The organism is Roseburia inulinivorans DSM 16841, from assembly GCF_000174195.1.
Classification (GTDB): domain Bacteria; phylum Bacillota; class Clostridia; order Lachnospirales; family Lachnospiraceae; genus Roseburia; species Roseburia inulinivorans.
In genome coordinates, this window is record NZ_ACFY01000156.1 from 1 (window position 1) to 57,671 (window position 57,671).

At 41.5% G+C, this 57,671-nt stretch carries 46 protein-coding genes, 1 other RNA gene, 6 pseudogenes and 1 other annotated feature; of the genes and pseudogenes, 10 read left to right on the forward strand and 43 right to left on the reverse strand.

The genetic code is table 11. The features are described from left to right. The first annotated feature begins 21 nt into the window (after window positions 1–21). The gene (locus tag ROSEINA2194_RS16525) at window positions 22–324 is read left to right on the forward strand and encodes a transposase (RefSeq protein ID WP_252832694.1); all 303 of its coding nucleotides are present in this window, start codon (window positions 22–24) and stop codon (window positions 322–324) included. Window positions 325–494: 170 nt separating this feature from the next. Here the strand turns inward: ROSEINA2194_RS16525 and ROSEINA2194_RS16530 are convergent, their stop codons facing one another. The 19 genes and pseudogenes from ROSEINA2194_RS16530 to ROSEINA2194_RS16620 form a co-directional block, all read right to left on the reverse strand. Next, window positions 495–1,652 (reverse strand): chitobiase/beta-hexosaminidase C-terminal domain-containing protein, encoded by a 1,158-nt coding sequence (locus tag ROSEINA2194_RS16530; protein WP_009860812.1) that lies wholly within the window; start codon window positions 1,650–1,652, stop codon window positions 495–497. A 27-nt stretch (window positions 1,653–1,679) separates the two neighbouring features. After that, window positions 1,680–2,522, reverse strand: a complete 843-nt coding sequence (gene folD / locus ROSEINA2194_RS16535) for a bifunctional methylenetetrahydrofolate dehydrogenase/methenyltetrahydrofolate cyclohydrolase FolD (protein WP_009860813.1) — start codon at window positions 2,520–2,522, stop codon at window positions 1,680–1,682. 38 nt (window positions 2,523–2,560) lie between these two features. Then, window positions 2,561–4,231, reverse strand: coding sequence for a formate--tetrahydrofolate ligase (locus ROSEINA2194_RS16540; protein ID WP_009860814.1), 1,671 nt, complete (start codon window positions 4,229–4,231; stop codon window positions 2,561–2,563). Window positions 4,232–4,335: 104 nt separating this feature from the next. Next, window positions 4,336–6,951: an FtsK/SpoIIIE family DNA translocase gene (locus ROSEINA2194_RS16545; RefSeq protein ID WP_009860815.1), complete on the reverse strand. Its 2,616-nt coding sequence runs from the start codon at window positions 6,949–6,951 to the stop codon at window positions 4,336–4,338. A 24-nt stretch (window positions 6,952–6,975) separates the two neighbouring features. After that, the gene (locus ROSEINA2194_RS16550; RefSeq protein WP_009860816.1) at window positions 6,976–7,881 is read right to left on the reverse strand and encodes an undecaprenyl-diphosphate phosphatase; all 906 of its coding nucleotides are present in this window, start codon (window positions 7,879–7,881) and stop codon (window positions 6,976–6,978) included. Between the two features lie 113 nt (window positions 7,882–7,994). After that, on the reverse strand, window positions 7,995–8,690 hold the full coding sequence (locus ROSEINA2194_RS16555; protein WP_009860817.1) for a ClpP family protease: 696 nt from the start codon (window positions 8,688–8,690) through the stop codon (window positions 7,995–7,997). Window positions 8,691–8,772: 82 nt separating this feature from the next. After that, window positions 8,773–10,231 (reverse strand): annotated as a pseudogene (glgA, locus tag ROSEINA2194_RS23680) (glycogen synthase GlgA). Window positions 10,232–10,373: 142 nt separating this feature from the next. Further along, window positions 10,374–11,101: pseudogene (locus ROSEINA2194_RS16565) on the reverse strand (YebC/PmpR family DNA-binding transcriptional regulator). Window positions 11,102–11,237: 136 nt separating this feature from the next. Beyond that, window positions 11,238–12,116: a hemolysin family protein gene (locus ROSEINA2194_RS16570; RefSeq protein WP_044928631.1), complete on the reverse strand. Its 879-nt coding sequence runs from the start codon at window positions 12,114–12,116 to the stop codon at window positions 11,238–11,240. Between the two features lie 73 nt (window positions 12,117–12,189). Beyond that, complete coding sequence (locus tag ROSEINA2194_RS16575) at window positions 12,190–12,537, reverse strand: type II toxin-antitoxin system PemK/MazF family toxin (protein WP_009860823.1); 348 nt, start codon at window positions 12,535–12,537, stop codon at window positions 12,190–12,192. Window positions 12,538–12,646: 109 nt separating this feature from the next. Beyond that, window positions 12,647–13,819, reverse strand: coding sequence for an alanine racemase (gene alr, locus ROSEINA2194_RS16580; RefSeq protein WP_009860824.1), 1,173 nt, complete (start codon window positions 13,817–13,819; stop codon window positions 12,647–12,649). A gap of 36 nt (window positions 13,820–13,855) precedes the next feature. Continuing rightward, window positions 13,856–15,355 carry an NAD(P)H-hydrate dehydratase gene (locus ROSEINA2194_RS16585; protein WP_009860825.1) on the reverse strand — a complete coding sequence of 500 codons (1,500 nt, stop codon included), beginning with the start codon at window positions 15,353–15,355 and terminating at the stop codon, window positions 13,856–13,858. Window positions 15,356–15,441: 86 nt separating this feature from the next. Further along, window positions 15,442–16,083 carry a redox-sensing transcriptional repressor Rex gene (locus tag ROSEINA2194_RS16590; RefSeq protein ID WP_009860826.1) on the reverse strand — a complete coding sequence of 214 codons (642 nt, stop codon included), beginning with the start codon at window positions 16,081–16,083 and terminating at the stop codon, window positions 15,442–15,444. 155 nt (window positions 16,084–16,238) lie between these two features. Continuing rightward, a pseudogene (locus ROSEINA2194_RS16595) lies at window positions 16,239–18,169 on the reverse strand (ABC-F family ATP-binding cassette domain-containing protein). After that, window positions 18,166–19,379 (reverse strand): annotated as a pseudogene (locus tag ROSEINA2194_RS23685) (NADP-dependent isocitrate dehydrogenase). The pseudogenes ROSEINA2194_RS16595 and ROSEINA2194_RS23685 overlap by 4 nt, the downstream one beginning before the upstream one ends. Window positions 19,380–19,424: 45 nt before the next feature. Beyond that, window positions 19,425–20,086: pseudogene (locus ROSEINA2194_RS23690) on the reverse strand (GntR family transcriptional regulator). A 2-nt stretch (window positions 20,087–20,088) separates the two neighbouring features. Continuing rightward, on the reverse strand, window positions 20,089–21,480 hold the full coding sequence (locus tag ROSEINA2194_RS16610) for a hydroxymethylglutaryl-CoA lyase-like TIM-barrel protein (RefSeq protein ID WP_044928634.1): 1,392 nt from the start codon (window positions 21,478–21,480) through the stop codon (window positions 20,089–20,091). A gap of 166 nt (window positions 21,481–21,646) precedes the next feature. Further along, window positions 21,647–22,006 (reverse strand): hypothetical protein, encoded by a 360-nt coding sequence (locus ROSEINA2194_RS16615; protein WP_009860834.1) that lies wholly within the window; start codon window positions 22,004–22,006, stop codon window positions 21,647–21,649. Further along, window positions 22,003–22,704: a response regulator gene (locus ROSEINA2194_RS16620; protein WP_044928636.1), complete on the reverse strand. Its 702-nt coding sequence runs from the start codon at window positions 22,702–22,704 to the stop codon at window positions 22,003–22,005. Before ROSEINA2194_RS16620 ends, ROSEINA2194_RS16615 begins: the two co-directional genes overlap by 4 nt. A 185-nt stretch (window positions 22,705–22,889) precedes the next feature. On the opposite strand from ROSEINA2194_RS16620, the gene ROSEINA2194_RS16625 reads away from it, so the two are divergent. Next, window positions 22,890–23,105, forward strand: a complete 216-nt coding sequence (locus tag ROSEINA2194_RS16625; RefSeq protein ID WP_021922704.1) for a hypothetical protein — start codon at window positions 22,890–22,892, stop codon at window positions 23,103–23,105. An 85-nt stretch (window positions 23,106–23,190) separates the two neighbouring features. On the opposite strand, the gene ROSEINA2194_RS21365 is transcribed toward ROSEINA2194_RS16625, so the two are convergent. Then, window positions 23,191–23,340: a hypothetical protein gene (locus ROSEINA2194_RS21365; RefSeq protein ID WP_009860837.1), complete on the reverse strand. Its 150-nt coding sequence runs from the start codon at window positions 23,338–23,340 to the stop codon at window positions 23,191–23,193. 239 nt (window positions 23,341–23,579) lie between these two features. Here ROSEINA2194_RS21365 and ROSEINA2194_RS22335 point away from each other — a divergent pair, with 239 nt between their 5' ends. Together ROSEINA2194_RS22335 and ROSEINA2194_RS16635 are read left to right on the forward strand one after the other, a co-directional pair. Next, on the forward strand, window positions 23,580–23,783 hold the full coding sequence (locus tag ROSEINA2194_RS22335) for a hypothetical protein (protein WP_009860839.1): 204 nt from the start codon (window positions 23,580–23,582) through the stop codon (window positions 23,781–23,783). Between the two features lie 46 nt (window positions 23,784–23,829). Beyond that, window positions 23,830–24,117 (forward strand): hypothetical protein, encoded by a 288-nt coding sequence (locus ROSEINA2194_RS16635; protein WP_009860840.1) that lies wholly within the window; start codon window positions 23,830–23,832, stop codon window positions 24,115–24,117. A 57-nt stretch (window positions 24,118–24,174) separates the two neighbouring features. Here ROSEINA2194_RS16635 and ROSEINA2194_RS16640 read toward each other — a convergent pair whose 3' ends face one another. Then, a complete protein-coding gene (locus tag ROSEINA2194_RS16640) occupies window positions 24,175–25,488 on the reverse strand; it encodes an InlB B-repeat-containing protein (RefSeq protein WP_009860841.1) in 1,314 nt (437 codons plus the stop codon). Between the two features lie 18 nt (window positions 25,489–25,506). Further along, complete coding sequence (locus ROSEINA2194_RS16645; RefSeq protein ID WP_044928638.1) at window positions 25,507–27,597, reverse strand: elongation factor G; 2,091 nt, start codon at window positions 27,595–27,597, stop codon at window positions 25,507–25,509. A 403-nt stretch (window positions 27,598–28,000) separates the two neighbouring features. On the opposite strand from ROSEINA2194_RS16645, the gene ROSEINA2194_RS16650 reads away from it, so the two are divergent. Further along, entirely contained in the window at window positions 28,001–29,110 is a 1,110-nt protein-coding gene (locus tag ROSEINA2194_RS16650) for a prephenate dehydrogenase (protein ID WP_009860843.1), read from the forward strand. Window positions 29,111–29,139: 29 nt separating this feature from the next. Here the strand turns inward: ROSEINA2194_RS16650 and ROSEINA2194_RS16655 are convergent, their stop codons facing one another. The 5 genes and pseudogenes from ROSEINA2194_RS16655 to ROSEINA2194_RS16675 all read right to left on the reverse strand — a co-directional run bounded on the left by ROSEINA2194_RS16655 (window position 29,140) and on the right by ROSEINA2194_RS16675 (window position 35,231). Further along, entirely contained in the window at window positions 29,140–30,096 is a 957-nt protein-coding gene (locus ROSEINA2194_RS16655; RefSeq protein ID WP_009860844.1) for a carbohydrate kinase family protein, read from the reverse strand. Between the two features lie 61 nt (window positions 30,097–30,157). Then, complete coding sequence (locus ROSEINA2194_RS16660; RefSeq protein WP_009860845.1) at window positions 30,158–31,675, reverse strand: glycoside hydrolase family 32 protein; 1,518 nt, start codon at window positions 31,673–31,675, stop codon at window positions 30,158–30,160. 16 nt (window positions 31,676–31,691) lie between these two features. Continuing rightward, a complete protein-coding gene (locus tag ROSEINA2194_RS16665; protein WP_009860846.1) occupies window positions 31,692–33,362 on the reverse strand; it encodes a type 2 periplasmic-binding domain-containing protein in 1,671 nt (556 codons plus the stop codon). Between the two features lie 19 nt (window positions 33,363–33,381). Further along, window positions 33,382–34,280, reverse strand: a pseudogene (locus ROSEINA2194_RS16670) (carbohydrate ABC transporter permease). Between the two features lie 12 nt (window positions 34,281–34,292). After that, window positions 34,293–35,231, reverse strand: coding sequence for an ABC transporter permease (locus tag ROSEINA2194_RS16675; RefSeq protein WP_009860849.1), 939 nt, complete (start codon window positions 35,229–35,231; stop codon window positions 34,293–34,295). A 256-nt stretch (window positions 35,232–35,487) separates the two neighbouring features. On the opposite strand from ROSEINA2194_RS16675, the gene ROSEINA2194_RS16680 reads away from it, so the two are divergent. Next, on the forward strand, window positions 35,488–36,513 hold the full coding sequence (locus tag ROSEINA2194_RS16680) for a LacI family DNA-binding transcriptional regulator (protein WP_009860850.1): 1,026 nt from the start codon (window positions 35,488–35,490) through the stop codon (window positions 36,511–36,513). A 33-nt stretch (window positions 36,514–36,546) separates the two neighbouring features. On the opposite strand, the gene ROSEINA2194_RS22340 is transcribed toward ROSEINA2194_RS16680, so the two are convergent. The 11 genes from ROSEINA2194_RS22340 to ROSEINA2194_RS16725 all read right to left on the reverse strand — a co-directional run bounded on the left by ROSEINA2194_RS22340 (window position 36,547) and on the right by ROSEINA2194_RS16725 (window position 47,343). Next, complete coding sequence (locus ROSEINA2194_RS22340) at window positions 36,547–36,783, reverse strand: TraX family protein (protein ID WP_252832690.1); 237 nt, start codon at window positions 36,781–36,783, stop codon at window positions 36,547–36,549. Further along, the gene (locus ROSEINA2194_RS16685) at window positions 36,765–37,316 is read right to left on the reverse strand and encodes a TraX family protein (RefSeq protein WP_252832692.1); all 552 of its coding nucleotides are present in this window, start codon (window positions 37,314–37,316) and stop codon (window positions 36,765–36,767) included. The genes ROSEINA2194_RS22340 and ROSEINA2194_RS16685 overlap by 19 nt, the downstream gene beginning before the upstream one ends. A 42-nt stretch (window positions 37,317–37,358) precedes the next feature. After that, on the reverse strand, window positions 37,359–37,700 hold the full coding sequence (locus ROSEINA2194_RS16690; protein WP_009860853.1) for a PilZ domain-containing protein: 342 nt from the start codon (window positions 37,698–37,700) through the stop codon (window positions 37,359–37,361). 68 nt (window positions 37,701–37,768) lie between these two features. Continuing rightward, window positions 37,769–38,806, reverse strand: a complete 1,038-nt coding sequence (gene queA, locus ROSEINA2194_RS16695; RefSeq protein WP_009860854.1) for a tRNA preQ1(34) S-adenosylmethionine ribosyltransferase-isomerase QueA — start codon at window positions 38,804–38,806, stop codon at window positions 37,769–37,771. Window positions 38,807–38,884: 78 nt separating this feature from the next. Then, a complete protein-coding gene (gene pheT, locus ROSEINA2194_RS16700; RefSeq protein ID WP_009860855.1) occupies window positions 38,885–41,302 on the reverse strand; it encodes a phenylalanine--tRNA ligase subunit beta in 2,418 nt (805 codons plus the stop codon). Window positions 41,303–41,574: 272 nt separating this feature from the next. After that, complete coding sequence (gene pheS / locus ROSEINA2194_RS16705) at window positions 41,575–42,597, reverse strand: phenylalanine--tRNA ligase subunit alpha (protein WP_044928641.1); 1,023 nt, start codon at window positions 42,595–42,597, stop codon at window positions 41,575–41,577. A 295-nt stretch (window positions 42,598–42,892) separates the two neighbouring features. After that, window positions 42,893–43,133: a binding site (T-box leader), on the reverse strand. 58 nt (window positions 43,134–43,191) lie between these two features. Then, window positions 43,192–44,049 (reverse strand): YihY/virulence factor BrkB family protein, encoded by an 858-nt coding sequence (locus ROSEINA2194_RS16710; protein ID WP_044928650.1) that lies wholly within the window; start codon window positions 44,047–44,049, stop codon window positions 43,192–43,194. Between the two features lie 27 nt (window positions 44,050–44,076). Beyond that, on the reverse strand, window positions 44,077–44,769 hold the full coding sequence (locus ROSEINA2194_RS16715) for a DUF8618 domain-containing protein (protein WP_009860858.1): 693 nt from the start codon (window positions 44,767–44,769) through the stop codon (window positions 44,077–44,079). After that, entirely contained in the window at window positions 44,718–46,313 is a 1,596-nt protein-coding gene (locus ROSEINA2194_RS16720; RefSeq protein WP_044928645.1) for a SpoIID/LytB domain-containing protein, read from the reverse strand. The genes ROSEINA2194_RS16715 and ROSEINA2194_RS16720 overlap by 52 nt, the downstream gene beginning before the upstream one ends. 261 nt (window positions 46,314–46,574) lie before the next feature. Beyond that, a non-coding RNA gene (ssrS, locus tag ROSEINA2194_RS20680) (6S RNA) lies at window positions 46,575–46,767 on the reverse strand. A gap of 138 nt (window positions 46,768–46,905) precedes the next feature. Continuing rightward, window positions 46,906–47,343 carry a cytidine deaminase gene (locus ROSEINA2194_RS16725; RefSeq protein WP_118579283.1) on the reverse strand — a complete coding sequence of 146 codons (438 nt, stop codon included), beginning with the start codon at window positions 47,341–47,343 and terminating at the stop codon, window positions 46,906–46,908. A 217-nt stretch (window positions 47,344–47,560) separates the two neighbouring features. Between ROSEINA2194_RS16725 and ROSEINA2194_RS16730 the strand changes: the two genes are divergently transcribed. Then, window positions 47,561–48,928: a citrate/2-methylcitrate synthase gene (locus ROSEINA2194_RS16730; protein WP_009860861.1), complete on the forward strand. Its 1,368-nt coding sequence runs from the start codon at window positions 47,561–47,563 to the stop codon at window positions 48,926–48,928. Between the two features lie 87 nt (window positions 48,929–49,015). Here ROSEINA2194_RS16730 and ROSEINA2194_RS16735 read toward each other — a convergent pair whose 3' ends face one another. Next, window positions 49,016–49,357, reverse strand: coding sequence for a hypothetical protein (locus tag ROSEINA2194_RS16735; protein ID WP_009860862.1), 342 nt, complete (start codon window positions 49,355–49,357; stop codon window positions 49,016–49,018). Window positions 49,358–49,650: 293 nt separating this feature from the next. Between ROSEINA2194_RS16735 and ROSEINA2194_RS16740 the strand changes: the two genes are divergently transcribed. Together ROSEINA2194_RS16740 and ROSEINA2194_RS16745 are read left to right on the forward strand one after the other, a co-directional pair. Then, window positions 49,651–49,947: a response regulator gene (locus tag ROSEINA2194_RS16740; protein WP_009860863.1), complete on the forward strand. Its 297-nt coding sequence runs from the start codon at window positions 49,651–49,653 to the stop codon at window positions 49,945–49,947. Between the two features lie 3 nt (window positions 49,948–49,950). Continuing rightward, complete coding sequence (locus ROSEINA2194_RS16745; protein ID WP_009860864.1) at window positions 49,951–50,838, forward strand: chemotaxis protein CheX; 888 nt, start codon at window positions 49,951–49,953, stop codon at window positions 50,836–50,838. A 128-nt stretch (window positions 50,839–50,966) separates the two neighbouring features. Here ROSEINA2194_RS16745 and thrC read toward each other — a convergent pair whose 3' ends face one another. Together thrC and ROSEINA2194_RS16755 are read right to left on the reverse strand one after the other, a co-directional pair. Next, window positions 50,967–52,460 (reverse strand): threonine synthase, encoded by a 1,494-nt coding sequence (gene thrC / locus ROSEINA2194_RS16750; RefSeq protein WP_021923119.1) that lies wholly within the window; start codon window positions 52,458–52,460, stop codon window positions 50,967–50,969. A 70-nt stretch (window positions 52,461–52,530) separates the two neighbouring features. Further along, window positions 52,531–54,330 carry a methyl-accepting chemotaxis protein gene (locus ROSEINA2194_RS16755; RefSeq protein ID WP_021923120.1) on the reverse strand — a complete coding sequence of 600 codons (1,800 nt, stop codon included), beginning with the start codon at window positions 54,328–54,330 and terminating at the stop codon, window positions 52,531–52,533. A 280-nt stretch (window positions 54,331–54,610) separates the two neighbouring features. Here ROSEINA2194_RS16755 and ROSEINA2194_RS16760 point away from each other — a divergent pair, with 280 nt between their 5' ends. Further along, window positions 54,611–55,408 carry a hypothetical protein gene (locus ROSEINA2194_RS16760; RefSeq protein WP_009860867.1) on the forward strand — a complete coding sequence of 266 codons (798 nt, stop codon included), beginning with the start codon at window positions 54,611–54,613 and terminating at the stop codon, window positions 55,406–55,408. Window positions 55,409–55,517: 109 nt separating this feature from the next. Here ROSEINA2194_RS16760 and leuD read toward each other — a convergent pair whose 3' ends face one another. Continuing rightward, entirely contained in the window at window positions 55,518–56,006 is a 489-nt protein-coding gene (gene leuD, locus ROSEINA2194_RS16765) for a 3-isopropylmalate dehydratase small subunit (protein ID WP_009860868.1), read from the reverse strand. A 135-nt stretch (window positions 56,007–56,141) separates the two neighbouring features. Next, a complete protein-coding gene (gene leuC / locus ROSEINA2194_RS16770; RefSeq protein WP_021923122.1) occupies window positions 56,142–57,404 on the reverse strand; it encodes a 3-isopropylmalate dehydratase large subunit in 1,263 nt (420 codons plus the stop codon). Window positions 57,405–57,671 lie beyond the last annotated feature (267 nt).

Genomic DNA, 57,671 nt, shown 5'->3' on the forward strand with positions numbered 1-57,671 from the left:
AAAAATTGTCGAAGCAGAAGTATGCCCGGATCACATACATATGTTAGTAGAGATTCCACCAAGCATAAGTGTGTCAAGTTTCGTAGGGTATTTAAAAGGAAAAGTACGCTAATGATATTTGAAAGACATGCGAATTTAAAATATAAGTATGGAAACAGGCATTTCTGGTGCAGAGGATATTACGTAGATACAGTAGGCAAAAATGCAAAGAAAATACAGGAATATATTCAAAATCAGTTAAAAGAAGATTTGGAATATGATCAAATGACTCTGAAAGAGTATATTGACCCGTTCACGGGTGAGCCAGTAAAAACAAACAGATAGAATAAGCCCAATGGGCTTAGTAGGTAAATGACGTTGCGGCTGGCGAACCATTCGATGAGTCTTTAGACTCCAGAGCCGGTAATAAGCCCTTATAGGGCGTGAGCAAACCACCGGCTAAGCCGGTGGTTATGATTGTTCACTTCGCACATAATAAACGTTACAACGTCCCGCTACTCTTCTACCTCAACTTCAGGCTTGGCATGATAGATAAAGTTTGTCCGGTAGATCTCACTTGTAAGTTTTGTCTTATCATTCACAACAATAATAGATAAGATATTGTTACCTTCCGGTACTTCGATTGGTTCTGTGTAACGTGCAGATGTATCTGTAGGATCTGTTCCATCCCACGTGTAATAAATACTGCATCCCTCATCTGCAGTAATCACTACAAACGTAATATCATCCATGGTACCGCCATCCGGTGTTACTTCCGGATAATCCGGGGCTTTCGCTTCGGTCTTATATTTACAGGTGACAACATCACTGTAAATTCCCTTATCGTTTTTGCAGACTGCCTTGATAGTATACTTTCCAACATCGTCTAATTCAATTCCGGCATCGGTATAAAGAATACCATTTTTTTTCGGATCTGATTCATCTAATGTATAATAGATATCACATTCTTCAATGGAAAAAATGGTAACTTCCGTATACACATCATATGTTCCCTCATCCGGATAAAAGACCGGTTCAGCGACAATATACCCGGAAAACAGTTCTAATAAATCTGTATCTGTCACAGTAGACGCCAGCTCTGTAATTTTATCGTACTGACCTTTTGCCTCATAAATCGTGATCAATCCCTGATAAGCCTCTTTGTTCTTTTTATCGAGGTTGATGATCTCCATCTCAAGCACTAATGCAGAATCATATTCTTTTCTTGCAAGATAGATTTCCGCCATGGCAGCCCTGGCATTGATGTCATTTGGTGATAATGTCAGCGCATTTTTATAGTAAGAAAGCGCCTTCTCATAGTTTAAATCCACCAGTTCCTTTTCTGCCATCGCAATCTGGTAATCGTACGAATTGTTATTCTGATAGCGCACGTAAGCAATTGCTCCGATTGCAATGACGACAACCACTGCAGCAACGCAGCCTAAAACAATCCACGGAGTCTGTTTTTTCTTTTTATGGTGTCCCTCTGCTTTTTTCTTCTGGTTTTCTGTTTCTTCTGACGATGTATCTTTGGATGCTTCATCCGTCAAAAGAGCTTTCAGATAATCTTCCTCCAAAACAGAATAACCATTTACCATTTGTGCTTCATGGCCGCATACCGAACAATATAAACAGCCTTCTTTTAACTCAGCTCCACACTTTGCACATTTCATATGAAACCCTTTCTATCTCTACCAATCTTATTCTCTGTCCAGACTTTCCACGCAATTGCTCATAAGCATGGCAATTGTCATTGGGCCTACTCCACCCGGAACCGGTGTGATCGCAGAAGCTTTTTCTGCAACTTCCTCATATCGTACATCTCCGCAGAGTTTATTATTTTCATCTCTGTGGATTCCAACATCAATCACAACAGCTCCCTCTTTCACATAATCTGCTGTAATAAATTGTGGTTTTCCAATGGCAACGATCAAAATATCTGCTGTCTGGCATAATTCTTTCAGATTTTTTGTTTTTGAATGGGCGATCGTGACCGTAGCATTCTCACGAAGCATCAGAAGCGCCATTGGCTTTCCGACAATATTGCTTCTGCCAACTACAACACAGTTTTTTCCGGAAATTTCAATTCCAGAACGTTTCAGAAGCTGAATGACTCCGGCCGGAGTACAAGATACAAAGCCCTCTTCACCGATCACTAATTTTCCAACATTCTGTGGATGAAAGCCGTCTACGTCTTTTTCCGGCGAGATTGTGCGGATGATTTTATCCGGATCAATATGCTTTGGAACCGGAAGCTGAACTAAAATACCGTTTACAGTTTCATCTTTGTTCAGTTTTTCAATCAGCTCGATCAATGCATCTTCGGTTGTCTCCTCCGGGAGTTCATAGGATAAGGACCGGATACCAATATACTCGCATGCCTTCTTTTTGTTTCTTACATAGACAGAGGATGCCGGGTCATTTCCGACCTGGATCACTGCAAGTGCAACCTCCGTTCCTGTATCTTTTAATGCTGTCACTTTCTCTTTCAATTCATCTTTGATGTCCTGTGAAATTTTCTTTCCGTCAATAATCTGTGCCATAATTCCTCTCACTCTGTTCTTTCTACTGCATTTCTTTTTTAGAATAAACCGGTGATCACACCTTCGTCATTTACGTCAATTCCATATGCAGCAGGTTTTTTTGGCAGACCAGGCATTGTCATGATCGCACCTGTTACAGCAACCACAAAGCCTGCTCCTGCTGATACATATACTTCTCTTACGTTAATGGTAAATCCCTCCGGACGGCCAAGTTTTGTCTGGTCATCGGAAAGAGAATACTGTGTTTTTGCCATGCAGACAGGGAAATTGGAAAGCCCCATATCTGTAATTCTCTTTAATTCTTTCTTTGCTGCCGGTGCGTAAGTCACGCCGTCTGCACCGTAAATCTCTTTTGCGATAGTCTCAATCTTTTCTTCCAGAGAAAGATCATTCTCATATAATACCTTGAAATGGCTTTCTTTTTTCTCTAAGGTCTCAAGCACTTTGTTTGCAAGTGCAATACCACCTTCGCCACCTTTTTCCCAGACTTCGGAAAGTGCGAACTCGCAGTCTCTCTCATGGCAGAACTGCTCTACATAGTCTGTCTCTGCCTTGGTATCTGTCACAAAGGAGTTTAAAGTAACAACCACCGGTACTCCGTATTTCTGAAGATTTTCGATATGTTTCTCCAGATTTACAATGCCCTTTTTCAAAGCTTCCAGGTTTTCCTCTGCAAGATCAGCTTTCGCAACTCCTCCATTATATTTCAAAGCGCGGATTGTTGCAACTAAAACCACTGCATCCGGTTTCAGATCTGCCTTTCTGCACTTGATATCAAAGAACTTCTCTGCGCCGAGGTCTGCACCAAATCCTGCCTCTGTGATCACATAATCTGCAAGTTTTAATGCTGTCTTTGTAGCACGGACAGAGTTGCATCCATGTGCAATGTTGGCAAACGGACCACCATGTACAATTGCCGGTGTGTGCTCTAAGGTCTGGATGAGGTTTGGTTTCAACGCATCTTTTAATAATGCAGCCATTGCTCCGGTTGCCTGAAGATCATCTGCTGTCACTGGCTTTCCATCATAAGTATAGGCAACAATAATGCGTCCTAATCTTCTTTTTAAATCGTGCATATCAGTTGCAAGGCAGAGAATTGCCATAATCTCGGAGGCAACGGTAATGACAAAGTGATCTTCTCTCACAACACCATCCATTTTGCTTCCAAGTCCAACGACAGTATTACGGAGCACACGATCGTTCATATCAAGACAGCGTTTCCATACAATCTGTCTTGTATCAATGCCAAGTTCATTTCCCTGCTGAATATGGTTATCAAGCAAAGCAGCCAGCAGATTATTTGCAGAAGTAATTGCATGGAAATCTCCTGTAAAATGAAGATTTAAGTCTTCCATCGGAACGACCTGGGCATAACCGCCTCCTGCGGCGCCTCCCTTGATACCAAAACATGGTCCTAAAGATGGTTCACGCAATGCGATCACTGCCTTTTTCCCCAAACGGCCAAATGCCTGTCCAAGTCCGACACTTGTCGTTGTTTTTCCCTCTCCAGCCGGAGTTGGATTGATTGCTGTCACAAGAATCAGCTTTCCATCCGGCTGATTTTTTACCCGCTCGATCAGTTCATCGGATAATTTAGCTTTGTATTTTCCGTATAATTCGAGGTCATCCTCTCCGATTCCAAGCTTTTCTGCTACTTCTTTGATTGGGAGCATTTCTGCTTCCTGTGCAATCTGAATATCACTTTTCATTCCAAAACTCCATTCCTGCGATTCTCTTTCGCATATTGTATTTGTCCATACAGGACTTATAAGTTGATATTATAATACAAGTCTTATTGATAAGCAAATATCAATTACAGATATTCCTCTTCATATTGCTCAAATTGTTCCGGCGACATCAGTACTTTTCTTGGCTTTGTACCTTCCTCCGGTCCGACAATTCCGGCTTCCTCCAACTGATCCATGATCCTTGCTGCGCGGTTAAAGCCGACCTTAAAATACCGTTGCAGCATTCCGATCGAACCCTTTTCTTTGTCGATCAGAAGTTTTGCTGCATCTGCAAAATAAGGATCTCTTCCGTCCCCGGTCTGTCCTGAGTCAATGCTTACTGTCGTATTCCCGGATTCGATGCTGTTCATCTGCTCTTCCACAGATGAATTGTAACTCACCTGTCCGTTTTCTTCTTTTATGTAAGCAACGACATCCGATACTTCTTTATCCGATACAAATGCACCCTGAACACGCAGTGGTTTCGGTACGCCCTGAGGATTAAATAACATGTCACCTTTTCCGAGCAGTTTTTCTGCACCGTTCATATCAAGGATGGTTCTCGAATCAATTCCGGATGTCACCGCGAAGGCGATTCGGCTTGGCATATTCGCCTTGATCAGTCCGGTAATGACATTGACGGACGGACGCTGTGTTGCGATGATCAGATGGATTCCACAGGCTCTTGCAAGCTGTGCCAGACGACAGATGGATTCCTCCACATCACTCGCCGCAACCATCATTAAATCCGCCAACTCGTCTACAATGATCACGATCTGCGGTAGTTTTTCCGGCTTGTCCTCTCCGTCCGGAAGCTCATCAATTTTGGCGTTGTAGCCTCTTAAGTCACGGACATTTGCCTCTGCAAACTTCTGATAACGGTCAGTCATCTCTGCGACTGCCCAGTGAAGCGCACCTGCCGCTTTTTTCGGATCTGTCACAACCGGAATCAGTAAGTGTGGAATTCCGTTATAAATACTAAGTTCGACCACCTTTGGATCGACCATGATCAGTTTTACATCTTTCGGATCTGCTTTGTATAAAATACTCATAATAATCGTGTTGATACAGACAGATTTACCGGAACCTGTTGCACCGGCAATCAGTAAATGAGGCATTTTTGCAATATCTGCAACCGTTACATTTCCTCCAATATCTTTTCCGACGCAGAAAGAAATGTTGGATGGATGATTTTTAAATTCCGGCGAATCCACAAGTTCACGGAAAGAAACCATCAGTGTCTCTTTATTTGGAACCTCGATTCCAACTGCCGCCTTTCCCGGGATTGGTGCCTCGATTCGGATGTCAGCAGCTGCGAGATTCAGTTTGATATCATCTGCCAGATTCACGATTTTACTTACTTTAACACCCATTTCCGGCTGAATCTCATAACGTGTGACCGATGGTCCACAACTGATATTCGTGATCGTAACGTTAACGCCGAAATTCTTTAATGTCTGCTGTAATTTCTGTGCCGTCTCCTGAAGATGCTGTTTGGAATCTCCCTGCTTATTGCCTGGCGGTTTTAACAATGATACTGGTGGGAACACATACTTTCTTTCCTTCTGTGCCTCCAGATGAATCTCTTCCTCGATGGATGAGACATCATTTTGAATATCTTCCTCCGTAGCCTTAACATTTTTCTTCGGTTTTTCTGCGGCATCATACGGAATAGATTCTTCTACTGGATGATGTTCTTCATAAGCCGGCTCTGTATGGATACTCTCCTGATATGCCGGCTCTGTGTGAAAGATTGATGCATCCTCTTCCAGCTCTTTTGCCTCAAACGCTTCCTCAGAAAATGCGGACGGAGCAACATACAGTTCCGTCTCCGGTTCCATAGCAGGAAGTTTTTGATATTCTGCGCCTCCGGCTGTGAGTGTCACATGCTTCTCCTCCTTGATTTCCGGCAGATTGGTGTTCGACTGCTCCAAAAGTTTGTCAATATTAATTTCACTGACTTCATCCGAACCCATAGGCTCTGCCTTCCTGTCCGGAAGAACTCTTGTGTCGACTGCCACGCCTTCCACCTTGCGGTCCATGCGGCGCAGCTCACGTTCCTCACGTCGCTGTTCTGCAAGTTCACGATGACGTTCATTGCTCTCTTTTGCCGTTTCATAAACTTTACGGCTGCCTTTCTGCACACCCTTCAATGCGGAACGTTCTGTGATCAGCACCAGACAGATAATCATTGCCACAACATCGATCACATAAGAACCGAGGAGTCCAAAATTTGGACAAAAAATCCCGGCAAGAAGACCACCTAAAAATCCTCCGCCAATTTTATGTACCGAACAATACTGATAGGCACCTGCCGCTCCGGCAACTTCCGCGCCACAGCGCACGATCTCGATAAACATACATAAAAACAGCACAAAAAAGACAGCCGCAGCAATTTTTACCGTTGCGATCCGATTGCCTTTATTGGACGCCGCAAAAAAAGTACCGATCACCAAAACAACCGGAAAAATATATGCGATCAAACCAAATACACCAAAAAAGAAACTGCTGACAGCATTTCCAATTGCCCCGCCGATTCCAAAATTACTGATAAAAAGTAAAATGGAGATTGCAAGGATCACCCACAGAATCACTTCCTCTGTAAAGCTCTCCTGCTGTATATCATTCTTCTTACGTCCTGAATTCGTTTTTCTGCCAGAAGTTTTTCTGCCAGAGGAACTCTTTCTTTTCCCTGTTGCCAAAATATTACCTCCAAAAAATATCTCCTATAATGTATAGAAAAATCCGCCGATTGAGAGCAGTCCGACAATCAGACAATAAATTGCAAAAATACGGAATTTCCGATTGCGCACAATGACAAGCATTGTTTTAATACAGATATATCCGATCACTGCAGCAATCACCATACCAACAATATAGCAGGTAATATCCATGCCGCTCACGGACAGGTCTGCAAAATCTTTTAACTCTAACACCATGGCACCTAAAATCGCCGGTATCGACATAATAAACGAATATTTCACTGCAAACTTGCGGTTAAATCCGCTGAGCAGACATGCTGTGATCGTTGTTCCGCTGCGGGATAGTCCCGGCAAAGTTGCCACGCCCTGAGCAATACCAACGACAAACGCATTGGTGTATGTAATGTCCTTCGGAAGCTTGTCTCCGCCCTTGCAGCGGTCTGCGATAAAGAGCAGAATTGCGGTTGCGATCAGACAGATGCCCGGCACGATCAGAAGTTCTGATGCCTGCTCTACCACGTCTTTTCCAACAAAACCAATGATTCCGGTCGGAATGGTTGATACCAGGATCAGCACCACAAACTTGCGGTAACTGCTGTTTACAATTCTGCGGTACGGACTGTAATCAACATGATCTTTTCCTCTGTCACGGATCGATAGAAAAAGGTTTTTTATAAGTGCTGCAAAATTGATCAGCACATCTCTCACGATACAGATTCCCTCCACAAAAAGCCTGACGATATCTTTATAATAAACTGCGCAGATCGCGATCAGAGTTCCAACATGCAGCAAAACATCAAATAACATTCCTGTATCCGTCTCAACATGGAACAGGATTTTAAAAAGTGCAAGATGTCCGGAACTGCTGACCGGAAGGAACTCTGTCAATCCCTGTATGATCCCCATCAAGACCGCCTGTAATAAAGTCATAAGCTTTTTCCTCCGCTGTATCGTATCTCATATTTTCTAAAAAATATCAGTTTTTTCCATAAGTCACCGATTTTCATACTTTTTAAGTATACCATATTTCATTTTGATTGTCATTAAAAGCTTTTTTTGCCGCCGGATTTTGTCTCTTGTATGAGCTGGTGTAATTTTGCAAATGCCTCATGGATTCCACCGATAGAATCAATGAGTCCTTCCTCGACCGCCTGTCCTCCAACCAGGATCGTCCCAAGGTCTTTTGTGAGGATTCCCGTATTCATCATAAGCTCCTCCAGCCGGTTCTGTTCTGCTTTGGAATGCTGCACAACAAATTTTAAAATACGATCCTGCATCTGCTTAAAATAATCATATGTTGGCTGCGCCCCGATCACAGTTCCATTCATCCGCACCGGGTGGATCACCATCGTACCGGATGGCACGATAAAAGAATAGTCCGTGGAGACTGCCAGCGGCACGCCGATGGAATGGCTGCCACCGAGTACCAGTGAAACCGTTGGCTTATCAATGGATGCTACCATCTCAGCAATGGCAAGCCCGCTCTCCACATCCCCGCCTACCGTGTTTAACAAAAGCAGTAATCCATCCACATTTTTATTTTCTTCCACCTCTGCGAGTTTTGGAAGCACATGCTCATACTTTGTCGTCTTTGTCGCCGCCGGAAGGCACTCATGCCCCTCAATCTCTCCTATGATCGTCAACATGGAGATCCTGTCTTCCCCATGCTCTAACTCCACCTGACCAAAATCCCTGATCTGCTCATTCACAGCCTTCTCTTTCTCATTTTTTTCTGCCATACAATCTCCCTTCCCTCATAAGACTGAAAAAACAGGATAGATTTTTCTACCCTGTTCTTTAGTATTGGAGATTCTTTTTATTTTATACAGTATATCCAAGCAGATAATTATAAAGCCCTTCGTATTTTCCTTTGGAAGACTTCCATGAATAATCGTTTGCCATGCCCCGTTCAACAATCTGATTCCACTGTTTTTCTTATCAAAATAAATATGCTTTGCATAATTGACAACACCGAGCATCTCTTCCCCATTATAATTTGCAAAAGAGAATCCATCACCGGTATTTTCGTATTCGTTATATGGTCTGACTGTATCCTTAAGTCCTCCGGTCTCACGGACGATTGGAACCGTACCGTAACGGAAAGAGATCAGCTGCGTCAGTCCACATGGTTCAAAGCGGGATGGCATTAAAAATGCATCCGCAGCGGCGTAAAGTTTGTGAGCCAGGTCATCAGAATAACAGATATTGGCAGAAACTCTGTCTCCGTATTTCCATGCATAATGGCGGAACATGTTCTCATACTGTGGATCGCCGGTTCCAATCACAACAATCTGTGTGAAATCATCCACCAGGCGGTCAATCACATAATTGATCAGATCCAGACCTTTCTGATCGGTGAGTCTTGAGATCAGTCCGATCATGAACTTCTTCTTATCGACAGTCAGATCCAGTTCCTCCTGTAATTTTAATTTATTATTGACCTTCTTCTTACGGAAGTTTGATGCGTTATAGTTGGTATAAATTTTCGGGTCTGTCTCCGGATCATATGTTTTGTAATCAATACCGTTTACAATGCCCTGCATATCAAAGTGTCTGGCGGCAAGCAGTCCATCCAGCCCCTCGCCATAGTAATCAGTCTGGATCTCCTGTGCATAAGAATCGCTTACAGTTGTAATATAATCTGCATATACCAAACCACCCTTTAACATGTTGGCATCCTTATGAAATTCCAGTTTATCCGGTGCAAACAAATCTGCTGAAAATCCTGTCAGCCCCTTCATCGTCTTCACATCCCATACACCCCTGGAACTTCAAATTATGTATGGTAATGATTGATTTCATCCCCCCAGTAAAAAGAGTCTGCCTGAAATTCATTTTTCAGATATACCGGGATCAGACCTGTCTCCCAGTCGTGACAGTGGATCAGATCCGGACGGAAATCGATCTGTTTTAACATGGATAAAACAGCTTTATCGAAGAAAACAAACTTCTCAATGTCATAACGGATATCCCCATATGGTGTATCACAGGTAAAATATTCCTGATTATCAATAAAATAGTAGGTAACCCCATCCAGTTCATATTTTAAAATTCCAACATATTTGTTCTGGATATAATTTCCTGCACACATATAAAAATGTGTTACATACTGAAACTGGTTTCTGAATTTTTCCGGAATACAGCTATAATTTGGAATCACGACCCTGACATCCCATTCCTCTTTTGAAAATTCCTTAGGTAATGCACCACACACGTCCGCAAGTCCCCCAGTTTTTATAAACGGAACGCACTCTGACGCTGCAAAAAGAATCCTCTTCATGAATTATACCTCCTCATCATCCTTGTACTATTTATGATATAACATTTTCCCCCGGATTTCTACCACTTTATTGTAAAAAAGTGTCCATATGAAAAAACTCTGTTCTTGGATTGCGCCAAAAACAGAGTCTGTCTCATATTATTTATTCATCCCAGTTGTGGTAAACCTGCTGAACATCATCATCATCATCCAAAAGATCTAAGATACGGTTGATGTTTGTGATATCTTCGTCTGCAGATAACTCTACATAGTTCTGAGGAATCATGGTTACTTCTGCTTCTGCCATTGGAATGTTCTCAGCTTCCAATGCGCTTCTTACAGCTTCAAAATCATCTGGAGATGTCAATACTTCAAAGCAGTCCTCCTCCTCATTAAAATCTTCTGCGCCTGCATCTAAAGCGATCATCATAAGATCGTCTGCATCCATTTCACAATCTTCTTTTGCGATGATGATCTGTCCTTTTTCATCGAACATGTAAGATACACAACCCTGTGTACCGATGCTTCCATGACCTTTTGTGAATGCATTTCTGACATTTGCAGCAGTACGGTTTTTGTTATCTGTTAAACATTTTACAATGATAGCTGTTCCGCTTGGTCCATATCCTTCATATGTACAGAATTCGTAGTTGACGGAGTTTCCATCACCGGCAGCTTTCTTAATACCGCGATCGATCGTATCGTTTGGCATATTGTTGCTCTTTGCCTTTGCGATCACCTGTGCAAGTTTGAAGTTATTGGATGGATCCGGGCCACCCTCTTTTACTGCAACTGCGATTTCTCTACCGATAATCGTAAAGATTTTACCTTTTGCAGCATCATTTTTTCTTTCTTATGTTTAATATTGGCAAACTTTGAATGTCCTGACATAACTTTATCCTCTCTTTTTCTTGTATTTTCGTCTGTCAAACTTTTTATATGTTTTGTGTGTTTCTCACACAATTACAAAATCTCTCAGAAATATTATTCTAGCACCGTTTCTTCTTTCTGACAAGAGTTCTCTTCCTTATCTGTGGAAACGCCCTCGGCAAGTTTTGTGATCTTCACTTTTTTTGATCATCTTATTTTCCACCTGTAAAACTTCGAAATGATACCCGAAAGCATCTGTCTCAAACTTCTCATCATCATTTGGAATACGGTCTAACAGAGAGATCAGTATACCATTTAACGTTTCAAATTCATCTTCCTCCGGAATATGAATTTTCAAAATTTCAAGTGCCTCCTCAGCAGAAGTCATACCATCCATCAGATAACTGCCATCTGGCAGTTTCTCAATCATCTTTTCTTCCTGGTCGTGTTCATCCTCGATGTTTCCTACGATCTCCTCAAGGATATCTTCCATTGCAACAATCCCGGAAGTCTGTCCATACTCATCCACCACGATGACCATATGCGTCTTAGCATTCTGCATCATCGTAAATAAGGTATTAATATTTCTCGTTTCCGGAATAAAATCAACCTCACGGATCAATCCCTTAATATCTTTGATCGCCGTGTGATAAATCTCCTGTTTCTGGCACAGTGCAAGTACCTCCTTAATATGAAGCACTCCGATTATATTATCAATATCATCTATGTATACCGGATATCGCGAATAGTTATTTTCAATCGTGAAATCCAGCATTTCAAGGAACGTCATCGTTCCATCAATGGCAATGATATTCTTGCGGTGCACCATAATATCCTTTGCATCTTTGTCTCCAAATTCAAAAATATTATGGATCATCTCCGCTTCATTCGCCTGCAGGACACCCTGCTCATGTCCTTCATTTACCATTGAGATAATCTCTTCTTCTGTCACATCATCGGTGTCTACTCCGAACAGCTTCATAAGCCTGTTACTCAACTTTTTCATCCCGGTAGTGGGACTGCCACCATCGTCCATAAATCCTCCTAATTTATATCGAAATTGTATTAAAACATTTGAAATAATACCATTTTGCTCCAGAATAGTCAAGTTATGTAAGAAGCTCTAAGCTTATTTCCAATGCCTTATCAATTTTGATCAGTATCTGATTGTCAAGATGACATACTTTATCTTTCAGCCGCGTCTTATCGATTGTGCGCAACTGTTCCAGTAAAACAACGGAATCCTTCACCAGTGCATACTTGGTGCAGTCTAACTCCACATGGGTTGGAAGTTTTGCCTTGTTCATCTGGGAAGTGATTGCTGCACAAATGACCGTAGGACTGTGTCTGTTTCCAACATCATTCTGTATAATAAGAACCGGGCGGACTCCACCCTGCTCAGAACCGACCACTGGTCTTAAATCTGCATAAAAAATATCTCCACGCCGAATTAACATATGCTTTACACTCCATAATCTTACTCAGTATTCTCTCTACTGTTGTTTCTTACGGATAGTATTTCCATATTTAACGGTCGTATTCTGTTTTCAAAAATATTTTTCCAGCCTATTCCTCGTCAAAATATTCCTGGCTTGCAATTCTTTTTCCATCTCGATAAAAAACACGCGGAATACGTTTTCCAAGCACGCAGACAAACTCATAATTAAATCTGCCGGAAAGGCTGCCGACTTCTTCCATGGTGATCACTTCGTCACCATCCCTGCCGATCAGTGTCACTTCATCCCCAATCTTCACATCCGGAATATCAGTCACATCTACCATGAACTGATCCATACAGACTCTTCCGCAGATTGGCGCACGTTTTCCGTGGATCAGGACACTTCCTGTATTGGAAAGTCCCCTGCAATATCCATCTGCATAACCAACCGGGATCGTTGCGATGCGGCTGTCGCGCTTTGTGATGAAAGTTCCACCGTAACTGATCGCTCTTCCAGCCTCTAAATCCTTAACGTAAGCCACATGTGTTTTCAATTCCATCACCGGTTTTAAATCAAGGGAATTCTGGTCGACTTCTTCCGATGGCCATAATCCATACAACGTGATTCCCGCTCTTACCATATCCATATTTGCCTCGCGGATTTCTGCGATTCCTGCGCTGTTGGAACAGTGCTTGACGGGAATCGAAACACCTCTGTCTTCCATCATGGCAATCATTTTTCTGAATTTTTGAATCTGTTCTTTTGTGAAAGTTTTATCATACTCATCTGCTTTTGCAAAATGAGTAAAAATCCCCTCCACTATCATATGCGGAAGCTTTGCAATCTGCGCCATCTCATCTGCGGCTTCTTCTGTCACCTGATACCCGATACGGCTCATTCCGGTATCCACTGCAAAATGCATCCGGCAGTCTTTTCCAACTTTTTCGGCAGCAGCAGAAAGCTCTTTTGCCATCTCAAGTGTAAAAACACTTGGACAGATTTCTGCCTGGATTACTTCCTCATACTGATCCGGGAAGATATAGCCAAGAATCAAAATCGGTTTTTGGATTCCATTATTTCGAAGGATCATCCCTTCCTCAACCGTTGCAGCTGCATACCCATAAACATAATCTAAATGTTCAATCTCCTTTGCAATAGGAACAGCCCCATGACCATACCCATCTGCTTTGATCACCGCCATAATTTTCGTGTCCGGATCGATGTTCTGATGCATGGCTTCCATATTGTGCATGACCGCACTCAAATCTATATTTGCACACACTCTGCTGTGTTTATTCATGTTATATCCATACCTTTCTATCGTAATGAATCTTTTTTATAATTGATTTTCTGCCAGAAAATCTCTCAAACCATTTACAATGTCGCCTGCCATCATACCACGAAAACCACATTTTTTCAATGCAGTATCTCCGGAAAGTCCGTGAAGGTAAACACCAAGCGCGGCCGCAGTCTCTGTGTCTGCCCTCTGGGTCAGAAGTGATCCTATGATTCCGGTCAGCACATCCCCACTTCCCGCCGTTGCCATTCCATGATTTCCGGAGAGGTTCAGATAAGTCCTTCCATGTGGAGTGGCAACGACCGTGTGTTCATCTTTCAGAACACAGGTGACATGAAATTTTCCTGCAAACTTATCCGCAGTATCAATCAGCCGTGTCTGGATAAAGGCAATGGAATCCCCGGTCAGACGGCTCATCTCACCAAGATGCGGCGTGATCACAAGTTCTGTGTGCGCCAAAAGTAAAACACTTGTGTCCTCTGCAATGATATTTAATGCATCTGCATCAAGGACGACCGGAACAGATGCTTTTTGCAGCACTGTTTTAACAATCTGATGTGCTGCATCCCCGGTTCCGATTCCCGGTCCACACACAATCACATCTGCCCATTTCATTGCTTCTGAAAGTTTTGAAGCATCTAATTTTTCAGGGTGATAAGTAGTCAGAACTGCCTCTGGAATACTTGTCTGCAATGGAATGCGGTTTTCCTCAGGCGTAAACACACGCACCAGACCACAGCCTGCCGTATACGCTGCCTTTGCACTTAAAACAGCTGCGCCAGCCATATCCACACTTCCAGCGATCAGCAGTAATTTACCGAAGCTTCCCTTATTAGAATGTGAAGCTCTCTTTGGAAGGAATCTCAGATCTTCCATCTCGAACACCATAACACCGGGCATTTGTGTCAGAAAACTCTCATCCGTGATTCCAATCTGCTTTGTCACGATCTCCCCGACATATTCATTTCCCGGGAAAAGATGCATGCCGATTTTTTCATAGGCAAATGTGATCGTGCAGTCTGCACGAAACGCACATTTTAAAACAGCCCCTGTGTCCGATGAAATTCCGGATGGCATATCAAGTGCGATCTTTTTTCCTGGTATTTCGTTCATTTTCCGAATTGTATCAGCAAAAATGCCTTCAACATTTCTCGAAAGCCCGACTCCAAAAATGGCATCCACTATTACATCATATGCGGTGTTCTCCGGAATGGCTTCCAATACCGGACATCCATAGGCAAAAAGGATCTCCAGCTGCTTTTTGCACTGGTCTGTCTCCTTCTTCCGGTCACCGATCAACACCGTATGCACCTCTGCTCCGTCCAAAAGTAACAGCCGGGTGAGTGCAAAACCATCTGCGCCATTGTTTCCCGTTCCGCAAACGATCAGAAATTTTTTGCTGCATGGGTACTGCCTTTTGATCTCATCAAAAACTGCAAGTGCGGCCCGCTCCATCAAAAGCAGGGATGGCACTTTAAAATGTTCTGTCGTGTTCGTATCATATTGTTTCATCTCTCTGCTGTTTACCAGATACTTCATAACCTTCTCATCCCCTCAGGCATATGGATAAGATAGAGCTGTCGTGCATTAAAAAATGCATGCGGCAGCTCTATCGATTTCATCCATTATTTATTCTGCTTATTTTTTACGATATTATAGGACAACTGCATCAGGCTGTCAGAAAGATGTACATTCTCAACAACCACATCTTTGTCGATCAGATCAAGGTCCACATGGGCAAAATTCCAGATTGCCTGAATTCCAAGATTGACCAGACGGTTTGCAATGGCATCAGCCTTCTCCTTCGGCATGGTAAGGGCTGCAATATCAACAACGTGATCCTTGCAGTAATCTTCCAGTTCATCTAACATGTGGATCTTAATTCCGCGGACTGTCACACCCTCTAACGCCGGATTGACATCAAAAAGTGCTGTGATCACAAAACCAAGTTTTTCAAACTTCACATAATTTGCCAGTGCCTGACCTAAATTACCGGCACCGATGACAATAATATTATGTTTCTGGTTTAATCCTAAAATCTTACCAATCTCTTCATATAAAAACTTTACATTATATCCATATCCCTGCTGTCCGAAACCGCCAAAGTTATTCAGATCCTGACGGATCTGCGAAGCAGTGACATTCATTCTTTTGCTTAGATCATTGGATGAAATACGTTCCACTCCATCCTCCAGCAATTCACCTAAATACCGGTAATATCTCGGCATACGACGGATTACTGCCTGGGAAATTTCTTTTTCCTGCATTTTTTGCCCCTCCCGAAGTATCTCTCTTTCACGGCTCTTTTCTTCTTATGCCGCGATGCATCATTTTTATTATAGTAATTTCAACTGTATCTGTCAATCTGTTAAACTTTTAACAGAGTAAATTTATCTGCCGTATCACCACATTTTCCAGATTTTTACGCGTCCAGCTCCATGGAAAGTTCTTCCCACACTTCATACTGCTTTTCTAATTCTTCCTGATACTCACTCTGCTGTTTCGTCAGTTCTCCTAACTTTGCAGAGTTCACAGCCACTTCCGGCTTTGCACATTCCGCATCGATCGAAGCAATTTTCTCTTCCAGCTCCGCAATCTTTTCCTCTGCCCTTTTCAGGGCATTCTCTATCTTGCGGATCCGTGCCTGTTCTGCCTTCTGTGTCTGCCAGTCCACCTTCTGGGCAGTCTCTTTCACAGAAGCCTCTGTCTGTGCCTCATCCTCCGGCTTTTTGACATATAACGCAACCATCTGGTCATGTTTTTCCAGATAATAATCATAGTTGCCGATATAATTCACAACCGTCTCTCCGGTCAGTTCCAGAATACGTGTTGCAGTCTGATTAATAAAATAACGGTCATGCGATACGAAAATACTGTTCCAGTATAACTTTTTAGTGCTTCCTCTAAAATTTCTTTTGAGGTGATGTCCAGATGGTTGGTCGGCTCATCGAGGATCAGAAAATTCACATCGGAAAGCATTAATTTTGCCAGTGCAACACGTCCTCTCTCACCACCGCTCAAATCCTCAATCCGCTTATAGACATCATCATCTGTAAATAAAAAAGCTGCCAGAACGTTGCGCACTTTCGTGTTATTCAGATTTGGATAATCATCCGCAATCTCATCAAAAATGGTTTTCTCCATGTGAAGCTGCTGATGTTCCTGGTCATAGTAACCAATATGTACATTGCTTCCAAGTGTTACCGTTCCCGCATCCGGGGAGATCAGCTCGTTGATAATCTTAAGGATCGTTGTTTTACCAGTTCCGTTATTTCCAATTAATGCTACACGCTCCCCGCGTTTCACTTCGAAATTAATTCCCGAAAAAAGCTGTAATGGCGGGAATGCCTTGGCAAGCCCTTCCACTTTTAAAACATCATTTCCACTGACCACATTCGGCTCTAACACAATCCGGATATCTGTGTTATCCTCGGTCGGCTTCTCAATGCGTTCGATCTTATCCAGCAGTTTTTCACGGCTCTCTGCCCGCTTAATTGACTTCTCGCGGTTAAAAGATTTCAGTTTTGCGATCACTTCTTCCTGATGCCGGATCTCACGCTGCTGATTATAGTACTGCTTGATCATGGCTGCACGGATTGCTGCCTTTTTCTTTGCATAATCCGAATAGTTCCCCTGATAAACATAACCCTTGTGCTGAAAAATCTCCACCACTTTACTCACGACGCGGTCTAAGAAATACCGGTCATGCGATACGATTAAAACAGCTCCCTTGTAATTCATCAGAAAAGTTTCCAGCCATCGGATTGACTCGATATCCAGATGGTTGGTCGGCTCGTCTAAAAGCAGGATGTCCGGCTTTGTCACAAGCAGTTTTCCAAGAGATACACGGGTTTTCTGTCCGCCGGAGAGTTCGCTCATTTTCTTGTCGAACTCCTCCTCAGTAAATCCAAGCCCCTTTAAAATACCGGTCACTTCACTGCGGTATGCATATCCGTTCACCTGTTCAAATTCATGGCTTAATTTATGGTAAGTATCTAAAAGCTGCTCTAATGCTTCCCCGGAGAGTGTGTTCATCTGCGTTTCCATATCACGCAGCCGTTCCTCCATCTCGATAATGTCGCGTTTAGAATCTAATACTTCCTCATAGATCGTATGGTGGCCGGAAACATCCTGATATTGGGCAAGATAACCGATCGTTTTATCTTTTGCGAGCGTCACTTCCCCCTCGTCCGGATTTTCCTGTTTCATAATTATTTTAAGCAGCGTAGATTTGCCGGCACCATTGATGCCGACAACCGCTGCTTTTTCATTTTCTTCAATATGAAAACTTACATTTTTTAAAATTTCGTCAGTCCCGAATGACTTTGAGATATTCTGACAAGATAAAATCATAATGATAACATTCCTTCTAATGTGGTTCGGATTGCCTTGATGAAATCCTCACTGTTTAACACAGTCGGATGCTCTAATGTTGTAATGAGCGCAAGGTCTTTTGTCATTTTACCACTCTCAATGGTAGATATACAAGCTTTTTCTAATTTATCTGCAAAATCCTGCAATTCTTTGATGCCATCGATCTCGCCACGTTTTCTCAAGGCTCCTGTCCATGCAAAAATCGTTGCGACAGAGTTTGTGGATGTCTCCTCACCCTTTAAATGTTTGTAATAATGGCGCTGTACGGTTCCATGTGCAGCCTCATACTCATAATATCCCTGTGGAGAGACAAGCACGGAAGTCATCATGGCAAGAGAACCAAATGCGCTGGATACCATATCGCTCATGACATCCCCGTCATAGTTTTTACAAGCCCAGATATAGCCGCCCTCCGATTTCATGACACGTGCAACCACATCATCGATCAATGTATAGAAATAGGTGATTCCGGCTTCTTCAAATTTTTCCTTATACTCTGCGTCAAAGATTTCCTGGAAAATGTCTTTAAATGTATGGTCATATTTTTGGAAATGGTGTCTTTGGTTGCAAACCACAGATCCTGCTTTGTATCTAAAGCATAGTTGAAGCAGCTTTTTGCAAAACTTTCAATGGAATTGCACAGATTGTGCTGTCCCTGTACCACACCTGCACCTGTGAAATTATGGATCAGTTCTCTTGTCTCTGTTCCATCCTCAGCAGTGTATACAAGCTCACATTTACCAGGTCCCGGAATCTTCATCTCAGATGCTTTGTAAACATCACCATAAGCATGACGTGCGATTGTGATCGGTTTTTTCCAGTTTTTCACACATGGTTCAATTCCTTTTACAACGATCGGTGCACGGAAAACTGTTCCATCTAAGATTGCACGGATCGTTCCGTTCGGACTCTTCCACATTTCTTTTAAATTGTACTCTTTGACACGTGCTGCATTTGGAGTGATCGTTGCACATTTTACGGCAACACCGTATTTCTTTGTTGCATTTGCAGAATCAATCGTCACCTGATCGTCTGTCTCGTTACGATACTCTAATCCCAGATCATAATAATCGGTTTTAAGGTCGATAAAAGGGGTTAATAATTCATCTTTGATCATCTTCCAGAGAATTCTGGTCATCTCATCTCCATCCATCTCTACTAATGGGGTTGTCATTTTAATTTTTTCCATCGCTTATTTTTCCTTTCTGCCTTGTTTTCATGAATCTCACAAATGTTACTTTTTTAACAAATTATCCCAGCCATAGTGATCCATATTCTCAATGGTTTTCATAATGTGCTGGTTTGCAAGCGTTTCTGCCAGTTGTGCATCATGCTGTTTCAATGCCTCCACAATCTTGCGGTGTTCATTATTTGAATCCACTGCCCTGTTCTTATCGGAAAGAGTGATCTTTCTGACACGCTGGGCATAGTGATGAAAATCGGAAAGCACATGCCGTAATTCCCGGCTGCCACTTGCGGTATATAAAATCTCGTGGAACTTATTGTCTAGCTCAACCATCTGTTCTGCGTTGCCCTTTGCTGCATGAAAATCAGACAAAAAATATTTTCCTCCAACTCATCCAACTGTTCTTTCGTGATATTCTCCGCAGCCCACTTAGCACACAATCCTTCCAGACGGCTTCTGATCTCATAAATATCTTTGATATCTTTCTGGGATATGCCAACCACATAAGCGCCTTTATTAGGAATGATCGTGACCAGACCTTCGAGTTCCAGCTGACGCAGTGCCTCCCTCACAGGGGTTCTGCTGACGCCGAGTTCCTCACCGATTGATTTCTCCTTCAGTTCCTCGTCTCTCTCATATTTACCGGAAAGAATGTTCTCCCTTATCATATGAAAGACTCTCGAACCCAAGGAGTAATTGTCTTCTCCCATAATTATCTCTCCAAAGTATCTATCTTTAATTTCTTACAGCACTTACCGATCTCTTCTACCAACTCATTGTCTGTCAAAACGGTCACACGGCCTTCCTCATACTGCTTGTCTACCCATACTTTTACCATCTTAACAAGTTCTGAATTCTTATCGACGCCTTTTTCCTTTGGCAGATGATAATAAGAATTGATCCATAATGCAATTCCTGCCAGACCGGATGTATTGGATACGGATACAAGTGGTGGTCTGTTTAAAAATTTTCCCGTATCAAAAATGTTGTAAATTTCCTCATTTTTCAACAGACCGTCTGCATGGATACCGGCTCTTGTGACATTAAAGTTACTTCCGACAAACGGTGTGCGGCTTGGCTGTACATAACCTAATTCTTTTTCAAAATACTCTGCAAGCTCTGTGATCACCGTTGTGTCCATGCCGTCTAAGGTGCCTTTTAACTGTGCATACTCAAATACCATTGCCTCCAGAGGGGTATTTCCGGTTCTCTCTCCGATACCAAACAGAGAGCAGTTGACACCGCTTGCACCGTAAAGCCATGCCGTAGTCGAGTTGTTGACCGCCTTGTAAAAGTCATTGTGTCCATGCCATTCGATCAATTCGGATGGGACACCTGCATGTGTGGTAAGGCCATAAATGATTCCCGGTACGCTCCGCGGAATCACTGCGCCAGGGAAATTGACACCATACCCCATCGTATCACAGGCACGGATCTTGATCGGTATCTTATATTCATCCATCAGTTTCATCAGCTCGACACAGAATGGAATCACAAATCCATAAATATCGGATCTTGTGATGTCTTCGAGATGACATCTTGGACTGATGCCTGTCTCTAAACATTCACGGATTACACTTAAGTAGAGGTTCATAACCTCACGCCTTGTCATTTTCATTTTATAGAAAATATGATAATCGGAACAGCTTACCAGAATACCTGTCTCACGAAGTCCGATATCTTTGACTAACTGGAAATCCTGTTTGCTCGCACGGATCCAGCTTGTAACTTCCGGAAATTTATAACCGCGTTCCAGACATTTGTATACGGCATCGCGGTCTTTTTTACTGTATAAGAAAAATTCGCTCTGGCGGATCAGACCTTTTGGTCCGCCTAATTTATGTAAATAATCGTAAATGGTCACGATCTGTTCCGTTGTATAAGGAGCCCTTGACTGCTGTCCATCACGGAATGTCGTATCTGTGATCCAGATATTTTCCGGCATATTATGCGGCACGATACGGTCATTAAACGCAATCTTTGGAATTTCATCATAAGGAAACAGATTATGGAATACATTTGGTTCTTCCACATCCACTAACTGGTAGAAATGTTCTTCTAACTGCAATAGATTTGTCTTTTGATTCATTACAACTTCTCTCATAACATCCTCCTTATAGTAAACGAATATATATGCAAAATATTTGACTATTTTCACATGCATAATTGTATACAATTATACCTTCTTTATTTTAGGCACTCTTGCTGCTATTTGTCAATGCATAATATCTTATATTTATTATAACAATTAGTTATGGTTCGCTTTTGGGTTATGAATCCACTCTATGATTTCTGCGCTCAATCGCACAGTTTAAGATATATCTGTTTTCTTTTTCCAGGGAAACCGTACGATATACGATACTGTCCGTAATTTTTTCTGTCAGATCCATAATATCTTTGTGACATTCCTGATTCTCTCCGGTGTAAATGATCTGTCCATTTTTATCGAGATTCTGCGAATAGTCACAACTGAAACGTACCACAAAAAACTTTTCAGATGCCGTCTCCATGGTAACCGAAACAGCATATTTACCCAGAATCTGCCTGCATGCTTTTGTGAGTATCATCAGGAGGAAAAGAATCTTCCGGAAAATCTCCGGTGGGATCTCGCAGTCTTCTTTCTTTATCATATGGAAACTTTGTCCGGCATCCTCATGATGAAATTCATTTTTAACCGGTTATACCCCATCAGATAATTACCATTTTCATGGATCATTGTCTCCAGATAATATCCGAGCAGATCCCTCAGATAATGTTCCATCATGTATTCTCCCACGGAATCCATCTGCCCTATCGTCAAATGCTGCTTCAGCATCGTCATGACAACCTCTGCTGCCTGCTTATAGAGCATGACATTCTCCTTTTGTCTCTCCTCAATTCTCTCAAAATCCTTCTCCGAGAAAAAGAGATTCATATTTGCCTGCTCAAGATCTGATTCTGCCTGTTTTTTCAGGCGGTGATACTCCAATGCCGCATTCACCGGTTCGATAAAATCAGCAAATGACGCACACGGTTTCATGATCAATTTGTAGATATCACATTCATTCAGAAAAGAGAGGATGTCTTTTACATGCTCTGCACTCGTCATTGCCACACGGACCGTATCCGGCGAGATCATTTTTGCCATGGTGAAAAATTCTCTTCCACTGAGTACGGAAAGACTCGTCTCACATACTAAAACATCTGTTTTCTGATGTTCTAATATATCCAGTGCCTCCTCCGGTCTCCCTGTAATCTGATAAGAAAAAGAAGGCTTTTCTGTCTGGAAAACTGCCTCAAGTCTTTTTCTCCCCACCTCATCCGGCTCTACGATCATTACAAATTCCATCCTCATCCTCCTGTGTACGTTGTGATTCTATATCATTATTTTATACTTTTATTGTTATGATTAACTTAACTATAGCAAACCCATTTTTATATCTCAATAGCAAAAAAAATTTATTTTTCAAAAACTGTAACACATTCTCCTCTGTTCCATAAGATACAGTGTAAGAAAAATTTGGAGGATTTAACATGAGTGATTTAGCTGCAACAAACTGTGGTGGATGTGGATGTAATGAGGGAGGATGCAACTCTATTCTCTGGATCATCATTTTATTGAGCTGCTGCTGTGGTAATAACGGCGGATTCTGTGGCAACAACGGATGTGGCGGTGGAAATGACTGCTTATGGATCATCTTACTTCTTCTCTGCTGTGGCGGATGTGGTAACGGAAACGGCTTCTGCTAATCGCAGGCAGACATCAATGGGGGACCTAAAGTTCCCCTGACCGGTAAACCACCCAGACTTCACGGTCTGGGTGGTTTTTTGTCGTTTACTTTGGTTTTTCCGTTTTCTCTTTGTTCTTTGCCACTTCCCGCTCTCTGACAATCTTCTTGTATACCTCACATTCCTCTGGCACACTTCTTCTTTTGAGACACTCTTCATCTATCTCATAAACACTGTTATTTTCCACCACTAACATGACATTTTTCCTCCTCTCTCTATCCTATGCTGCGAAAATCCGTTTGCGACATATCTGGCATATTGTTTCTTTTTCCACATAAAATAAAAGAAAAGGCAATTCTTATGGACGAAGCTACACCACTTACCCCTTTCGATACGATGACTCAGACAAGAGAGATCCAGATGTTAAAAAACCGTAATTCCATACATGAAAAAGTTCACAAAAAAAAACAATTTGCCATATTAATAAAAGTATAAGTGAACTTCAAAATAACGCTTCATATTTTTTCACAGGAAGAAACAGGTCTTATCCATGGTTCCCTGCCGGAAGAGGAAAACAACCCACAGTCACTTTTAAACAGCCTCCGCCCTTTCTGTACCCCAAAAGAGCTTGAGACGATTGATATGCTGACCAATATGTTTTCCATGCTTGAAACCTATGAAACGATTTTTGCAGGATAACACCATCAGCCTTTATTTGTTGTAAAAAAATCAGAGAGGATTTTCTATGGAAAATGATGTTTTTAAAACCAATCCGGTATTTCAGAATCTGTCACCGGAAAAGCTTTCTTTTTTAATGAATTTTGCAAACAGTAAAAAACCTACCGAAATGAAAGACATGATGCCATTTCTGCTCGGAACGCTCTCCTCCGCCAAAAAGCAGAATATCCAGTTCACAAAGCCTGAAACAGAACTTATGATTTCGATATTAAAACAGAGCATGTCACCTGAGGAAGCAGAAAAAGCAGATAAAATCATCCGGCTCATGAAAGAAAGAAGCGGACAGTCTCAATAGAGGCCGCCCGCTTCTTTCTCATACACTTTATGATGCATGTTTCCATCTGGCAATTTCTTACCAGATAGTTGCAACATTCACTTTTAGTACTTTATCAATTGGTGCTACACTGGTTCCCTTGCCATCTGTACCTTCAAAATACTTTGAGCTTGCAGACTCAAACAAAACATAAAGGTTATTATCCACAATTGCGATTTCCTCGGAACACGGAGGCATCTCCACCTTAACGGATGGTGTTGACGGGCTCTGGTTCAAAGCGATCAGGGAGGAATATACTTTCAGATAAGAAGAATTGCTTCTTCCAAGCGATGTACTTAAGTATACGGCACCCTGTGAATCAAATGCAATTCCCTGCACTTTGCATGGAATATTGTAATTACTCAATGCAACCAATTTGTCTAACTGTGTGTCATAGGTGTATGCATACATTTTGGAGCGGAACATCTTATTGTAAGTTGCCACCCAGATACGTCCTCCATAACAGGTGATACAGGAAGGCGTATTTCTCAGATGATATTCATCTGAAATTGCAGATGCATCAATACAATAACCAGGTGCATCTTCCGCGATCAGCCTGATATATTCATAGGAGATACGCTCTAGTGTATTGGAATTAGAGTGACATACCCATAAATTTTCTCCGTCAAAAGCAACACCACCAAGGTGACTGTCTTTTTTCATTCCAAGTGTCACAAGATAATCTCCGGTTTCCCGATCAAATACCATCAGGGCTCCCGGTTCATTTTTATCCTCAGTGTATGCTGTCATGATCACGTAATCCGGTGTAAAACAAAGTCCCTGCATGCACATATCTGCTGTGTTGATATAGTTGTTTACATAATCTTTTTCTCTGGTGGAAGGCATTCCCGGAATGGATAATTCATCCATAAAATTATAACTGCACTGTCTTAATTCTTTCTGGTTCATCGCAAGCAGATTTCCGGTGTGATAAGAATACATCTCAACGTTCAGATAACTGTCGATTGTCTTTGTCCATTTTGCAAAAAGAACAAGTTCAGAAGGACTTTTCTTTGTGATCTCTGTCACCTTCTTTGTATAACTGCTGTCTGTATACCATCCGGCAAAATTATAACCTTCCTTCACCGGGACATCCAGTGTCACCGGAAGTTCCTTTTCGTGATAGACCTCACGGTTGGAAATGCTGTTCTCTCCTCCATTCAGAATATAGGTAATATGATATGCCTTCTGACCGGTTTCTTCATACGGATCAACATAAACAGGTTTGTTTTCAATGATACCTGCCTGAGAGATTCCGATTCCTTCGATCGTATGGGCACGTGCGACCTGTGGATCGTTGATCACAAGAAGTATTGCATATAAAATTATGAAAATATTTCTTGTGATCTTCATAAATCCACATCTTCTCCTTTACTCGTCGAGTTTCTCTACTTTGCCTGCTCTTGCAGCAATCTCTTTCTCCTGTATATCAGACGGAGCCTGCTCATATCTTGAAAACTCATAAGAATATGTACCGCTTCCACCTGTCATGGAACGAAGATCCGTGTTATAGCCAAATAATTCCATATACGGAATATCTGCAACGATCTCCTGATAACCATGATCTGTCGGGTTCATTCCAAGCACACGTCCACGCCGCTTGTTCAGATCTCCCATAATATCTCCGGTATACTTATCCGGCACGACCACTTTCAATGATGCGATCGGTTCTAAGAGAACCGGGGAAGCCTCTAAGAAGCCTTTCTTAAATGCCTGCTTTGCAGCGGTTTTAAATGCCATCTCTGAGGAATCTACCGGATGATAAGAACCATCGTATAAAACTGCCTTCACACCGACAACCGGATATGCAGCGACAGGACCTTTCAGACAGGATTCCTGAATTCCCTTTTCTACTGCCGGGAAATAGTTCTTTGGAACTGCTCCGCCAACAACCGTCTGTTCAAATACATATGGCTGTTCCAGATCGCCGGATGGTTCAAATGTCATCTTGACGTGTCCATATTGTCCGTGACCGCCGGACTGCTTTTTATACTTGTACTCCACATCTGCTTTCTTGCGGATCGTTTCCCGGAATGCAATCTTAGGCTTCTTCAGTTCAACTTCCACTTTGTAGCGGTTTAAAAGTTTGCTGACTGCAACTTCCAAATGCTGGTCTCCCATTCCATAGAGGAGTGTCTGACCATTCTCACTGTCATTGACTGCTTTCAGTGTAAGATCTTCCATCATAAGTTTCTGGAGAGCCTGTGAGATCTTATCCTCATCGCCCTTATTCACTGCCTTATATCTCATGTAAGTATATGGTGTGGAGATTGAGGTCCGAATATACAAAATCGGATTTGCTTTTGTGGAAAGGGAATCCGTGGTTGCCGGGCTTGCTAATTTTGCCAAAGCACCGATATCACCTGCATGAAGTTCTTTTACTTCCTCCGGTTTGTTTCCACAGAGCACATACAGTTTTCCAATTTTTTCTTCCACATCTTTGTGATGGTTATATAACACATCATCCGTTTTCAAAACGCCCGAATTTACTTTGATCAGGGAGTATTTTCCAATAAATGGATCTACGATCGTCTTCCATACATAAGCTGACTTTGGTTTTGCAAAATCATAATCTGCACTGTACACTTCATTCGTCTTGGCGTTGATACCGGTACAGGAACGTTTTTCCGGACTTGGCAGATACTTCACAATATCGACCAGCAATGTATACATTCCTCTTGCCAGTGTGTTGGAACCCATCAGAACCGGAACAATGCTGCCGTCTGCCACATTCACACGGAGTGCCTGACGGATCTCATCCTCCGAGAACTCTTCGCCGTTAAAATAGCGTTCCATAAACTCTTCACTCGTCTCAGCGACAGCTTCCATCAATGCTTCCCTGCAGATATTTAAGTTGTCTTTGGAGTATTCCGGAACATCAGACTTTTCTACGGTTCCATCTTCTTTCCATCTCTTGGCTCTCTGCTGCAGCACATTGACATATCCGACAAACTGTCCATTCTCTCTGACCGGAAGATGGAACGGTGCGATGCGCTTGCCGTACATCTGCTGAAGATCTTCCACAACCTGCCGGTAGCTTGCCTCGTCAATATCCATATCCGTTACGAATACCATTCTCGGAAGTTTGTATTTCTCGCACATCTCCCATGCTTTCTTCGTTCCGACCTCGATCCCTGCCTTACCGGAAACTACAATGATCGCCGCATCTGCCACGCTCACTGCTTCTTCTGCTTCCCCTACAAAATCAAAATATCCGGGTGTATCAAGGATGTTGATCTTCGTATCGCCCCAGACAACCGGGATCACGGAAGTGTTGATGGAGAAAAGACGTTTTGTCTCTTCCTTGTCGTAATCACTGATCGTGTTGCCGTCTGCAACTTTTCCCATACGGGTTGTCATTCCTGCAAGATAAGCCATTGCCTCGACAAGACTTGTCTTGCCGGATCCCCCATGGCCTAAGAGAACCACATTGCGAATTTTGTCAGTTGTGTAAACGTTCATAGCAAATCCTCCCATACATTTTTCATTGATGATTTTGTTTCGTCATCACCGAATGTTGTTAATGGTTATATTTTACTAAATTTTCCACTTTTTTACAATATATTTATTCATATTTACTAACTATTATTATATTATCATTGGATTGTTTATATATTATGTATGTATTTTGAACATTTTTAGCAATTTTCATTTGATTGTTTACACAATATTCATAATTTGTACATATTCGTAGGAAATGTTCTGTTTTTCTTTTTCATGATAATCTTTTGGCAGTGCCGTGCCACGGAATTTAATAACTAATCACTTTAATACTTTAACCAATCACTTTTATACTTTAACGTGTTGACTTTTTCATAAAATGTGGATATGATGTATAAGACTTTCTAAATATACAAAATGACTTATGGGGGAACATGATTTGTTTCAGAAAATAGGATTTATCGGACTTGGTTTGATCGGAGGGTCCATTGCAAAAAAAATTCATACACTTTACCCTGATGTAACCATTATCGCAACTGCCGGTCATCAGAAAACCATTACAGAAGCTTACGGAGAACATCTGATCTCTAATCAGAATTTATGTGAAATCAAAGATTTTTATGACTGCGATTATATTTTTCTGTGCACACCGGTAAAAAGAAATATCGAATACCTGCGCCAGTTAAAAGGAAATATCAAAAACGGATGTATCATCACAGATGTCGGAAGTGTCAAAACAGATATTCACGAAGAAGTGACTGCCCTCGCAATGGAGGACTGCTTTATCGGCGGGCATCCGATGGCCGGCTCTGAAAAAACAGGCTTAAAAAATGCAAATGAATATTTGCTGGAAAATGCATATTATATTCTGACACCCACAACGAAGACATCACCGGAACGCTTAGAAGAATTTCGTTCCCTGGTGACCCAGTTAGGTGCTGTCGCCCTGGTATTAGACTATCATTTACACGATTATGCCACAGCTGCCATCAGCCATCTGCCGCACATCATCGCATACAGTCTCGTCAACCTTGTCAAAAAATCCGACGACGCAGACGAGACGATGAAGACGATCGCTGCCGGGGGATTTAAAGATCTGACCAGAATCGCTTCCTCCTCTCCTGTTATGTGGCAGAATATCTGCCAGTCCAACAGTGAACAGATCGTGCGGCTGATCGATGCCTATGAGGAAATGTTAGAGAAAACCAAACACGATATTTTATCTTCTGATGCAGATGCACTGCTTCAGGATTTTCAGTCCGCCAAAGATTACAGGGATTCAATTGCGATCACGAACAAAGGTCCGATCAAAGAAATATATGAACTGTATTTAGATCTTTTAGATGAGGCTGGTGGTATTGCGACAGTTGCTACAATACTTGCAAGTAATCATCTGAGTATTAAAAATATCGGCATCATTCACAACCGTGAGTTTGAAGATGGAGTATTACGTCTGGAAATGTATGACAGAATATCATTAGATGCAGCAGTACAGTTGCTTAGAAAACATCATTATACAATATATGAGCGGTAATCTGCCGCTCATATATTGTATACACAGTATCAATTGAAACAGGATAACAATTTTTCAACCTCTTCCCGTTCCGGCATTACGCGGAGTGCGCCTTTGCGTGTAGTGATAATGGATGCCGCTGCATTTGCAAAAGTCAGCATCTCTTTCAGGTCATTCTCTGTAAGATCGGTAAGTCCATGCTCTAAAATATAATGGAGAACACATGCACAGAAGGTATCTCCGGCTCCGGTTGTCTCTATCGTATTCTTCTGTATAAAAGGTTTCACTTCTACAATAAGATCTTTATAATAAGCACGGCTTCCTTCCCTGCCCATGGATACAAGGATCAATGGAATATGATATCTCTCAAGGATCCAATGTACACCCTTTGTGAAATCTTCTTCTCCGGTCAGCCACTGAATCTCGTTATCAGAAATCTTTAAAATGTCACACTGTCCTAATCCGTAAAGCACCTGTTCTTTTGCTTCATCTAAGGAGTTCCAGAGCGGCTCGCGCAGATTCGGATCAAAGGAAATGACAGCACCGGCTTCTTTTGCAGCACGAAGTGCTTTTTTTGTTGCATTTCGTACACCTTCGTGTGTCATGGACAGTGTGCCAAAATGAAAGATTCGTGTTCCCTTTATCAACTCTTCCGGTACTTCCGCTTCTGTCAGCATCATATCTGCACCAGGATTTCTGTAAAACGAAAAATCCCTGTCTCCATCCGGATAAGTATGTACCAGTGCTAACGTTGTATGTACGTCATCATCTTTCTGTAAGCCTGATGCATCAATCCCAACATCAATAATCGTCTGTTCCAGCTGTTTTCCGAAAAAATCATTTCCTACTTTTCCGATAAAAGCTGTCTTATGTCCGAGCTTTGTCAACATTGCCAGTACGTTGCATGGTGCACCACCCGGATTTGCCTCAAATAATGGATTTCCCTGGCTGCTGATCCCATTCTCAGTAAAATCAATGAGTAATTCGCCTAAAGCTACAACATCCATACTTTTTCCTCCGTGTCTGATAGTAGTTTTTGTTTTATAATTTTACTATATCGTGATTTCATCACTCAATAATTTCGTCGTTCGCCGAATGCATAAATGCATTCTTCTCACTTGCACTCATTATATCATACTTTTCAACATTAATATGTATTTTTTTGTCACTGTAAAAATGGATTTCCTGCGCTTCCAACGGCGTGCAGATGGCTGTTGTCGCAACCTGTTCCCCATCGTTCAGGAATAGTTCGATCGACTGACGATCCAAAATAAATCTCATTTTCTTAAGCCCTTCCGGATTTGAAATCTTCAGTTTCCGCACGCAGACAACATCTTTTGTCACACCGCAATAAGTGCGATCGATCTCAAGCATATTTTCAGCCTTATGATAAGTAAAGCTTGTTTCATATTCCTTATTTGCGGCAAGTTTCATGGAAAATGTTTGAAATTCATCCTCTTCCAGTAAAACGGTAAGGTCGATCGTCCGACCTTCAATTCCGCACAGTGTTGTTTCCTGATTTATTTCTGCATGATCATATCGACATGGATTTTTATGATACTTTTCAATTTCACGCACCGGTGTCTGCCAGATTTTACCATCTTTTAATTCCAATTCCCTCGGCAGTGTCATCATTCCCTGCCAATCCTGTGAATTTGGAATCACACATGCATCCCAGGATTTCATCCATGCAATCATAATACGTCTGCCGTCCGGCAGTTCAGTTGTCTGCGGTGCATAAAAATCCATTCCATAATCTAGTGCATGCGGCAATTCTTTTACAAATGTATGTGTTTTTTCATCATAGTCCCCAAGAAAATAAACACTGTTATGTCCATTATGAAACTCATATTTCTGCGCTTTCATATCCTGCGGTGAACAGATCAGCACTCTTTTACTGCCCAGCTGAAAGAAGTCCGGACATTCCCACATTGTACCAATTTTTCCGCTTTCGTTTGAAGCAAGAATTGTTTCAAATTTCCAGTCAGTCAGATTTTTGCTTGAACATAACACAACCTGTCCGATCTGATTTTCATTTTTATTGCCAACGATCATATAATAGGTATCATTTTCTTTCCAGATCTTCGGATCACGGAAATCTACCCTGTTGCATCCCTCTGGAAGCATTTCTCCGGTCATGACAGGATTTTTGTCATATTTCTGATAATCTTTTCCATCACCAAATGCAATACACTGATTCTGACGATCCTGCTCACTTCCGTCAGGCTGTTTTATTCTGGTTACTCCTGTATATACAAGTACATGTTTACCATCTGCTTCGATCGCACTTCCTGAAAAGCATCCGGCTTTATCATATTCTTCATCCGGAGCAAGTGCCGCTGGAAGCTGTTCCCAGTGGATCATATCGCACGTAACGCTATGCCCCCAGTGCATTGGTCCCCATTCCCTGTTATATGGATGATATTGATAAAACAGATGTATCTGTCCATCGTAAAACGAAAATCCATTTGGATCGTTGATCCATCCGGTTGGAGCAGAAACATGAAATAAAGGTTTTGTCTGCGGATCTGTAGCAGCAATTTTTTCTGTCTCGTATTTTCTGGCTTTTTCTAACATATTGCTCATATTATTTCTCTCCTAATTATTCTGATAATGATTTCTGATAGTTGTCAAAGTATTTCTGCTTAATGGAAAGATAATCTGATAATCCATATTTTTCCATTTTTTCAAGATAGGAATCCCATTCCTTTTCTATGCCGCCATTTAAAATCCAGTCGGCTTTTTTCTGTTCGGCATATTTTTTAATATCTGTGTCATATTGCGACACCTTATTCGTGTCTTCTATACTCATAAATACATTCGGATAAACGTATTTACTGTTCATATCTGCCAAATATGTCTCATGCATATTGTCAAGCCGCCATTTTGCATCTTCCGGCTGTGTTACATACTCACCATAATATTCATTTAAGATGGCAAGCGGACCATTGACTGACTGTGCCTCGCGGACTTCTACCGGAGACTGGTCGCCTAAATCCATATGCTTTAACATCGGGTCACCTTTTTCGTTTGTAGATAATTCAAAAATATTAAAGGAATCTGTCTCACCATAACTGCCCCAATTGTTCTGTGGAGACTGTAATGGTGCATACATCTGATCGATCCATGCTGCTGCCAGTGCAGTATTTCTGCAACTGGTCGTAAGTACACAACGTCCTCTGTCAAATCCGCTTGTCTCACTATTGTTCTGTCTTGTGATATTCCGCACGCCCGTCGGACCTGTAAGTGCAGGGAGCATTACATAATCAACATTATTATCAATATTTGCGATATCCCAGGAGAAGCAAAGACCATATCGGTGGTTTTTACCTTTTGCAACATAGGTAGACCATTCCTGTGTGAATGCTTCCGGATCTATAAGATCTTCTGTAACTAATTTATGCAGCCATTCAATGCCTTCTTTATATCCTTCCTGAACAGCTGTGTAAATGACCTTTCCTTCATCCGTCACTGCAAAATGATCACCGGTATCACCATAGCCTTCTCCAAATCCATTGATCAGAATGGCGGGATCCTGATCTCCATTGTTGATAATAAAGGACATCGGTATCACATCACCTTCAATATCAAATTCTTCCTGCAATTCATCTGCATGATCCCGGAATGCAATTAATACCTGTTCCAGTTCATCCGTTGTTGTGGGTATTTCCAATCCAAGATAATCCAGCCATTTTTTATTGATATATGCGATATCTCCGATGGCCTGTATGGCTTCTTTACCGGCACCAAGCTGTTCGATCCATGGAAATGAATATATATGTCCATCCGGTGCGGTACACATTGTGCGGTATTCCGGATATTTTTCAAATACAGCCTGAAGATTTGGCATATATTTATCGATCAGATTTTCAAGGGGAATAATAATCCCCTGCTTTGCATAACGAAGCAGATCGTAATCACTCATTCCGGCATTAAACAAGCCATCCGGCAGATTGCCAAATTGTGCTAATGCAAGATTTTTTTTATCAGAAAACTGATCCGATACAAAACACGTCCATTTAATATGCACATTCGTCTGTTCCTCAAGTCTTTGAAAAATGATCCTTTCATTCGGATCCTGCGTTGAGGTTGCCGGTGCACTGGTAATAAAGGATAATTCCGCAGTTTCTTTTAACGGAAACTGTACTTCGGAAACCGGAGTGTCCGGATCTATCTCTGCCTGTGGCTGTGCATTGCTTCCGCAGCCGGCTATACTAAACATCATGATCAGTGCAAGCCCGAATGACAACATTCTATTTATTTTTCTACGCATATAGGAAGTTCCCCCTTCTTTAACCTTTTACAGATCCAACCATAATTCCTTTATCGAAATATTTCTGGAAAAATGGGTACATAATTAATAATGGTAAGCTTGACACAACAATAGTCGCATATTTTAACTGTTCCGCTACTTTTGCCATCTCAGCCGTACTCTGGATGTCAGCGATCATTCCAGGCTGTGGTGTATTCTGTACAAGAATGGAACGAAGCACAAGCTGTAATGGCTGCAGATCTGCATCATTCAAATAAATCAGTGCATCAAAATAGCTGTTCCACATTCCAACAAAAGACCAGAGTGCCAGTACGGCGATGATTGGTTTACACACCGGAATCATAATTTTGAAAAAATGCTGGATTTCATTTGCACCATCAATGGAGGACGCCTCTCTGAGTTCCTTTGGTATTGACTGGTAATAAGTTCTTGCAAGAATCATATTCCATACGTTGAATGCTCCGGGTATTAAAATAGCCCATACAGTATTCACCATATGTAAACGGTTGATTAATATAAATGTCGGGATCATCCCACCACCAAAAAACATAGTGATCAGAAAAATTACATTAAAAAAATTTCTGCCGACAAACTCTTTTTTTGACATCGGATAAGCTGCAAGAAGTGTTATAAAAACAAGAAATTGCAGTAAACGCCAGCGAGTAGAAAAATGAATTAAAAAAATCCTCTCCATATCATTTCATTCTCTAAAACACGCCGGTATGCATCTAATGTCCAGTCTTTTATCCGAAAACTCAGTCCCTGATTATTTAAAACAGTCGGATCCATAAAAGATGCCAGAACCACATATATCAAAGGAATAACAATCGAAAGAACAAACAAACCGAGAAGCGCATATGCTATACCTAAAATCAGACGGTCAATTCCCGAATATTTTATTTTTCTTGATGTTTCCATCTTTTCATCCTCCTATAATCCTTCTCCATCGTTTATTTTCTTTACTACAAAATTTACGAAAATCAATAAAATAACATTAATGACAGAGTTGAACAATCCGACAGCCGTTGAGTAGCCATAATCTCCGTTCAGAAGTCCGATCCGATACACATAAGTTGATAAAATCTCAGATGCCGGAAGGTTCATATCCGTCTGTAATGCATATGCTTTTTCAAATCCGATACTCATAATGTTTCCGGCCTGTAAAATAAACTGAATTACAATAATATCTTTAATGGCCGGCAACTCGACATACCAGATTTGCTGCAGCAGATTTGCACCATCCATAACAGCCGCTTCTTCTAATTCTTTACTGGCATTGGCTAAAGCTGCCGTGTACATGATGGATGCCCATCCTGCTCCCTGCCAGATTCCGCTTGCAATATAAATTGTCCTGAAGGCAGTCGGCATTGTCATCCAATTTGTAGTGATACCGAGAATACGGTTCATCGGACCAACCGGTGATAAAAACATACGTACCATACCACAGAGTACAATAACGGAAATAAAGTTAGGTGCATAGATTAAAAGCTGTATTTTCTTTTTTATACCTTGCTTACGGATCCGGTTCAGTAATAATGCCAGGATAATTGGAATCGGAAAACCCCAAAGCAGTCCATAAATGCTGAGCTTTAATGTGTTTAACAGATAACTCATAAAATCCGGTGAGGATAAAAAACGTTTGAAGTATTCCAGCCCTACCCAGGGACTTCCAAAAACACCTTTGATCACATTATAATCTTCGAATGCGATGAGCAGCCCACCCATCGGAAGATACTTAAATATAATTGTTAACACCAATGCCGGCATCAGGAAAAACACATACAGCTGCCAGTTTCTTTTGACATAGGAAACTTTACTTACAAGCGTTTGTCTGCCTGTAGACTTTTTTGGTTTCAACCCTCTTTTCATACACTATTCCTCCATTTAGTCTTGTTGTATAATCGGTAAAGTAACCGGTTACTTTATAATTGGATAATAACCTATTTTCCAATAGATGTCAACACTTTTTTAAGTTAAAGTAACCAGTTACGTAACCAGTTATTTTTTTATTGATATTCCAGAACTTAATTGCTATACTATGTGTAATATGAAACTGTAACGAAACGATTCATATTTTAACATACTGATAAATACAATAGACAATGCGTAAAGGAGACAGATACTTATGGCGAAAAAACAGGTGACATTTGCTGACATTGCAGAATACACGCATTTTTCCAAAACTACAATTTCAAGATATTTTAATCATCCGGATTCACTGACACTTGAAAATCAGGAAAAAATATCTCAGGCTCTTGAGGATTTAGGATATAAAAAGAACAAACTCGCAAAGGTGCTCGCAAATGGGAAAAGTGAATTTATCGGGATTATCGTACCAAATCTTTACCTTCACTACTACTCAGAAATGCTTACCCAGCTTCTTTCCAGCTACCGTGATTATCATTATAAATTTCTTGTTTTTGTCAGTGATAACGGACCGGATGAGGAGGAGCAGTATATTGAAGAATTGATGTCTTATCAGATCGAAGGCCTGATCGTATTAAGCCATACGCTTTCTTCCGAAAAGCTTGCTTCTTATCAGATTCCTGTCATAGCAATTGAACGTGAGGCAGAACATATCTGCAGTGTCACAACTGATAATTATATGGGAGCTCTGCAGGCTGCATCACTTTTGATCCGTGACCATTGTGATGTGCTGATTCATATTAATGCAGATGTGCCAAAGATTATTCCTGCCTACAACAGAATTCGTGCATTTGAAGACACCTGTAAAGAACATCATGTGCCTTATGAATTAAATCTTAATGTGTGTGGAGATTCTTATCAGGAGCTCTTTTCACAAATGAAAATCATCTTTGCTGATATCGATGAAAAATATCCCGGACAAAAAAAAGGTGTCTTTCTTGCGAACGACACCTATGCAAATATGTTCCTGAATCTAATCTTTCAAAAATATGGATGTCTCCCTGACACATATGAACTGGTAGGGTTTGACAACTCTCCGATTGCCAGTGAAGCTATTTTGCCGATCACAACCATTGGACAGCAAATCGATGTGATCGCACACACCTCCATGGAATTATTAGTGCAGCAGATGGAAGAACGTAAAAAGAGAAAACCAGTTCCGCTGGCAGAACCGATCCATAAACAAATTACGCCTATCCTTATCCGCCGGGAGACAACAAATTAAAAATATTCTCTTGACCGGTCAACATCAGACAGATCACCGGTTCACAAAGCCCAGTATCAGCACAAGAATGAGCATGTGGACCGGATAGAATGCATAGCAGAAATACTGGAATGGTTTGCTGTGATATCCCTGTCGTCCACGATACAGCCAGATTGGCACTAATGCAAGCAATGCAAGACCCTGCTGGCAAAGTTCAAACTCCATGCCGAACAAACGGACCGGATACATTAATCCGCCAAGCAATTCCACATTTACCCAATAAAGAGCCACAATTTGACCAAGCAGACACCACCATTTGCGTCCGCGGAAAAAGTAAAAATAAAAACAGTCAGTACTCCGATTCCATAATAATCCACCATTGTCAGTGTCCCGAGTAAACCTCCGGCAATCGTAACCAGTATGGCTGTCAGTACAAAAACAGGTGTTTTCTTTTTCTTTCGTACTGTTTCCATTATATGGATTCCTAAAAGACCAAGGATAAACGTCCAGATCACATTCTGGTGGACCGGATAAAACCATGTTCCACCATACATCAGATCGAACGGTATCTCTGAGATCACTGCAAAAACCAGCATTCGCAATAAGTACTTTTTGAAATTATGGGTATGAAAATAACCTTCTACCGACATAAATGCAAAAATCGGAAATGCGATCCTGCCAACACAGGTCAGCCATTCCTGCGCCGGAAGAAGTGTTGCCCAAAGGTGATCCATCAGCATGAACAGCATTGCAATGATATGCAATGCTGCTGTGCTGATATCAAAACACCGTGATGTAGATGATTTTACTTTTTGAAACGACATAGCGATATACTCCTGCATTGTAGTATCGGATCCCCGGTTCTTTTACAGATCATTAAATATCTGGTAAATATCTATCTTGAGTGCGTCAGTATCCGTCATCCCAATAAACCTGCATCCATATTTATAACCGCCCTCCGGCAAAGCATCTCTCCGGACGATTTCAATAACAGCATCCACAACTTCTTTCGTCCAGATCTGAATCCTTGTATCGTAATAGCTCCCAATCTCAAGATCTGCCTTCGACTTAAATCCGAGACCGCTTCTTGAAATATCTGTCACCTCGACATGGACATATTTCAAAGTGGTCACGCTTTCTTCATCTAATCGTTCTAATTCAACCATGACTTCCAGATCAAGTCTCTTATGCTTTCTCCGCTCCTCCATACCTCACTTCTCCTTCATGAAATATTTAAGATAATTGTATAACAAGTTCTTTGCGATTACAAGTAGTTTTAAGACTCCCGGTCTACAATAAACATCGCATCGCCAAAACTGAAAAAACGATATTTTTCTTCTACTGCGGTCTCATAGGCTGCCAGTACATGTTCTCTTCCGGCAAGTGCGGATACAAGCATTACCAGTGTGGATTCCGGCAGATGGAAATTAGTGATCAGTGCATCGATGACTTTGAACTGATATCCCGGATAAATAAAAATTTCTGTCCATCCGCTTTTTTCTGTGAGGAAACCATTCTCGTCCGCAGCAGACTCTAAAGTTCTGGTGCTTGTTGTTCCCACTGCAATGACACGGTGGCCTTCTTTTTTCGCTTTATTGATCTTATCCGCTTCTGACTGTTCGATTTTATAAAATTCAGAATGCATATGATGCTTTAACACATCTGTTTCCTTGACCGGACGGAACGTTCCAAGTCCGACATGCAGTGTTACTTCCGCAATTTCTACCCCCATGTCACGCACCTGCTGCAACAATTCCGGTGTGAAATGAAGCCCTGCTGTCGGAGCTGCAGCGGATCCGTCATATTTGGCATAGACTGTCTGGTAACGGTTCTTATCCTGAAGCTGATGTGTAATGTACGGTGGCAGCGGCATCTGGCCAAGCCGGTCTAATATCTCTTCGAAAATCCCTTCATAATGGAACTGGATGAGCCGGTTGCCTTCCTCTACAATATCGACAACTTCACCGGTCAAAATCCCTTCGCCGAAAACAATTTTCGTTCCGATCTTGCATTTCTTTCCCGGTTTTACGAGTGTTTCCCAGATATCATTTTCTTTTCTTTTTAAGAGAAGGATTTCGATTTTGGCCTCGGTACCTTCCTTCACGCCATAAAGACGTGCCGGGATTACCTTTGTGTTATTAATGACAAGGCAGTCGCCCGGTCTTAAATACTCTGTAATATCCTTAAAATGTCTGTGTTCCACTTCTCCTGTGATCTTATCTAAAACCATCAGTCTGGAGCTGGAACGATCCTCCAATGGATCCTGTGCAATGAGTTCCTGTGGAAGATCATAATAAAAATCTTTTACATCCATGATTGTTCTCCATCTATTAGCATTTTCTGTACATAACAAAGAGCCGCTGCTGCGACTCTTTGCCATGTTTCTATCATATTATGCACGAAGCCTGATATCAAGTGTTTTCTCTAAGTTCTTTAAGATTTTCTTGACAAAACCTTCCACTCTTTCCGTTGTGAATTCTTCGTCAGCCGGAGTAAATACAACTGAGAATGCCATGCTCTTCTTATCCGGTCCAAGCTGGATTCCTTCGTAGACATCGAATAATGTTACATCTGTGACATAATCGCAGGCCTCTTTGATACCATTTTCAATCTGCGCACAGGTGATGTTTTTGTCTACCACAAATGCGAAATCACGTTTTTCTTCTGCATATTTTGGCAACGGAGTAAAGATCTGCTCTTTTCCATACCATTTTTTCAGGGATGCAAGATCAATCTCCATGACGTAAGCCGGTACACGCATATCAAGTTCATCCATGATCTCGTAAGAAACCTTTCCAAGATATCCGACTTTCTCACCCTCACAGAAAATCTCTGCTGTCTGATATGGATGAAGGAATGTATTCTCGGCTGCCTCGTATGTGAATGTAATATTCAGTGCATCTGCAACCGTCTCTGCAAATCCTTTTAATGTGTAGAAAGATTCCTTCTCGCCAAATAATCCAACGCACAGTGTCTCTCTCTCATCCGGATACTCCGTAAGTGGGAGATCTTTTGGAATAAATACATTTCCAAGTTCGAAGATTCTTCCCTCTAAAATTGCTTTTTTCTGGTTTCTTGCCATCGCATGGATCATCTGCGGTGCAAGTGTAGTTCTCATCAGTGAAAGATCAATATTAATTGGATTGATCAGACGGATTGCATGTCTCTCTTTTGCATCTTCCGGCAGTCTTAACAGATCCAGATCAGACGGTGAGAAGAAGGAGTAATGAATTCCCTCATAAGCTCCTGCTGCACAGAGTGCACGTTTGATTTTAAGTTCTGTCTTCTGTTTTAAGTTTAATCCACCTAATGTCACTTTCGCAGTCGGCATAAAGGTTGGGATTACATGCTCATAGCCATACATACGGATCACTTCCTCCGCCACATCCGGGTAAGAATCCATATCTTCACGGTAAGCAGGAATCTGCAATGTCAGCTCATCACCGTTGATGACCGGTGCAAAATTTAAAGCAGTAAGAATACGAACGATGTCAGCATCTGGGACTTCGATTCCAAGAACCCCATTGACACGTTTTACACTTACTTTCATCTCTTTTGGCTCGATGGAGTTTCCGGTAGACACTTCAATGTGTGTGGAAGAAACTTTACCACAGCCTAACTCCTCTACTAAATGAAGAGCACGTTTCATTGCCATAACAGTTGTGTATTCGTAAACACCCTTTGCATACATTGCGCTGGAATCAGAGGACTGTCCCAGTGCCCTGGAGCTTTTACGGATGTTGTCGCGGGCAAATTTTGCAGCCTCGAACATCACTTCTTTTGTGGTGTCCTGGATTTCAGAATTCAAACCACCCATAATACCTGCCAGTGCAACCGGTTTTTTACCGTCACAGATGACAAGATTTGAATTATTTAATTCAAATTCTTTTTCGTCTAATGTTGTGATCTTCTCGCCATCATCTGCACGTCTGACATTAATCTCGTCACCCTCTAAATATGCATAGTCGAATGCATGCATCGGCTGACCTAACTCTTTTAGGACGTAGTTTGTGATATCTACGATATTGGAGATACCACCGATTCCGACTAATGCCAGTCTTCTTCTCATCCATGCAGGAGATTCCTTGATCTCAACATCATGAACATAGTGTGCGATATATCTCGGGCAGAGATCTTTCGCAGAAACAGTTACATGGAAATCCTTCTTTACATCTGTCTCTGTGAAATCAAGTGCAGGCTCTTTGCATTCTTTTCCGAGAACGGCTGCTACTTCTCTTGCGATACCGTAAATACTCTGGCAGTCAGGACGGTTTGCGGTGATCGCAATGTCAAAAATCCAGTCATCCATTCCAAGGATCGGTTTTACGTCTGCTCCAACTCTGGCATCTTCCGGTAACACAAGTAATCCGTTGTATCCTGCGCCCGGATATAAATCTTCGTTTAATCCAAGCTCTGTTCCGGAACAAAGCATACCAAAGGATTCATATCCGCGGAGCTTGCCTTTTTTAATTGTCATCACACCTTCGATCGTGACATGGTCTTTTGCAGTTGCATAAACTGTTGCGCCTACGAGTGCGAGTGGGAATTTGCCGCCTGCATGGACATTGTCTGCTCCACAGCAGATCTGGAAGGTTCCGTGCTCACCGGCATTTACCTGACATAAGCTTAAGTGTGTGTCAGGAATTGGCTCGCATGTCTCAACCAGACCTACAACAACGCCGCTTACATCTTTTCCAACTTCAATCAGTTCCTCAACTTCAAATCCACAGGAAAAAAGTTTTTCCTCTAACTCCTTTGGAGTAACATCTATATCTACATAATCTTTTAACCAGCTTAATGGTGCTAACATGATAAGTCTCCTTTTCTTTTATCTCTATCTAGATAATTGCGAAACTCCTCATATTCTGCTTTCAATTGTTCAAAATTAACAAAAACATTCAAGACACGCTCCCGCTATGTGTCACTCGCAACGGTACTAAGAAGCCAGGCACAACTTACAGTTGTACCTACCTTCTAAGAACCGGCGGTTCCCCAATGTCTTTCATGTCTTTTGTTAATTTTTCACAATTCAATTTACACTTTCATGAGTTTCGCAATTATCTATATCTCTATCTGTTTGTCTTAGTCATCGATCTGTTTTAATACACGCATATCGGACTCAAACAGTAATTTGATGTTGTTGATACCATATTTTAACATTGCGATACGCTCAATACCGATACCGAATGCAAAGCCACTGTACTCATTGGTATCAATTCCACAACCCTCTAAAACTTTATTGTTAACAACACCTGCTCCTAATACTTCGATCCATCCTGTACCTTTGCAGAGTTTGCATCCGCATCCGCCACACTGGAAACAGCTTACATCAACTTCTACGGAAGGCTCTGTGAATGGGAAGTAGGATGGACGAAGACGTGTGGTCGTCTCTTTTCCGAAAATCTTCTTTACAAGTTCATCTAACATTCCCTTTAAGTCGCAGAGTGTAATTCCCTTATCTACCACAAGACCTTCCATCTGTGTAAACATCGGGGAATGTGTTGCATCATCATCGGAACGGAATACCTTACCAGGGGAAATAATCTTGATTGGTGGTTTCTTTGCTTCCATAACATGTATCTGTCCTGCAGATGTCTGGGTACGGAGCAGGAATTCCGGTGAGAGGTAGAAAGTATCCTGCATGTCTCTTGCCGGATGATCCTGAGGTGTATTCAAAGCTGTGAAGTTATAGTAATCTGTCTCAATCTCTGTTCCCTCATAAACTTCAAATCCCATAGAGGCAAAAATATCAATGAGCTGGTTACGGACCTGTGTCACCGGGTGCATATTTCCTTTTTCATGCTTCACTGCCGGCATCGTAACATCGATTTTCTCTGCTTCATATCTTTTCTTTAAGGCATCTGCCTCTAATTTTTTCATTTTCTCTTCGAGAATTGTCTCGATTGCAGAACGTGTATCGTTTACCCACTGTCCTACTTTTGGTCTGTCTTCAGGTGCTACATCTTTCATTCCTTTTAATACTGCTGTAAGTTCACCTTTTTTGCCAAGCACTGCCTGTCTGACTTCGTTCAGACGCTCTAATCCGTCAGATCCCTCGATCTCTGCAATTGCTTTCTCTCTGATCTGCTGCAATTTGTCTTTCATTTTCATTTCTCCTTTTTCATAAACATCTTTCTAGATAATTGCGAAACTCCTCATAACTTCTCTAAATTGTTCAAAATTAACAAAATTTTCGAAAACACGCTCTCGCTACGTGTCGCTGGTAACGGTACTAAGAAGCCAGTCACGATTGACATCGCACCTGCCTTCTAAGAACCGACCGCTCCCCAGTGTTTTCTCAAGCTTTTATTAATTTTTCACAATTCAATTTAGGTTTTTATGAGTTTCGCAATTGTCTATAAACATCTTTCAGGACATAAAAAAGGAACCATCCTCCCTTAGTAGGGACGAATGATTCCGCGGTACCACCCTGATTCTTCTCTTCTTTATCCGAAGAAAAGCACTTTGTAGATACGTAACGTGTATCAGGCGTCATCTGCTATTTACAAGATCTCCTGCGTTCACAAATGCGGCTCCTGTGTGAAATTCGATTCCTATCTTACCTTAAGCTGGCTCTCAGCCGGTGACCCGCTCTCTCTTTAAAAAGTATAGTGCTCTACTGACACATTCACAGCCTTTTCCTATTTCTGATGCCCATGATCAGCATCAAATTCAATTGCTATTCTATCACAGGGTTTTCTAAAACTCAACCCCTTTTTTCTTTGTCCGGTCACGCTTAAGCCATTTGCGGAAACTTTCATTGAAGATCACGTTCACTTCTGCACTCATCATCATAATATACATGCAAAAATAAAGCCAGAGCATGATCAATGCGATGGTTGTCAGACTGCCATACATAGAAAATCCATTAAAGTAATCCACATAAATGGACAAAGCAAACGAAAACACATACCACGCCACCGCGCAGATCGCTGCGCCCGGAATCTGGCTTTTAAACGTCAGTTTTTTGTTTGGCAGCATGGTAAAAATAATATCAAAAAATACAAATAAAATTCCAAAAAGCACAAAGCCACGAAGTCTTACGATCAGATCCGTCAGACTCTGCAATAGCGGAATATACTCTACCGCAAGATCATGCAGCGTATTTCCAAAGACCAGGACAACCAGTGTAAATACAACTGCAAACAAAAATACGATCGTATAGACGATTGCCCAGAGTCTTAACACAAACCAGTTTCGGTTTTCCTCCAGGTCATTGACCGAATTCAGTCCATCTGTCATATACTGGATTCCCTTGGCAGCAGACCAGATTGCCACGATCGCCGTAATGGAGATGATTCCAACCGAACGGTTATATACTTCATCCGTGATTGAAATCAAAAAAGCTGAAATGTAATCTGGCAATGCAGTCTGATACATTTTTAACAAAGTCCCCTCCGTGATCGGTGTGTATTGAAGAAGGGAAGAAAACACCATCAAAAATGGAATTGTCGATAATATAATAAAAAATGCCGACTGGGCAGAATATGCATTGATCTTATCCCGCTTACATTTATCAAAAAAAGATTTTCCGTTTCCGATAATCTTCCAAATCAATTTTCTTTCCTCCATTGTTACTGCAATTTATTCATCATCCTGATTCGCAAATTCACTTTTTTCTGTCAGACTGGTAATCGAGACATCTTTATAGAAGAAATGCAAAATATCTTGATAATTCATCCCGGTTTTTGCCAGACCATTGGCACCATTCTGGCTCATGCCAAGTCCGTGTCCGTAACCTCCGCCATATAGAGTGTATGTTTCGTCTGCTTCGTTCACAAGACTGGCAAACGCACTTGGCAGAATCGTCACCTCAGCACTCTCACTTCCATCCTGATACGCAATGTTTGCCGCGCCAAGTCCTAGTACTTTACGAATATTATACTCGGAAAAAACTTTTACCATACCATGTTCATAGGAAAGCCGTAACGTCAGGATGGAACCTGACGCACTCCGTTTCTCCACTTCGATGCCTTTCAGCTTTCCAAAATCTGCCATGGAGTCCGTCTCATTTTTACCATTAGATTCATAATATATCACGTTCCTTGGAGAAATGGAATGCCTGTTTTCCAAAATTTGCCGGATTCCGGCTTCTTTTCCGTTAAAATCCGCCTGTGCACTCCAGCGATAATACTTGATCTCACTGTCAAATCCTGTCTGTGGTTTCCGGATATAATCTAAAAATGTTTTCTCATCTGACAGATCAATATCTGTCTCCGGCGTATTTAAGCATACTTTTTCAGGTACCCATAGTTTTCCATCTCTTCCGGATTCCATACCTCTGCGGTGTCCGTGTAACCCATAGACGTCGAGAAATAATATGCTTCGATTACTTCGTCCGCATAAGTCATTACCTCATGTTTTGTCTCCTCCACCGCCTGTCTGGATGCCTCGCCCGCCTCTACTTTATTATAAACCTGATAGGACGTACTGTCGTTGATATGCGCTCCGAAAGCCGCCAGATCTGCCCTCATAAGCTGAATATAGGCATAGCTTCTCGCACAGACTGCCTGCGCCTTTAATGCCTCTTTTTCATAGGTAGATGGCATCTCACTTGGAACCACTGCAGTAAGATAAGTTTCAAACGGAACACTGTTCACAACGGTGTAGCCCTCCTCGTAACGGCGCACCTCCACACTGCCGGAATATCCGTTTGAGATGGTATTTCCCGCTTCATCACACAGAAAAATCTTTCCATTTTCCGTTGCAGGCTGAATGGAAAATGTATCATCACGTTCTGTAAACCACGTACTTACATCAAGCAGCGTTCCCGCCGCATAGTCCGACACAGTTTCACCAAACTTAATACTTGCATCCACATCTGCTTTCAGATAAACTGCGGAGCGGAATCTTCCACCATCGTCTGCCAGTAACAGAACCCGGATATTTTCGATTACTGCCGGTGTCCTGATCAAAATTGCACAGACTTCTTCTTCCCCGATCACATAGGATACTTCCATGTTTCCGAGAACCACTTTCGAAATCGAACTCTCCGTGACATCTTCCCCTTCTAAAAGTTCATAAACCGGGATCTTCCCGGTATGGGAGATTCTTCCATAGCCTTCAATCTCTATCGTATTTTCATCATAGGACAATAATTTTCCACCGATCTCCTGTTCTTTTTTTCGCACGATCTGGAGCTTTCCATTTGAAAAAACAAGATCCGCCACGCCTTCTGTCACATCTTTTTCCGATGCATCCATTGTAATCTCATATTCTGCACCACCGGATAAAAAAGTAAGTGTTCCATCTTCGACAGCCTTGATATAAGTATTATATACCTCTGCTTCCTCTTCACTGATTCCCGCAATTCCAACACATTTACCATCCAGCAAATACAATCGGTAATTATCCCATGCTGTGAGAAAATGTTGTCCAAACTTTGATGGATAATCCCCCTCATTTGTGACCAGAATGCATCCGCTGTCCGATTCAATCACATCCATCAGCAACAGATCCTGTGTTGTAACTGTTTTTTCATCATCTAGATAAGCAAGGATTTCTGTATAAACAGCGTTCCACTCCCCGCGGTCTAGCGCAGCGTTCTCACTTTTCTCTGGAAGTTGTATGTAATCCTTTAATCCAAGAAACTCTAAAATTTCGCTGGCAGCCTTTTTTGTCAGATACTCCTGTTTCTGTAACAATATCTGCTCCCAGTCCATCTCCTTATATATAGAAAAAGACAGTTCATCCTGCACCTCTTCTACCGGAACATAATGCTCTGAATAAACGTCTTTATGATACCCTTTTTTCGTTCCTGCCAATAGCATGCCGCACAATATGAGTAACAAAATGACAAGCAGTCCGATTTTTCTTTTCAAACGCACTTTCCCCCTCACGCACTACCTAAAAAGAAGCTGCTTTCTAAGAAAGCAGCTTCTCGCTTTTGTATCTTCTGTTTTATTCTCGTGTGTATCTTCTATCTTCATTGGTACTTTTATGATTCTTTTGTGTCTCAAAAATGCTTTTGTACTTTCGGAATCTTTTGTACCTCACTATAAATCTTCTGTGTCTTGTGAACGCTTTTGTGTCTTCAAAACTTCTTCTGTACTTTATAAATTCTTTCGTACATTCTATCTTTTGTAATACCCAAAATGCCGTTTCCTACAATTTTGACTCCTAGCCAACGCTAGGTGGGTAACCTCAATCAAGCTTTTGCCTTCCCCCGCCGCCGTAGCGAATTACTGAGGCCTGGCATCCAATTGAAAATGTTGGAATCCCGTTTAAAGTAAATGTAGGTTCAAAATAGTAGGGTGTCGCACATCCCAGGCTGTTTTTTGATAGTCTTATTATACTTTAATGTTCCCTGATTCACAAGCAAAAATTAATGCCGGAACGTAAAAAATACTACCAAAATTACTACTATTTTCTTGTAGTTTTATCCATTGACAAAATGGCAAAAACATGTTCCACCTAGTAAACTCTGGCTTTTTCTATATCGTCCTTTGTGAATGCACCCGGAAACAATTCCCCAAGCGTATACTCCCGATATTCTCCATTCTTTTTGGAAACAAAAATTCGAAACGTATCCGGCTCGCAGAATTCTGCCATGACCTGTCTGCACACACCGCACGGATACAGATAATCGTCTCCATCTCCATTGATCGCAATTGCTGCAAACTCACGCTCTCCCTCATAGACTGCCTTAAAAAATGCTGTACGCTCCGCACAGTTTGTCGGAGAATATCCTGCGTTTTCAATATTGCATCCCTGATAAACCTTACCGCTTTTTGTTAGAAGTGCCGCTCCAACCCGAAAATGGGAATATGGGACATACGCATGCTCCTTTGCCTCCATAGCTGCTTTTATTAACTCTTCCGCTTCCATCCTGTCAAACTCCTGTTTTTCCATTTTTATACTGTTTTTTCCAACAAACGACATATTATTTACATTTTTTATTGTAATCTAATATCTCCTGAAAGTATAGGAATAATTAAGAAGTTTCATGTTTATATGTAAACTTTTTCTAAAAATTTTTAAATTTTTTAAATTTGGAACAATTTTCTTGTATTAATTTTAGTACATATGCTATTATAAGTTAACGTGATAAATTGAAGGAGGGCTTTAAATGACAAAAAATAATCCATTTTGTGAGATAACACCGGAGTTAGAGCATCTGTCTGAGTTAAGTGCCAAATGTTCTGTCATTGATCCGGAATTATATAGCAAATACGACGTAAAACGCGGGCTGCGTGACATAAACGGTAAAGGTGTGCTCGTTGGACTGACCGAGATTTCTGATGTATGTTCGACAAAGATCGTGGACGGAGTATCCCAGCCGGCAGACGGCGAACTCTATTACCGCGGCTATAATGTAAAAGATATTATTGCCGGAATTGACGAGAACAGCCATTTCGGATTTGAGGAATGTACCTATCTTCTTCTGTTTGGCAGTCTTCCAACAAAAGACGAACTAAAAGAATTCACTAACATGCTGAGCAAATACCGCACACTGCCTACCAGTTTTGTACGTGACATCATCATGAAAGCGCCAAGCAGGGATATGATGAACACCCTTGCGCGGAGTGTGTTGACACTTTACTCCTACGATGACAGGGCGGATGATATTTCTCTTCCAAATGTATTGAGACAATGTCTTCAGTTGATCAGTTTATTCCCATTGCTTTCTGTTTACGGTTATCAGGCATATAAGCATTATCACGATGGTGCCAGCTTATTTATCCATCCTCCAAAAGAAGAATATTCTACTGCAGAAAATATTTTACATATTCTCCGCGCTGACAGTAAATTCACACCACTGGAAGCGAAATTGTTAGATACCGCCCTGATCTTGCATATGGAGCACGGTGGTGGTAACAACTCCACATTCACCACGCATCTGGTATCTTCCTCCGGAACCGATACCTATTCCGCGATTGCAGCCTCTTTAGGTTCCTTAAAAGGACCGAAACACGGTGGTGCCAATATCAAAGTTGTAAAAATGTTTGATGATATGAAAAAACAGGTGAAAGACTGGTCAAACGAGGATGAGATTGCAGATTATCTGACAAAATTGTTGCATAAAGAAGCATTCGACCACGCTGGTCTAATTTATGGTATGGGACATGCGGTTTACTCACTTTCCGATCCACGAGCTGTTATTTTCCGCTCTTTCGTAGAAAAACTCTCCGAAGAAAAGGGCTATGAAAAAGAATTCAAACTCTATGCAACGGTCGAGCGGCTTGCCCCTGAGATCATTGCAAAAGAACGTAAGATCTACAAGGGTGTCAGTCCAAACGTTGACTTTTACAGCGGCTTCGCCTACAGCATGTTAGGACTCCCGGTAGAACTTTACACACCGATTTTTGCCATTGCACGAATCTCCGGCTGGAGTGCACACCGTCTTGAGGAAGTGGCACACAGTGGCAAGATCATGCGTCCTGCATACAAGAATGTTGGCGAACGAAAAGCTTATGTTCCTATGGAGGAACGTTAAAATAAGAAAACAGTTGCCACTGGGAACACACCGGATATTACCGGTTCCGGTCTGTTTCCATGACAACTGTTTTTTATGTAACTCATATTATAAATGTAAAAACTTTTCTCTCGCTTTCGCCAATGAATTCTGAAACCAGATGAAAGCTGCAAGGAAAATGATCACTTCCAGGATACTTGCTTTTCCAATCGGCATAACGGTCTCATTTAAGACTCCAAGAACCCCAACAATCAATACCAGCGCACCAAACAACATCTCCCGCCAATACAAAAATTCAATGAATCCCTTTGTATCTTTCACTTTTTTTAACTCTTCCTGTGCCAGTACCATGGAATTAATCTTACCACTCTTCTTCATCTGAAGTGCTGACCATATCATATAGGCACCGAATAACGCAACCACCACGTTAAATACAAGCATTACATCCATCTTCTTTTACCCTTCCATTTCTGATTTTACATAATTTTACAAAGATGCACTCATTATAATCTCTCCATCCTTAAGATTCAAGAACAAAATCAATCCATATTTTGCGTTTTTTCGAGAAAAAACAACACGAATTTTGTATATTACAATTGCATGCCCATTTTTTTTAGTGTAAAATAGGTTCTATAAACAAATTAGGAAAAGGGGATTTACTATGAGACTAGACAATGCAAAAATTCTTATTAGTGATGATTCCATACTTGCACGAAAGCAGTTAAAAGATTTTATTTCAAAATATGGTACACCAACTTTTTTTCGAGGCATCCAACGGACAGGATGCAATTGATATCTATAAAAAGGAAAAGCCTGATTTATCTTTTCTTGATATCGTTATGCCAGTAAAAGATGGCAATGCAGCAATCCGTGAAATTATTGATTTTGACAAAGATGCAGAAATCATTATCGTTTCTTCTGTCGGAACACAGTCACAGCTGCGTTCCGCCATTGAAGCCGGTGCAAAGGATTTTATCCAGAAACCTTTAAATCCAGAGCAGCTGCATAGCATCCTTACCTCAAGATTTGAAGGGAGATAAAATATGTACGCACAGTTTTTTGGAACATTTTTATTATCTCACAATGTAGTGACAAAAGATCAGCTGCTCAGTGCCCTTGGCAAAAAATCCTCCCAGCATATGAAGCTTGGCACTCTCGCCATTATGAAGGGATATATGACTGCAAATGAAGTAGATAATGTCATCATTTCACAGACACATAATGATTGTCGGTTTGGCGATTTAGCTGTCCGCGAGGGATATCTGACACAGGAACAGGTCGATGAACTTGTCAAGACACAGTATCCTGATTTTCTGTTATTAGGACAGACACTTGTAGATGAAGGTTATATTACGAATACGCAGCTGGAAACACTGATCGTTGATTATGAATCCGAAAATGAATTAACGGATTTAGATTACAGCAACGAAAAACAGGATAATCTTGACCGGATTCTTGCAAATTTCTTCCATACAACTGATGTAGCTGCAGACGAATACAATGCTTCCTATATGCGATTGCTGTTCAATGATCTGACGCGTTTTATCGGGGATGATTTCACTCCGCTGTGTTTTAACCCATGCAAAGAGTATCCTGTAAATTACTGTGTTTCGCAGACGATCCATGGCGATTTATCCGCTAAAGTTTATCTGGATATGCCTGAGACAACCTGTATCAGCTTTGCATCCAGATACGTAAATGAGGAATTTACAGAGTTTGATGAATACGTTCAGGCTTCTCTGGAAGATTTCTTAAATCTTCATAACGGATTATATAATGTGAATATTTCAAATACACTCGGAAAAGAATTAACATTAGAGGCTCCTGAAGTTGTTTCTGACGAATTGATTGAATTGTCCAGTTCATCTTATTTACTTCAGGTCATGTATCCGTTTGGTGTTGTTAATTTCATTTTTGAATTGAAGAAATAATAATGGAATTGTATCAATAGAAAATCAATTTTCAGGTCACAAAAATAAGGCTGCTGATAGTTTTATCAGACAGCCTTATTTTTTCTATTATCGTTTTAATAAGATACAAATGCTAAAAATCTGCACGATCATTTCACGTTCAAAAATTCTTTTACAACCTTTGGCATCTCATCCACTTCACATACGGTCTTATGTCTTACCTCTGCGGTACGGATCTCTTCGATGGCATTTGGAATCTTAACATTTCCAATTTTGCTCAGTTCGTCGACAAGTTCAAAATCTGTCATTGCATCATACTTCTTATCAATCGCATCCATCACGCTTCTTGTAAACTTGAACGGACTTGCAGTAGATGCGATCACGGTCTTGGTGTCCGTATCCTTTGTATCTTTTAAATACTTATGATATACACCTGTCGCAACTGCTGTATGAGTATCAATAATATAACCTGTCTTTTCGTATAAGTTCCGGATCTCTTCTGCTGTTTCTTCCTCACTTGTATAATTTCCATAGAAATCTGCAAGCTGTTCTTTCATTGCAGGCGTAATCTCATACTTTCCGTTTGTATTTAATGCTTTCATGAAATCCGCATTCTTTGCAGCATCATTTCCGGCAATACGGTAAATCAGACGCTCTAAGTTACTGGAAATCAGAATATCCATGGATGGAGAGCTTGTCAGCATAAATTCTCTGTTCTTATCATAAGTTCCGGTTGTGAAAAAGTCGTAAAGAACCTTATTCTCATTGGATGCACAGATCAATTTTGCAATTGGGATTCCCATATTCTTCGCATAAAATGCTGCCAGAATATTACCAAAGTTACCGGTTGGAACTACGACATTGATTCTCTCATCTTTTCCAATAACACCATTTGCATATAATTTTGCATATGCATATACATAATAGACAATCTGTGGCACCAGACGTCCAATATTGATGGAATTCGCGGAGGAGAACTGATAACCTGCAGCTGCTAATTCCGCTGCCATTTCTTTATCACCAAAAATCTTCTTCACACCAGTCTGTGCCTGGTCAAAGTTACCATGGATACCTACAACAAATGTATTATCGCCCTTCTGTGTCACCATCTGTTTTTCCTGAATTGGGCTGACACCGTTCTTTGGATAAAATACAATGATCTTTGTTCCCTTTACATCTGCGAATCCGGCTAATGCTGCTTTTCCGGTATCCCCGGAAGTAGCTGTCAGGATTACAATATCATTTTTCACCTGATTCTTTCTCGCTGATGTGATCATTAAATGTGGCAGGATGGATAATGCCATATCTTTAAAAGCAATCGTTGAGCCATGGAACAACTCCAGATAATACGCTCCGTCCGCCTGAACCAATGGTGCGATCTCTTCTGTATCAAACTTGCTGTCATAAGCTGCATTGATACAATTCTTTAATTCTTCCTCCGTGAAGTCTGTCAAAAACTTCTTCATAACTTCATAAGCTGTTTCCTGATAAGTCATTCCTGCAAGTTCATCTACCGTCTTATCCAATGTCGGAAGCTGTTCCGGAACAAATAATCCTCCGTCCTCTGCAAGTCCTTTTAAAATAGCCTGTGAAGCTGTCACTTTTTCATTTGCATTTCTGGTGCTTGTGTACATCAATTCCATTTTCACAATCCTCTTATCCTTTTTCTCTCTTTCGCTCATTATAGATAAAACGTTCTCTCATGTCAATGCATTAAAGCATTAAATTGTCCGAAATCCCCTGAAAACGATCTGATTCTGCTTTCAACTGGTCACTGATCTGCTGGTTTGTCTCCATTTTCTTCTTGACCTTATCCATGTTTTCTACAAGGATATCGGTATTTTCCGCAGCATTTGCGATTCCTTTCGCACTCTCCTCAATCGCCGTGGAAATATCCTCTACTGACTGTTTCATCACAAGGACAACCTCTTTCAGACTGTTTGCACGCTCCTCGAAGTGATCCATGGTACTATTGACATAAGTTGCATCGGTCCGGTACTGCTCGCCTGTTTTTACGAAGCTGTCATAATCCGGCATGATCGTATCATCAATATAGGTAACAAGCTGGTTTGCGCTGTCAGAAAGCTTTTCCACCGCATCTGTGACCTGTGCGTTGATACTCTGGATATTATTCGCTGTCTCTCTTGTGGAATCTGCAAGTTTCCGGATTTCATCTGCCACAACTGCAAATCCTTTTCCTGCCTCTCCCGCTCTTGCCGCCTCAATAGAAGCATTTAACGCGAGAAGGTTTGTCTGGCTGGATACGCTTAAGATTTCTTCCGTCAGTTCATTGACATGTCTGACACTGGTACTCTCCTCGATCGCTGACTTCAGCGACTCGATGATGCCGGCGATCATCCGGCTTGTATTTTCCTGATTGTTTACTGCCTTCTGTTTTAACTCTTCGGCACGCTCCTGCATAGTGGATGCATAATCATTCATTGCCTTCGAATCATCCGCAATGCTGATCACTTCATCATTTACATTTGAAATATTATCGGTCACGGTTGCAGCGGAAGAAGAAACCTCCTCCATCGTTGCAGAAAGTTCTTCCATAACAGCAGATACATCATAGGCATTCGTATTGGCTGTCTCCACACTCCTTCCGACATTCTGGACGACATCCCCTATCGCATTGGAGTTTGTTGCGATTTTTCCGAGAACTTCCTGTAAGGTGTCAAGGAACACATTCATACCGGATGCAAGTTCTGCGATCTCATCATTTCCCTTTACGGTCACACGTTTTGTCAGATCTGCATGACCGGACTGCATATCTTTGACGATCACTTTCAGTTCCTTTGACGTCTTCCTGATCGGACGAACTACTTTAAAGATCGTTATATACAACGATGCGATCAGACTCACAACAATAAGTCCGATAACGATCAGATTTGCATAATTTCCACTGTCATATACCGTACTCTGGTTTGCAACCACCCGGTCTACATCTGCATTGTAAAATTCAATATAAGACGCAAGTTCATCACTCAATTTATTTGCCGCTTTAAAAAGTTCAAGATTACAGTATTCCTGTGCCTGTGTCTTATTACCGTTCTCAATACTGTCCGTCACCTTCTGGTATGCATCCGTAAAGCCCTGATAATAAGCGGTGATATTCTTCACCCTGCTCTTCTCATCCTCTGTCACTGCCATCTGATCTAACTGTTCCAGCAGACTATTGATCTCTTCCTTGGTTGCTGCGCTCTGTTCGAGCATACTGGCACGGTCATTTGTCGACTTTGTCACACACATGCTGTAAGCAAGGATCTCCATTTCCTTAAATTTGTCCGAGATCTCATTCAACTGTGCTGTTTTTGTCATATAAACACTTGTGATCTCATTGCTCGCCTGATACATGGACTTTAAATTCCGATGTCCGATCACAGAAGATAAAATTGCAATGATCACAAGACAGATAACAGGGATCAAAACTTTCCGGCTCATCCGGCTCTGTAACTTTACGCCTCCTGCTTTTCCACTTTTCTTTTGTTTTCTGTTTGTTCTTTCGCTCATATCTGTTTTCCTCTTTTCAAATTCCAATTGCATTTTTGATCAGAAAATCACTTTGTAATATTATACCAAATTCTTACTTACGAAACAATATTTTACAGCATATCAAATTTATATTTTTACCATATTCTGAATCACTTTCTTACACAGCAAAACAGCAAGTGTTTTTCTGCTGAGCGAACAGTCACCATAATTTTCTTGTTCTTCCTGTTCTGTCATGTTAAAATAGCATATATCATCTCATAAGTGTAAAGTAATCATTTTATGGAAGGAAAACTATAACATGCAAACTGGAGTTTATTCTGCCCAAAAAAAGGACGGAACCGTCTATTATCGCGCGAACATTACATACCAGACAAAACACATCAGTCTCGGCAGCTTTTCATCGGAAGAAGATGCACACTCTGCCTATTTAGAAGCCTGTAACCTTTTGGAAAATGAAGCAGTCACACTTTTTAACATCCACAGTCAGATTCGCCATCTGTCCTTTGACAAAGCAGTATGTCTTTTAAACTTCCGGGATAATCATCTGTATTTTCATAACCCTATTTATCTGCGCAAAGGCTACTTCAGTTATTTTCTTTCCGATGATATGGAACTGAAATTCGACATTGATGATCTGTTTTATTATGCCGGTCATCGCATCCAGAAACGCCAGGGACATTTATTTGTAAGCGATTATGGCATGCAGTACTCCATTTTGTCCCGCTACGGGATCAAACCCTATGCAGTTACCGGCAGAGACTATCTGTTTTTTAACGGTGATACGCATGATTTCCGTTATTCCAACATTCTGAACATCAACCGTTATCATGGTGTTTACAGCTATGAGAAAAACGGATCCACACATTATAAGGTTTTTATCCATATTAACGGCAATTACAAAATCGGAAGCTATGCCAGCGAAGCCAGCGCTGCCGTTGCCTATAATAAAGCTGCCGATCTTGCAAAGGCTTGCGGTGTGACAAAGCAGTTCCCGGAGAACTATGTAGACACACTGGATCCAAGCGAATATGCTGACCTCTACAACCACGTAAAAATCTCAAAAAAATATACAGATTACCTGAAAACATTAGTTTAACCGCAATGCCTGAAAAACTTTTCAGCCACTGCGCCACATACAAAAAGACCGCCACACAAACCTGATCGTTTATGCAACAGTCCTCCTGTTTCTAAGTTGTATTTTGAAATTATTTCTGATTGATATAGTTGACCAGTCCTTCGCAGTCGATAATCTTCTGCATGAATGGCGGGAACGCCTGCCCCTGATAAGAAGTTCCTTTTGTCTTGTCGGTGATGACACCTGTATCAAAGTTCACTTCCACCTCATCACCTGCTTCAATCTCTTTTGCCGCATCCGGGCACTCGATGATCGGCAATCCGATGTTGATCGCATTCCGGTAAAAAATTCTCGCAAATGTCTCTGCAATGACACAGCTTACGCCTGCCGCTTTAATTGAAATCGGCGCATGTTCTCTGGAAGATCCACAGCCAAAATTTTTGTTGGCTACAATAATGTCTCCCTCTTTTACATTTTTCACAAAGTCCTTGTCAATGTCTTCCATACAGTGTGTTGCAAGTTCCTTCGGGTCTGAAGAATTCAAGTATCTTGCCGGAATAATAACATCTGTGTCGACATTGTCTCCATATTTAAATACATGACCACATGCTGCTTTCATATAATCCTCCTTGTTTTGCGAAGCAAAATGCGAACCCTCTGGTGAGCAGAGGATTTAGCCTCCCTTGTTTTGCGAAGCAAAATCCGAGCCTCTTTAGGCGAGGAGAGGATTTAGCCTCCTTTTGTCTCCCTTGTTTTACATAACCTCTTCCGGGCTGGAAATCTTACCTGTGATTGCACTTGCCGCTGCAACTGCCGGGCTCGCAAGATATACTTCCGAATCCACATGTCCCATACGACCTACAAAGTTCCGGTTTGTTGTGGACACACACCGTTCGCCTGCCGCAAGGATTCCCATATATCCTCCAAGACATGGTCCACAGGTTGGTGTGCTGACAACCGCTCCTGCCTCGATAAAGGTTCTTAACAGTCCCTCTTCCATTGCCTGCAGATAAATCTTTTGTGTTGCCGGAATCACGATTACGCGAAGTCCTTTTTTCACTTTCTTGCCTTTTAACACGGAAGCTGCAATCCTAAGATCATCCATACGGCCATTGGTACAGGAACCGATCACAACCTGATCAATTTTCACATCTCCGACTTCATCGATCGTTCTTGTATTTTCAGGTAAATGCGGAAATGAAACGGTTGGTTTTAAGGTGCTTAAATCAATCGTATATTCCGCATCATATTCCGCATCCTCATCTGCTTCATAAACAACGTAAGGACGTTTGGAATGTTCTTCCATGTACTGTTTTGCAAGGTCATCCACAGGGAAAATACCGTTCTTTCCACCTGCTTCGATCGCCATATTTGCAATTGTAAAACGATCATCCATCGTCAGATACCGGATTCCATCACCCACAAATTCCATCGATTTGTAAAGTGCACCATCCACACCGATCATTCCGATAATATGTAAAATAATGTCTTTTCCGCTGATCCACGCAGCCGGTTTTCCGGTCAGATTAAACTTCATTGCAGACGGAACTTTAAACCATGCCTTTCCGGTTGCCATTCCTGCCGCCATATCCGTACTTCCGACACCGGTAGAGAATGCTCCAAGTGCTCCGTAAGTACAGGTATGGGAGTCTGCACCAATGATTACATCTCCTGCCACGGTAAGTCCTTTTTCCGGGAGCAGCGCATGTTCAATTCCCATCTCCCCTACATCAAAATAGTTGGTAATGTCATGTCTGCACGCAAATTCCCGCACGCATTTACAGTGCTCTGCTGATTTAATATCCTTGTTTGGAACAAAATGATCCAAAACCAGTGCTACTTTATCTTTATCAAACACACCGTCCACTTTCATCTTATCCATCTCATGGATAGCCACCGGTGATGTAATGTCATTTCCAAGAACTAAATCCAATTCTGCCTCGATCAACTGTCCTGCACTTACAGATGGAAGCCCTGCATGTGCCGCCAGGATTTTCTGCGTCATTGTCATTCCCATGATAAAATCCTCCTTCACGTAATTATTCCGATTCCCTGCTGTTATCATAAATCATCAAAACAATTACTCTGTTTATATTCCCGTGATATTCTCATTTCTCACGGTTCCTTTTACTTGTATTCATTGTAGCATAGGTAATATTATAATACAAATACATAATAAACATATTTACCATAACTATCTTTTATGATATAATATGCGTACGCAATGAGCAGTGCCAATCGGGAATATACAGACCGGACATGCTTGCATGGTAAGGTCTGTATA

What these genes read in the sequence shown, in the direction of transcription:
- ROSEINA2194_RS16525 (WP_252832694.1), top strand. Translation starts at nt 22, where the DNA reads ATGCCCGGATCACATACATATGTTAGTAGAGATTCCACCAAGCATAAG.
- ROSEINA2194_RS16530 (WP_009860812.1), bottom strand. Translation starts at nt 1,652, where the DNA reads ATGAAATGTGCAAAGTGTGGAGCTGAGTTAAAAGAAGGCTGTTTATAT.
- folD (WP_009860813.1), bottom strand. Translation starts at nt 2,522, where the DNA reads ATGGCACAGATTATTGACGGAAAGAAAATTTCACAGGACATCAAAGAT.
- ROSEINA2194_RS16540 (WP_009860814.1), bottom strand. Translation starts at nt 4,231, where the DNA reads ATGAAAAGTGATATTCAGATTGCACAGGAAGCAGAAATGCTCCCAATC.
- ROSEINA2194_RS16550 (WP_009860816.1), bottom strand. Translation starts at nt 7,881, where the DNA reads ATGACTTTATTACAGGCGGTCTTGATGGGGATCATACAGGGATTGACA.
- ROSEINA2194_RS16555 (WP_009860817.1), bottom strand. Translation starts at nt 8,690, where the DNA reads ATGGCAGAAAAAAATGAGAAAGAGAAGGCTGTGAATGAGCAGATCAGG.
- ROSEINA2194_RS16570 (WP_044928631.1), bottom strand. Translation starts at nt 12,116, where the DNA reads ATGGACGATGGTGGCAGTCCCACTACCGGGATGAAAAAGTTGAGTAAC.
- ROSEINA2194_RS16575 (WP_009860823.1), bottom strand. Translation starts at nt 12,537, where the DNA reads ATGTTAATTCGGCGTGGAGATATTTTTTATGCAGATTTAAGACCAGTG.
- alr (WP_009860824.1), bottom strand. Translation starts at nt 13,819, where the DNA reads ATGAATAAACACAGCAGAGTGTGTGCAAATATAGATTTGAGTGCGGTC.
- ROSEINA2194_RS16585 (WP_009860825.1), bottom strand. Translation starts at nt 15,355, where the DNA reads ATGAAGTATCTGGTAAACAGCAGAGAGATGAAACAATATGATACGAAC.
- ROSEINA2194_RS16590 (WP_009860826.1), bottom strand. Translation starts at nt 16,083, where the DNA reads ATGCAGGAAAAAGAAATTTCCCAGGCAGTAATCCGTCGTATGCCGAGA.
- ROSEINA2194_RS16610 (WP_044928634.1), bottom strand. Translation starts at nt 21,480, where the DNA reads ATGAGAGAAGTTGTAATGAATCAAAAGACAAATCTATTGCAGTTAGAA.
- ROSEINA2194_RS16615 (WP_009860834.1), bottom strand. Translation starts at nt 22,006, where the DNA reads ATGATAAAGAAAGAAGACTGCGAGATCCCACCGGAGATTTTCCGGAAG.
- ROSEINA2194_RS16620 (WP_044928636.1), bottom strand. Translation starts at nt 22,704, where the DNA reads ATGGAATTTGTAATGATCGTAGAGCCGGATGAGGTGGGGAGAAAAAGA.
- ROSEINA2194_RS16625 (WP_021922704.1), top strand. Translation starts at nt 22,890, where the DNA reads ATGAGTGATTTAGCTGCAACAAACTGTGGTGGATGTGGATGTAATGAG.
- ROSEINA2194_RS21365 (WP_009860837.1), bottom strand. Translation starts at nt 23,340, where the DNA reads ATGTTAGTGGTGGAAAATAACAGTGTTTATGAGATAGATGAAGAGTGT.
- ROSEINA2194_RS16635 (WP_009860840.1), top strand. Translation starts at nt 23,830, where the DNA reads ATGGAAAATGATGTTTTTAAAACCAATCCGGTATTTCAGAATCTGTCA.
- ROSEINA2194_RS16640 (WP_009860841.1), bottom strand. Translation starts at nt 25,488, where the DNA reads ATGAAGATCACAAGAAATATTTTCATAATTTTATATGCAATACTTCTT.
- ROSEINA2194_RS16645 (WP_044928638.1), bottom strand. Translation starts at nt 27,597, where the DNA reads ATGAACGTTTACACAACTGACAAAATTCGCAATGTGGTTCTCTTAGGC.
- ROSEINA2194_RS16650 (WP_009860843.1), top strand. Translation starts at nt 28,001, where the DNA reads ATGGGGGAACATGATTTGTTTCAGAAAATAGGATTTATCGGACTTGGT.
- ROSEINA2194_RS16655 (WP_009860844.1), bottom strand. Translation starts at nt 30,096, where the DNA reads ATGGATGTTGTAGCTTTAGGCGAATTACTCATTGATTTTACTGAGAAT.
- ROSEINA2194_RS16660 (WP_009860845.1), bottom strand. Translation starts at nt 31,675, where the DNA reads ATGAGCAATATGTTAGAAAAAGCCAGAAAATACGAGACAGAAAAAATT.
- ROSEINA2194_RS16665 (WP_009860846.1), bottom strand. Translation starts at nt 33,362, where the DNA reads ATGCGTAGAAAAATAAATAGAATGTTGTCATTCGGGCTTGCACTGATC.
- ROSEINA2194_RS16675 (WP_009860849.1), bottom strand. Translation starts at nt 35,231, where the DNA reads ATGAAAAGAGGGTTGAAACCAAAAAAGTCTACAGGCAGACAAACGCTT.
- ROSEINA2194_RS16680 (WP_009860850.1), top strand. Translation starts at nt 35,488, where the DNA reads ATGGCGAAAAAACAGGTGACATTTGCTGACATTGCAGAATACACGCAT.
- ROSEINA2194_RS16685 (WP_252832692.1), bottom strand. Translation starts at nt 37,316, where the DNA reads ATGTCGTTTCAAAAAGTAAAATCATCTACATCACGGTGTTTTGATATC.
- ROSEINA2194_RS16690 (WP_009860853.1), bottom strand. Translation starts at nt 37,700, where the DNA reads ATGGAGGAGCGGAGAAAGCATAAGAGACTTGATCTGGAAGTCATGGTT.
- queA (WP_009860854.1), bottom strand. Translation starts at nt 38,806, where the DNA reads ATGGATGTAAAAGATTTTTATTATGATCTTCCACAGGAACTCATTGCA.
- pheT (WP_009860855.1), bottom strand. Translation starts at nt 41,302, where the DNA reads ATGTTAGCACCATTAAGCTGGTTAAAAGATTATGTAGATATAGATGTT.
- pheS (WP_044928641.1), bottom strand. Translation starts at nt 42,597, where the DNA reads ATGAAAGACAAATTGCAGCAGATCAGAGAGAAAGCAATTGCAGAGATC.
- ROSEINA2194_RS16715 (WP_009860858.1), bottom strand. Translation starts at nt 44,769, where the DNA reads ATGGAATCCGGAAGAGATGGAAAACTATGGGTACCTGAAAAAGTATGC.
- ROSEINA2194_RS16725 (WP_118579283.1), bottom strand. Translation starts at nt 47,343, where the DNA reads ATGGAAAAACAGGAGTTTGACAGGATGGAAGCGGAAGAGTTAATAAAA.
- ROSEINA2194_RS16730 (WP_009860861.1), top strand. Translation starts at nt 47,561, where the DNA reads ATGACAAAAAATAATCCATTTTGTGAGATAACACCGGAGTTAGAGCAT.
- ROSEINA2194_RS16735 (WP_009860862.1), bottom strand. Translation starts at nt 49,357, where the DNA reads ATGGATGTAATGCTTGTATTTAACGTGGTGGTTGCGTTATTCGGTGCC.
- ROSEINA2194_RS16740 (WP_009860863.1), top strand. Translation starts at nt 49,651, where the DNA reads ATGGTACACCAACTTTTTTTCGAGGCATCCAACGGACAGGATGCAATT.
- ROSEINA2194_RS16745 (WP_009860864.1), top strand. Translation starts at nt 49,951, where the DNA reads ATGTACGCACAGTTTTTTGGAACATTTTTATTATCTCACAATGTAGTG.
- thrC (WP_021923119.1), bottom strand. Translation starts at nt 52,460, where the DNA reads ATGGAATTGATGTACACAAGCACCAGAAATGCAAATGAAAAAGTGACA.
- ROSEINA2194_RS16755 (WP_021923120.1), bottom strand. Translation starts at nt 54,330, where the DNA reads ATGAGCGAAAGAACAAACAGAAAACAAAAGAAAAGTGGAAAAGCAGGA.
- ROSEINA2194_RS16760 (WP_009860867.1), top strand. Translation starts at nt 54,611, where the DNA reads ATGCAAACTGGAGTTTATTCTGCCCAAAAAAAGGACGGAACCGTCTAT.
- leuD (WP_009860868.1), bottom strand. Translation starts at nt 56,006, where the DNA reads ATGAAAGCAGCATGTGGTCATGTATTTAAATATGGAGACAATGTCGAC.
- leuC (WP_021923122.1), bottom strand. Translation starts at nt 57,404, where the DNA reads ATGGGAATGACAATGACGCAGAAAATCCTGGCGGCACATGCAGGGCTT.